The sequence below is a fragment of the Gemmatimonadota bacterium genome, assembly GCA_009838645.1.
Classification (GTDB): Bacteria; JAAXHH01; JAAXHH01; order JAAXHH01; family JAAXHH01; genus JAAXHH01.
Genome location: VXRC01000017.1, coordinates 57,672 through 115,342 on the forward strand (window position 1 = coordinate 57,672; position 57,671 = coordinate 115,342).

Annotated in this window: 51 protein-coding genes (2 of these 51 cut by a window edge); 1 reads left to right on the forward strand and 50 read right to left on the reverse strand. The window is 62.9% G+C overall.

Annotated elements, in window-relative coordinates; all coding sequences use genetic code 11:
* The 23 genes from rodA to rpmE all read right to left on the reverse strand — a co-directional run.
* On the reverse strand, nucleotides 1-1,071 hold the 5' portion of the coding sequence (gene rodA, locus F4Y38_05000; protein ID MXY48644.1) for a rod shape-determining protein RodA. 147 nt of this gene lie to the left of the window's left edge; only the first 1,071 of its 1,218 coding nucleotides appear in the window; the start codon lies at nucleotides 1,069-1,071; its stop codon lies off the left edge, out of view.
* Between the two features lie 26 nt (nucleotides 1,072-1,097).
* Nucleotides 1,098-2,918: a penicillin-binding protein 2 gene (gene mrdA / locus F4Y38_05005; GenBank protein ID MXY48645.1), complete on the reverse strand. Its 1,821-nt coding sequence runs from the start codon at nucleotides 2,916-2,918 to the stop codon at nucleotides 1,098-1,100.
* Nucleotides 2,893-3,393 carry a rod shape-determining protein MreD gene (gene mreD / locus F4Y38_05010; protein MXY48646.1) on the reverse strand — a complete coding sequence of 167 codons (501 nt, stop codon included), beginning with the start codon at nucleotides 3,391-3,393 and terminating at the stop codon, nucleotides 2,893-2,895. The genes mrdA and mreD overlap by 26 nt, the downstream gene beginning before the upstream one ends.
* Before the next feature lie 40 nt (nucleotides 3,394-3,433).
* Nucleotides 3,434-4,249 carry a rod shape-determining protein MreC gene (mreC, locus tag F4Y38_05015; GenBank protein ID MXY48647.1) on the reverse strand — a complete coding sequence of 272 codons (816 nt, stop codon included), beginning with the start codon at nucleotides 4,247-4,249 and terminating at the stop codon, nucleotides 3,434-3,436.
* A gap of 1 nt (nucleotide 4,250) precedes the next feature.
* Nucleotides 4,251-5,285 (reverse strand): rod shape-determining protein, encoded by a 1,035-nt coding sequence (locus tag F4Y38_05020; protein MXY48648.1) that lies wholly within the window; start codon nucleotides 5,283-5,285, stop codon nucleotides 4,251-4,253.
* A gap of 60 nt (nucleotides 5,286-5,345) precedes the next feature.
* A complete protein-coding gene (locus F4Y38_05025) occupies nucleotides 5,346-6,233 on the reverse strand; it encodes a PHP domain-containing protein (protein MXY48649.1) in 888 nt (295 codons plus the stop codon).
* A complete protein-coding gene (locus F4Y38_05030; GenBank protein ID MXY48650.1) occupies nucleotides 6,230-8,899 on the reverse strand; it encodes a valine--tRNA ligase in 2,670 nt (889 codons plus the stop codon). Before F4Y38_05030 ends, F4Y38_05025 begins: the two co-directional genes overlap by 4 nt.
* 238 nt (nucleotides 8,900-9,137) lie before the next feature.
* Entirely contained in the window at nucleotides 9,138-10,310 is a 1,173-nt protein-coding gene (gene ftsZ / locus F4Y38_05035; protein MXY48651.1) for a cell division protein FtsZ, read from the reverse strand.
* Between the two features lie 77 nt (nucleotides 10,311-10,387).
* Nucleotides 10,388-11,608, reverse strand: a complete 1,221-nt coding sequence (gene ftsA / locus F4Y38_05040; protein ID MXY48652.1) for a cell division protein FtsA — start codon at nucleotides 11,606-11,608, stop codon at nucleotides 10,388-10,390.
* An 18-nt stretch (nucleotides 11,609-11,626) separates the two neighbouring features.
* A complete protein-coding gene (locus tag F4Y38_05045) occupies nucleotides 11,627-12,469 on the reverse strand; it encodes an FtsQ-type POTRA domain-containing protein (protein ID MXY48653.1) in 843 nt (280 codons plus the stop codon).
* A complete protein-coding gene (murB, locus tag F4Y38_05050; protein MXY48654.1) occupies nucleotides 12,466-13,392 on the reverse strand; it encodes a UDP-N-acetylmuramate dehydrogenase in 927 nt (308 codons plus the stop codon). The genes F4Y38_05045 and murB overlap by 4 nt, the downstream gene beginning before the upstream one ends.
* A complete protein-coding gene (locus tag F4Y38_05055) occupies nucleotides 13,379-14,833 on the reverse strand; it encodes a UDP-N-acetylmuramate--L-alanine ligase (GenBank protein ID MXY48655.1) in 1,455 nt (484 codons plus the stop codon). Before F4Y38_05055 ends, murB begins: the two co-directional genes overlap by 14 nt.
* Nucleotides 14,826-15,968, reverse strand: coding sequence for a putative lipid II flippase FtsW (ftsW, locus tag F4Y38_05060; protein MXY48656.1), 1,143 nt, complete (start codon nucleotides 15,966-15,968; stop codon nucleotides 14,826-14,828). Before ftsW ends, F4Y38_05055 begins: the two co-directional genes overlap by 8 nt.
* Before the next feature lie 4 nt (nucleotides 15,969-15,972).
* Entirely contained in the window at nucleotides 15,973-17,421 is a 1,449-nt protein-coding gene (locus tag F4Y38_05065; protein ID MXY48657.1) for a UDP-N-acetylmuramoyl-tripeptide--D-alanyl-D-alanine ligase, read from the reverse strand.
* Complete coding sequence (locus tag F4Y38_05070; GenBank protein ID MXY48658.1) at nucleotides 17,414-19,006, reverse strand: UDP-N-acetylmuramoyl-L-alanyl-D-glutamate--2,6-diaminopimelate ligase; 1,593 nt, start codon at nucleotides 19,004-19,006, stop codon at nucleotides 17,414-17,416. Before F4Y38_05070 ends, F4Y38_05065 begins: the two co-directional genes overlap by 8 nt.
* A complete protein-coding gene (locus F4Y38_05075) occupies nucleotides 18,963-21,041 on the reverse strand; it encodes a transpeptidase family protein (protein MXY48659.1) in 2,079 nt (692 codons plus the stop codon). Before F4Y38_05075 ends, F4Y38_05070 begins: the two co-directional genes overlap by 44 nt.
* 12 nt (nucleotides 21,042-21,053) lie before the next feature.
* Nucleotides 21,054-21,476 (reverse strand): hypothetical protein, encoded by a 423-nt coding sequence (locus F4Y38_05080; GenBank protein ID MXY48660.1) that lies wholly within the window; start codon nucleotides 21,474-21,476, stop codon nucleotides 21,054-21,056.
* Nucleotides 21,477-21,511: 35 nt separating this feature from the next.
* A complete protein-coding gene (gene rsmH / locus F4Y38_05085; GenBank protein ID MXY48661.1) occupies nucleotides 21,512-22,474 on the reverse strand; it encodes a 16S rRNA (cytosine(1402)-N(4))-methyltransferase RsmH in 963 nt (320 codons plus the stop codon).
* A gap of 56 nt (nucleotides 22,475-22,530) precedes the next feature.
* Nucleotides 22,531-22,971 (reverse strand): division/cell wall cluster transcriptional repressor MraZ, encoded by a 441-nt coding sequence (mraZ, locus tag F4Y38_05090; protein MXY48662.1) that lies wholly within the window; start codon nucleotides 22,969-22,971, stop codon nucleotides 22,531-22,533.
* A gap of 432 nt (nucleotides 22,972-23,403) precedes the next feature.
* A complete protein-coding gene (gene proC / locus F4Y38_05095; protein ID MXY48663.1) occupies nucleotides 23,404-24,222 on the reverse strand; it encodes a pyrroline-5-carboxylate reductase in 819 nt (272 codons plus the stop codon).
* Nucleotides 24,223-24,251: 29 nt separating this feature from the next.
* Nucleotides 24,252-25,184, reverse strand: a complete 933-nt coding sequence (prmC, locus tag F4Y38_05100) for a peptide chain release factor N(5)-glutamine methyltransferase (protein ID MXY48664.1) — start codon at nucleotides 25,182-25,184, stop codon at nucleotides 24,252-24,254.
* A gap of 22 nt (nucleotides 25,185-25,206) precedes the next feature.
* Complete coding sequence (prfA, locus tag F4Y38_05105; GenBank protein ID MXY48665.1) at nucleotides 25,207-26,289, reverse strand: peptide chain release factor 1; 1,083 nt, start codon at nucleotides 26,287-26,289, stop codon at nucleotides 25,207-25,209.
* A 95-nt stretch (nucleotides 26,290-26,384) separates the two neighbouring features.
* Nucleotides 26,385-26,588, reverse strand: coding sequence for a 50S ribosomal protein L31 (rpmE, locus tag F4Y38_05110; protein MXY48666.1), 204 nt, complete (start codon nucleotides 26,586-26,588; stop codon nucleotides 26,385-26,387).
* A 257-nt stretch (nucleotides 26,589-26,845) separates the two neighbouring features.
* On the opposite strand from rpmE, the gene F4Y38_05115 reads away from it, so the two are divergent.
* Nucleotides 26,846-28,675, forward strand: a complete 1,830-nt coding sequence (locus F4Y38_05115; protein ID MXY48667.1) for a hypothetical protein — start codon at nucleotides 26,846-26,848, stop codon at nucleotides 28,673-28,675.
* Between the two features lie 4 nt (nucleotides 28,676-28,679).
* Here F4Y38_05115 and F4Y38_05120 read toward each other — a convergent pair whose 3' ends face one another.
* The 27 genes from F4Y38_05120 to nuoF form a co-directional block, all read right to left on the reverse strand.
* Nucleotides 28,680-30,899, reverse strand: coding sequence for a hypothetical protein (locus tag F4Y38_05120; GenBank protein MXY48668.1), 2,220 nt, complete (start codon nucleotides 30,897-30,899; stop codon nucleotides 28,680-28,682).
* Nucleotides 30,900-30,903: 4 nt separating this feature from the next.
* A complete protein-coding gene (locus tag F4Y38_05125) occupies nucleotides 30,904-31,158 on the reverse strand; it encodes a 50S ribosomal protein L27 (GenBank protein ID MXY48669.1) in 255 nt (84 codons plus the stop codon).
* 19 nt (nucleotides 31,159-31,177) lie between these two features.
* Nucleotides 31,178-31,504 carry a 50S ribosomal protein L21 gene (gene rplU / locus F4Y38_05130; protein ID MXY48670.1) on the reverse strand — a complete coding sequence of 109 codons (327 nt, stop codon included), beginning with the start codon at nucleotides 31,502-31,504 and terminating at the stop codon, nucleotides 31,178-31,180.
* A gap of 37 nt (nucleotides 31,505-31,541) precedes the next feature.
* Nucleotides 31,542-33,074, reverse strand: coding sequence for an Rne/Rng family ribonuclease (locus F4Y38_05135; GenBank protein ID MXY48671.1), 1,533 nt, complete (start codon nucleotides 33,072-33,074; stop codon nucleotides 31,542-31,544).
* Between the two features lie 85 nt (nucleotides 33,075-33,159).
* Nucleotides 33,160-34,209 carry a glycosyltransferase family 9 protein gene (locus tag F4Y38_05140; protein ID MXY48672.1) on the reverse strand — a complete coding sequence of 350 codons (1,050 nt, stop codon included), beginning with the start codon at nucleotides 34,207-34,209 and terminating at the stop codon, nucleotides 33,160-33,162.
* 4 nt (nucleotides 34,210-34,213) lie between these two features.
* Nucleotides 34,214-35,320, reverse strand: coding sequence for a glycosyltransferase family 9 protein (locus F4Y38_05145; protein ID MXY48673.1), 1,107 nt, complete (start codon nucleotides 35,318-35,320; stop codon nucleotides 34,214-34,216).
* 57 nt (nucleotides 35,321-35,377) lie between these two features.
* Entirely contained in the window at nucleotides 35,378-36,508 is a 1,131-nt protein-coding gene (locus F4Y38_05150) for a glycosyltransferase (protein ID MXY48674.1), read from the reverse strand.
* Entirely contained in the window at nucleotides 36,352-37,140 is a 789-nt protein-coding gene (locus tag F4Y38_05155) for a glycosyltransferase family 2 protein (protein ID MXY48675.1), read from the reverse strand. Before F4Y38_05155 ends, F4Y38_05150 begins: the two co-directional genes overlap by 157 nt.
* A 25-nt stretch (nucleotides 37,141-37,165) precedes the next feature.
* Complete coding sequence (locus tag F4Y38_05160; protein MXY48676.1) at nucleotides 37,166-37,951, reverse strand: glycosyltransferase family 2 protein; 786 nt, start codon at nucleotides 37,949-37,951, stop codon at nucleotides 37,166-37,168.
* An 18-nt stretch (nucleotides 37,952-37,969) separates the two neighbouring features.
* Complete coding sequence (locus tag F4Y38_05165; GenBank protein MXY48677.1) at nucleotides 37,970-39,823, reverse strand: cation acetate symporter; 1,854 nt, start codon at nucleotides 39,821-39,823, stop codon at nucleotides 37,970-37,972.
* Nucleotides 39,824-39,832: 9 nt separating this feature from the next.
* On the reverse strand, nucleotides 39,833-40,144 hold the full coding sequence (locus F4Y38_05170) for a DUF4212 domain-containing protein (GenBank protein ID MXY48678.1): 312 nt from the start codon (nucleotides 40,142-40,144) through the stop codon (nucleotides 39,833-39,835).
* 28 nt (nucleotides 40,145-40,172) lie between these two features.
* Nucleotides 40,173-40,748: a class I SAM-dependent methyltransferase gene (locus tag F4Y38_05175; GenBank protein MXY48679.1), complete on the reverse strand. Its 576-nt coding sequence runs from the start codon at nucleotides 40,746-40,748 to the stop codon at nucleotides 40,173-40,175.
* A gap of 26 nt (nucleotides 40,749-40,774) precedes the next feature.
* Nucleotides 40,775-41,920 (reverse strand): glycosyltransferase family 9 protein, encoded by a 1,146-nt coding sequence (locus tag F4Y38_05180; protein ID MXY48680.1) that lies wholly within the window; start codon nucleotides 41,918-41,920, stop codon nucleotides 40,775-40,777.
* Between the two features lie 10 nt (nucleotides 41,921-41,930).
* A complete protein-coding gene (locus F4Y38_05185; protein MXY48681.1) occupies nucleotides 41,931-43,838 on the reverse strand; it encodes an ATP-binding cassette domain-containing protein in 1,908 nt (635 codons plus the stop codon).
* Nucleotides 43,839-43,856: 18 nt separating this feature from the next.
* Nucleotides 43,857-45,008, reverse strand: a complete 1,152-nt coding sequence (locus tag F4Y38_05190; protein MXY48682.1) for a glycosyltransferase family 4 protein — start codon at nucleotides 45,006-45,008, stop codon at nucleotides 43,857-43,859.
* A gap of 103 nt (nucleotides 45,009-45,111) precedes the next feature.
* Complete coding sequence (locus F4Y38_05195) at nucleotides 45,112-46,098, reverse strand: radical SAM protein (GenBank protein ID MXY48683.1); 987 nt, start codon at nucleotides 46,096-46,098, stop codon at nucleotides 45,112-45,114.
* Between the two features lie 6 nt (nucleotides 46,099-46,104).
* Nucleotides 46,105-46,980, reverse strand: coding sequence for a glycosyltransferase family 2 protein (locus F4Y38_05200; GenBank protein ID MXY48684.1), 876 nt, complete (start codon nucleotides 46,978-46,980; stop codon nucleotides 46,105-46,107).
* A 7-nt stretch (nucleotides 46,981-46,987) separates the two neighbouring features.
* The gene (locus F4Y38_05205) at nucleotides 46,988-48,007 is read right to left on the reverse strand and encodes a polyprenyl synthetase family protein (GenBank protein MXY48685.1); all 1,020 of its coding nucleotides are present in this window, start codon (nucleotides 48,005-48,007) and stop codon (nucleotides 46,988-46,990) included.
* A gap of 77 nt (nucleotides 48,008-48,084) precedes the next feature.
* Nucleotides 48,085-49,560, reverse strand: a complete 1,476-nt coding sequence (locus F4Y38_05210; protein ID MXY48686.1) for an NADH-quinone oxidoreductase subunit N — start codon at nucleotides 49,558-49,560, stop codon at nucleotides 48,085-48,087.
* Complete coding sequence (locus F4Y38_05215; protein ID MXY48687.1) at nucleotides 49,557-51,227, reverse strand: NADH-quinone oxidoreductase subunit M; 1,671 nt, start codon at nucleotides 51,225-51,227, stop codon at nucleotides 49,557-49,559. Before F4Y38_05215 ends, F4Y38_05210 begins: the two co-directional genes overlap by 4 nt.
* Before the next feature lie 48 nt (nucleotides 51,228-51,275).
* Nucleotides 51,276-53,201 carry an NADH-quinone oxidoreductase subunit L gene (gene nuoL / locus F4Y38_05220; GenBank protein ID MXY48688.1) on the reverse strand — a complete coding sequence of 642 codons (1,926 nt, stop codon included), beginning with the start codon at nucleotides 53,199-53,201 and terminating at the stop codon, nucleotides 51,276-51,278.
* A 39-nt stretch (nucleotides 53,202-53,240) separates the two neighbouring features.
* A complete protein-coding gene (gene nuoK / locus F4Y38_05225) occupies nucleotides 53,241-53,543 on the reverse strand; it encodes an NADH-quinone oxidoreductase subunit NuoK (protein MXY48689.1) in 303 nt (100 codons plus the stop codon).
* Nucleotides 53,544-53,573: 30 nt separating this feature from the next.
* On the reverse strand, nucleotides 53,574-54,089 hold the full coding sequence (locus tag F4Y38_05230) for an NADH-quinone oxidoreductase subunit J (protein MXY48690.1): 516 nt from the start codon (nucleotides 54,087-54,089) through the stop codon (nucleotides 53,574-53,576).
* Between the two features lie 40 nt (nucleotides 54,090-54,129).
* Complete coding sequence (locus F4Y38_05235) at nucleotides 54,130-54,699, reverse strand: NADH-quinone oxidoreductase subunit I (protein MXY48691.1); 570 nt, start codon at nucleotides 54,697-54,699, stop codon at nucleotides 54,130-54,132.
* 16 nt (nucleotides 54,700-54,715) lie between these two features.
* Nucleotides 54,716-55,768, reverse strand: coding sequence for an NADH-quinone oxidoreductase subunit NuoH (nuoH, locus tag F4Y38_05240; GenBank protein MXY48692.1), 1,053 nt, complete (start codon nucleotides 55,766-55,768; stop codon nucleotides 54,716-54,718).
* Between the two features lie 10 nt (nucleotides 55,769-55,778).
* Complete coding sequence (locus tag F4Y38_05245) at nucleotides 55,779-57,410, reverse strand: molybdopterin-dependent oxidoreductase (protein ID MXY48693.1); 1,632 nt, start codon at nucleotides 57,408-57,410, stop codon at nucleotides 55,779-55,781.
* Nucleotides 57,397-57,671, reverse strand: partial view of an NADH-quinone oxidoreductase subunit NuoF gene (gene nuoF / locus F4Y38_05250; GenBank protein ID MXY48694.1) — the 3' end only. Its footprint extends 1,102 nt past the window's final position; only the last 275 of its 1,377 coding nucleotides appear in the window; the start codon falls outside the window, past its right edge — the gene reads right to left on this strand; the stop codon is at nucleotides 57,397-57,399. The genes F4Y38_05245 and nuoF overlap by 14 nt, the downstream gene beginning before the upstream one ends.

A 57,671-nucleotide genomic window follows, 5' to 3' on the forward strand; every position in this document is an offset into this window, starting at 1 on the left:
CACGTGAAAAGTAAAGACGGATACGCAGCCGGCCGCGAGCAGGCTCTGGTACCGGCTCTTGACGTTCATCGCGATGTAGATCCCGATAAGTATGAAGATGTAGTACAGGACGAGGACGGCCATCGAGCCGGCGAACCCGAATTCCTCGGCGATGACCGAGAAGATGAAGTCCGTGTGCTGCTCGGGCAGGAACGCAAGGCTGGTCTGGGATCCCTGCAGAAACCCGCGTCCGAACAATCCGCCCGATCCGATGGCGATCTTGGACTGGATGATCTGGTATCCCGCGCCCTTCGGATCGACCTGGGGATTCAGAAAGGTTTCGACGCGTTGTTGCTGGTAGTCGTGCAGCGAATCCCACAGGGGCTCCGCCCCCAGGCCCACGGCCAGGTGCGTGACGGTGAGGAATACGGTGACGAACCGGGGCGGCCACATCAGGTACATGATGCCCGCCACGATCAGAATGAATACGGACCAGATAACCCAGTCGAACCCGCTCACGACGCTGATCACGACGCCGATCAGCGGGGATACCATGAGCAGCAGCTGGAGGACGCTCAACCCCGCCCAGAGCAGCACGCCGCAGAAGATCGCCCCGAAGACGATGGAGGTGCCCAGGTCGGGCTGAGACAGGATAAGGAAAACGGGTAACGCCACGATCGCGCCGCAGGTGGCCATGATCGAGGGCCGGTGTATGTTGGTCCGCAACTGGGAAAGATACTGCGCGAGCGCCATGATGACGGCGATCTTCGCCAGTTCGGAAGGTTGAATCCCGATGAAACCGAGTCTGATCCACCGGCTGGACCCTTTGACGGTTTCGGAAGCCAGCACGACGACCAGCAGGATCATCACCACGACGAATACGGGAATGGTCATGGCCTGGAGGAAACGAATGGGCAAAACCGACGTGATGTACATCACCCCGATGCCGGCCACGAACCACATGGACTGCAGCATGTAACGGGACGTGCCCAGGCCGGTCTCGTCCCGCGTGGCGCTGTAGATCACGATGATGCCGATCACCGACAACAGGATGGATATGATGACGAGCGTGCGGCTTAAATGGGTTTCCATGGTATTTCAGTCGTGTTCCCCGGGCGCTAAGGCGCAGCATCTACCGTGAATCCGGCGTCGACCAGGCCGGCGACAGGTATCGGTTCGAGGGAGAGCCAGGCGTCGACAACCTGCCGTACGACCGGCACGGCCGCGCCCGAAGGCGCGTTTTCCATGATCGCCGCGACGGCGATACGCGGTGATTCGGCCGGAGCATACGCGACAAACCAGGAATGACTCTCGCCGTGCGGGTTTTCGGCCGTGCCCGTCTTTCCCGCCAGTTGCGCGTAGGGCAGCCGCGCCGACCGCGCGGTCCCTTCATTGACCACGTTAATCAGGGATTCCCGGATCAGGCGCAGCGTTTCCGGGGAAACGGGCAGCGCGTCCCTGATGCTCGGCTCGCCGGTTTCCACCGTTTCTCCACGTGCCGACTCCGCCCGGTCGAGTATGTAGGGCCGGTAAAGCACACCGCCGTTGGCCACCGCGGCGGTCAACATCGCCATCTGCAGCGGCGTGACGAGCAGTTCACCCTGGCCGATCGCCAGGTTCAGGATCTTGCCGGGCGTCCACACGCGGTTTTCCGCCGGATCGTAGTAGTCCGTGTCCGGAACCAGGCCGCCCTGCTCGTCGCCCGCGTCGAAACCGGTCGGGGTCCCCAGGCCAAAGCCCCGGGCGTACAGGCTCCAGCGTTCCAGGCCCATCAGGTGTCCCACCTGGTAGAAGTAGACGTCACAGGAATGGGTCATGGCGTCCATGAACGCCATGGAACCGTGTCCGCTGGTCCAGCACCCGGCCCAGCGGTTTCCGAACCGGTAACCACGATTGCAGGAACGGAAAAGCGTGGACGGCGTGACCAGGTTCTCCTCCAGCGCGGCGGAGGCCGTTACGATCTTCATCGTGGAAGCCGGTGGATACTGTCCGTCCCGGGTCCGGTCCAACAGGGGCTTCAGGGGATGGTTGGCCAGCGAATCCCACACCTCCTGGGGAATCCGCTCCGTAAACAGGTTCGGGTCGAATCCGGGCCTGCTGACGATCGCGATGACCGCGCCCGTCATGGGATCCACCACCACCAGCGCGCCAGCCAGGCTGTCGGGAATCGCCTCTTCGGCGACGGCCTGAATCCGGGTGTCCAGCGTCAGATATACGTTGTTACCCGATTCCGGCAGCAGGGCCGGCATGCCGGGTAACGGTCCGAGTTCCTGGCCGCGTGCGTTCACTTCCATGAACTCCAGGCCGTTCTGGCCGCGGAGGTGATGCTCGAAGGCCTTTTCCACCCCCATTTTCCCGATGATGTCGCCGGATCGGTATCCCGCTTCACTCAGATCCTCGAGTTCCTGTTGGTTGATTTCGGACACGTAACCGAGCACGTGGCTTGCCAGCTTGCCCGTGCCGTACGTCCGGCCGGGGGTTATCTGAACGAGTACGCCGGGCAGGTCCGGAAGATGCTCTTCGACCCGGCACGCGATTTCATAGGAAACGTTCCGCTGGACCGGCAGGGGATTGAACTTGTTCGCCGACGGATTGCGTAAACGCATTCGGATGGCCCGGGCTTCCCGCCCGGTGAGTTCTCCCAGGTAGTCCACGGTCTCGTCGGAAGTCTCGAAAGGGACGGCGGCGATGGTGTAGGATGGCCGGTTTTCCGCCAGGACGACTCCGTTGCGGTCCATGATCAGTCCACGCAACGCTTCGATCACGACCGGCCGTATCCGGTTCCGTTCCGAGTGCGCCCGGTACTCCTCGCCCGAAATGACCTGGAAATAAAACAGGCGAACGGCCAGCACGAGAAAGAGCGCGGTCACGATGCCGATGAACAGGTACAACTGGTCCCTGTGGGTGGGGCTGTCATTCTGGGAAAAGCCAACGGACATCGATCTGTCCCTGTCGAAAGGTCAATCCGATGATCAATAAAAGCGCCACGGAGATCGTGTAGAGCATCGTGGGCAGCGAAACCGTTCCCAGCAAAAAAACCGATTCGACCAGTTGGAACCGGGTAAACACCAGCCAGTACATGGCGGAATGGACGAAGCTGGCGGCCAGCAGCGTGAGCAGCAGGGTGGAGAGGCTGTCCCGGTAGAGCGTGTTTCCGGCTATGCCCACCCCGTACGCTACCAGCGTATTGCACAAGGCGTTGAGTCCCAGATGCTCGGGCGAACCGTTGAAATCCTCCAGCAGCCCGACGCTGAAGCCCAGGATGGTCCCCGCGAAGGCTCCCGATCCCATCGCGCCGTAGATCAACATCATCAATACGAAATCGGGCCGGATGCCCCGAATGGCGATCTCGTGTCCCCAGGTGCTGTCGACAACAAACGCCAGGAACAGTAGGATAGCGTGCTTTAGACGCATGGAAAAACCGGGTCATGTAACCGGCCTGGAATTGCCGAAGTCACTGGGTCAGTAGAGAATCTTCCGCGGCAGGCGTTTCTTCACCCGCGATCACGAACACCTCCTCCAGGCGATTCAGTTCCACCGCGGGCGTAATTGAAACCTGCTTGAACAGTTTCCGGCTGTCCAGCGCGATCTGGCCGATGCTGCCCACAGGCAGACCGGACGGGAAGGTCCCCCCCAGGCCGGACGTCACCACGCGGTCGCCGATTCGGACATCGGCCAGAAAGGGCAACTCCATGTATAACGCGTCATTTACATACCGAATGAGCCCCTGTTCCCGGCTTCGCTGGACCAGGCCGCTGATACGGCAGTTCCTGTCGGTCAGCAGTTGTACGTAGGACGAAGTCAGGCCGACTTCGATGATTCTACCGAGGACACCGTCTTCCATGACAACGGCCATGTACTTCCGTATCTGCTCGGAACGGCCCACATCGATGACGATGGTGTTCAGTCTCTGGTCCGTGTTCCAGCCGATGACTTCGGCGGGAACATAGGTGTATCTGTTCTTCTCCTTCAGGCTGAGCAGCCCGCGAAGCCGCTGGTTTTCGTAACTGAGTTCCTCGAGGTCGGCCGCCTGCAACCGCCACTGCACGAGTTTCTGTCGCAGAAGCTGGTTCTCGGATTTGAGATTGAAATAGGATGGGATAAAGGCGAACGCTTCCTGGAACGGAGTCAGTACCATCAGCCAGACGGTACGCGTGATACCCACCTGCCGCTGCGGAGCCGCCGTCAGCAGCAGGATCGATATGATCATGGCGAGGACGAAAGCGGTGTACTGGCGATGGTGGTAGAGAATGTAGAAGAACCGGAACATGCTAGTCTTTCAGGACGCTCAGCATCGTCTCGAAAGCGGCGAAGTTCTCAATGATCTTCCCCGCTCCCCGGACTACCGAGGTCATGGGCTCGTCGTCGAGCCTTACCGGCAGCTTCGTCTCCTTCGTGATTTGCCTGTCCAGGCCAGGCAGCCGGGACCCGCCGCCGCTGATGATGATCCCGCGATCGATGATATCGGCCGCGAGTTCCGCCGGCGTCAATTCCAGGGTTTGCCTCACCGCCATGATCACGCCGTCGAGCGGTTGCGACAGTACCCTGCGGATCGCCAGGGAATCGACCACGACCGAACGGGGAATCCGGTCGATCAGGTCGAGCCCCTTTACCGTCATTTCCAGTTCCCGGTCGAACACGGGATAAGCCGAACCGAGTTTCCACTTGATCTGTTCGGCCATGTTGAAGCCGATTTGAAGGTTGCAGTCGTTCTTCATGTGGTTGATGATGGCTTCATCCATCTCATCGCCGCCGATTCGTACCGACTTTGCCGTCACGATGCCGCCGAGTGAGATCACGGCGATCTCCGAGGTCCCGCCGCCGATGTCGATGATCATGCTCCCCACCGGTTCTTCCACGGGCAGTGAACAGCCGATGGCGGCCGCCATGGGTTCGGAGATCAGCATCACTTCCTTGGCGCCGGCCCGCTCCGCCGAATCCCGGACCGCCCTCATCTCGACGTCGGTCACCCCCGAGGGGATACACGCCACGACGCGCGGCCGTATGAAGAACGAATTCTTGAGCACCTTGCGGATGAAGTACCGTATCATGGCTTCCGTATACTCGAAGTCGGCGATCACGCCGTCGCGCAACGGCCGGTGCGCCTTGAGATCGGGAGGTTCCCTGCCGAGCATGACCTTGGCCTCGGCGCCGACGGCAACGACTTTACCGGTCTTGGTATTCACCGCCACGACGGAAGGTTCGTTGATGACGATGCCTCTGCCGCGCACGTAAACGAGCGTATTTGCCGTACCCAGATCGATGCCGATATCATTGGAAAAGAAGTCCGGCAGGGTAAAACGCATTTTTCGTCTCCTTGATTCCTGCAGAAACATCGAACGTACGCTAAGGCAACCGGCTTTATATCAAGCCAATATCCGTTTCAATTCAGTCAGATGATGCAGAGGTACCTTCATGCCGCCAAGGCCGCAACGGTCCGCCCGGGGTCCATGATAGTCCGAACCGCCGGTTGCCACCAGTCCGTGCTTCGCAGCCAGCTGCCCGTAGTAGCGCCGGGCCGTCCCGGAGTGGTCCGGATGGATGACCTCCAGGCCATCCAGGCCCGACTTTACGAAACCGGGGATCAATTCGTCCCTTCGAAGGGATCCCGGATGGGCAAGCACGGCCGCGCCGCCGGCTTCGTGGATCACCCGAATCGCATCCTCGACGGCGAAAAAGACCTTGGGCAGGTACGCGGGGGCGTGGTTGCCCAGGTACCGTGTAAAGGCGTCCTGTATCGAAATGGCCTGGTTGCTTTCCACCAGCGCGCGGGCGATATGCGGCCTGCCGACACTGGTCTTTCCGTCCTTCGCATGGGCGATGACCGATTCCAGATCAAGCGGCACGCCCAGGTCGTTCAGCTTCCGAACGATGCCCTTCGCCCGGTGCAGCCGCTGCGACCTGAAGGTTTCCAGGTACGAAAGCAACGACCGGTTGCCGGGGTCGAAGAAGTAACCCAGGATATGCACATCGGAATCGCCATCCCGCGCACTGAGCTCGACACCGGGTACGATCTCCAGGTCCCTGGCCGATTCGTGCCGGGCCGATTCGTGCCTGGCCGATTCGCACCGGGCCGATTCGCGCCGGGCCGATTCGTGCCTGGCCCGCTCCACGCCGTCTACCGCGTCGTGGTCCGTAATCGCCAGTGCGCACAGGCCCGCCGCGCGGGCTTTCGACACGAGTTCCTCCGGGGTATCGACGCCGTCGGAACAGTCGCTGTGGGCGTGCAAATCAATATAGCACTCGACGCTCATCCTGCACAAATCATTTCGAGATTCCGATTCAGCCGGCCGATCATGTCCTCGTAGTTGTTCTGCTTGTCCTTTTCCTTCTCGACGACATCCGCCGGCGCTTTTTGCACGAACTGGCCGTTCGACAGGCGCTTGCGGACCTTTTCCAATTCCTGCTCGACCCGCGTCCGCTCCCGGGAAAGGCGATCCGTTTCGATTTCCAGGTCGATCAGTCCGCTGAGCGGGATGTAGAATTCCATGTCCCGCAACACGCCGGACGCGCAACCGGCGGGCCGGGCCTCGTCACCGTCGACGAACGACAGCGCGCATCGGGCAAGCGACTGGACGGCCTGCGCCTGACCGGAGAGTACTTCGATCAGGCCGGGGTCCGCGACCCGGCAGTGCACCGCCATTTCCCGGGTAGGATGGACTCTGAAGTCGGCGCGGACGCCCCGGATGGCCCCGATCAGTTCCTGGACGTAATGTATGTCCTCTTCGGCATCCGCCCGAATCCGGTCCGGACACGATTCCGGCCAGGGCGCGACGACGATGCCGGCCGGTTCCGCGTCCCGGTCATCCAGGTAGGGTCTCAGGTGCTGCCAGATTTCCTCGGTGATAAACGGCATGAACGGGTGAAACAGGCGGAGCGTCTGTTCGAGCACGAGCAGGGCCGTTCGTCGCGCGTGATCCGCTGACGCCACGTCCGTCTCGTCGTAGAGCCGTTGCTTGATCGCTTCGAGATACCAATCGCATAAGTCGTGCCAGAAGAAGTCGTACAGCAGCAGCGCCGTCTCGTGGAAGGCATATTGCTCCAGGGACCGCGTCGCCTGTTCAACGGTACGGTCCAGGCGGGAAAAGATCCAGCGGTCCCAGAGGTTCTCGGAAGCCGAGTGGCCGGATTCCGGCGGCTTCTGGTGCATGAGTACCAGCCGTGCGGCATTCCACATTTTGTTCGCGAAATTGCGCCCCACTTCTACCTGTTCGTTGGAATAAAGCAAGTCCTGTCCGTGCGGCGCGATCAGCATCATGGCGTACCTCAGCGCGTCGGCGCCGTAGGTATCCATGACTTCCAGGGGATCGGGCGAATTGCCCAGCGATTTGCTCAGTTTCCGTCCCTTGATGTCTCGCACCAGGCTCGTGAGATAGACGTCGTCGAAGGGACGGTCGTCCATGAATTCGTAGCCCATCATCATCATGCGAACGACCCAGAAGAACAGGATATCGTGGCCGGTCACCAGCGTGGAGGTGGGATAGAAGGTCCGAAGCTCCGCCGTGTGTTCCGGCCAGCCCATGGTCGAAAAGGGCCACAGGGCCGAAGAAAACCAGGTGTCGAGCACGTCTTCGTCCTGGTGCAGCACGCCGTGGCCGCAACGGCCGCATTGCGCGGGCGCTTCGATGCCCGCGTGCGCGCTTCCGCACGACGCGCAGTACCATACCGGAATGCGGTGACCCCACCACAACTGGCGGGAAAGGCACCAGTCCTCGATGTTTTCCAGCCAGTGGCGGTAGGTCTTCTCCCAGTGTTCCGGAGTAATGCCCGGTATCCGGTCTTCTTCCAGGGCGCGCAGGAGACGGCGGGCGAGCGGCCGCGTCTTCAGGAACCACTGGCGGGAAAGCCGGGGTTCGAGGACCGAGTCGCAACGCTGGCAGTGGCGGACGGCATGGACGTGACCTTCGATCCCTTCGAGAAGGCCGAGGTCTTCGAGGTCCTTCACGATCCTGCGACGGCACTCGAACCGGTCCATTCCCCGGTAGGCGGGACCGGCGGCTTCGTTCATCGTGCCATCCTCGTCCATGATCACGATCTGGGGCAAATCGTGTTTGTTGCCGAGGATGAAATCGTTGAAATCGTGGGCCGGCGTCACCTTGACGGCGCCCGTGCCGAATGCCCGGTCGACCAGTTCCGCGTCCGCGATGATCGGGATGGACCGGTCCGTCAGCGGCAGGCTGACCCGTTTGCCCACCAGGTGCGCGTGCCGCTCGTCCTCCGGGTGGACGGCAACCGCCACGTCGCCGAGCATGGTCTCCGGTCTCGTCGTGGCGATGCTGATCCCGCCCGGGCCGTCTGCCAGGGGATACCGGATCCGCCACAAAGATCCCTGCTCGTCCCGGGGAACGGACTCCTCGTTGGACAGGGCGGTATTGCAACGGGGACACCAGTGGATGATGCGATTGCCCCGGTAGATCATCTTCTTCTCGAAAAGCGCGATGAATACCGTGAGAACCGCCCTTGAAAGCCCCTCATCCATGGTGAAACGCTCGCGCTTCCAGTCACAGGAGCAACCCAGTTCCTTCAACTGGCGGACGATCGTGCCGCCATACTGCTCTCGCCATTGCCACACTTCCTTCACGAATCGCTCGCGGCCGATTTCCTCCCGGTCGATGCCCCGTTCCGCCAGCATCCGTTCCACGACCACGTGCGTGGCAATACCGGCGTGGTCCGTTCCGGGCATCCAGAGGGTTTCGAAACCCTGCATGCGCTTGAACCGGATGAGCACGTCCTGGATCGTGTTGTTCAACACGTGGCCGAGGTGGAGTATGCCGGTGATGTTGGGTGGGGGTATGACGATGGAATAGGGAGGCTTGCCGGAAGCCGGATCGGCGTGGAAGAACTGGTGCTCTTCCCAGAAAGCGTACCACTTCCGTTCAACGGTTCCGGGGTCGTACTGAGGGGGTAATCCCTCGGCCATATCGGATGTATCTCCCTGTCGTATCGGAAGTTGCAGAATAGAACAGGATAAGGAATGGCCGTAATCAGACCGGATACCGGACAGGAAAGACTACGCCCTCCGACGGGATGGTATCTTGAAACCAGCACCGCAAAAACGCCAGCCTCAAAATACCGTCCAGCCGTGGACCTGTCAATCGAATTTGACCGGTTTGGCCTGTGCCTGAATCACCCGTTCGGACGTAGGATGATCCGGGATGCTACGAACCGAAAGCCCTGCGGCGGCGCATGTAGGTCGGCACGTCCAGTCCATTGTTGTCGATGGCGTCGTCGGACGGGTCGCCAACGGCCACTTCCTCCGTCTCGAACCCGTTGCGCTTGACCCGTTGAAAAGCCGGGGTCTCGATCTCTTCAGGACGGTCCGGCTGGAACTTCAGGATGTTCCGGGTCAGCATTTCGTCCGGCGAAGACATCGCCTGGTCCAGTCCCGTGGCGATCAACGTCACCCGGATTTTGCCCTCAAGGCTCTCGTCGAGGACCGTACCCATGATGATGTTGGTGTGACCCGCGGCCGCCTGAACCGTGGTCATCACTTCTTCCACTTCGAACAGGGTCATATCCTGGCCGCCCGAGATATTCAGCAGAATGTCCCTGGCCCCGTCGATGTCCATGTCCGCCAGCAGCGGGTGCTTCATGGCCCGTTCCGCCGCTTCCAGCGCGCGCATGTCTCCCTCGGACTCGCCGGTGCCCATGAGGGCCTCGCCCTTATTCTCCATGGTCGTCCTGATATCGGCGAAATCAACGTTGATCAGCCCGGGCAGGGTGACCAGGTCCGAAATGCCGCGCGTGGCCTGCAGCAGGACCTCGTCGGCCACCTTGAGCGCGTCTTTGAATGAAGTGTTGCGGCTCACGGCTTCCTTCAGCTTCTGGTTGGGGATGATGACGACCGTATCCACATGCTCTTTCAACGCAGCGAGCCCGGTTTCGGCGTTCGCCGCCCGCTTGGGTCCCTCGAAGGCAAAGGGCTTGGTCACGACGCCGACAGCCAGGACGTCCAGTTCCTTGGCGATCTGCGCGATCACCGGCGCGGCGCCGGTACCCGTGCCGCCCCCCATGCCCGCGGTGATGAAAACCATATCGATATCGGTCAGGTGTTCCGCGATTACGTCCCGGCTTTCCTCCGCGGCCTTGCGCCCTACGTCCGGATTCGCGCCGGCGCCGAGACCGCGGGTGATCTCGTGTCCCAGTTGTATCTTGTACTTGACATTGGAACCCGCCAGGTCCTGCGCGTCCGTGTTGGCGACCAGGAAATCGACGCCCGGGACACCGATTTCAACCATGTGGTTGACGGCGTTCTTTCCGGCGCCGCCCACGCCGATGATCTTCATGCGAGCGAACAGTCCCGGTTCCGCATCGAAGTCGAAAGTAGACATTTACAGCCTCCTTCTGTGGGTTTGAGGCAGCAATCTGCCGGTTTTGCATGAATCTGTACGAATGTGCATGCCGGTTGCTACATCAGGGCCGCGATCCGGCTTATCACACGGTCCAGCAATCCTCCTTCCGTACCATCGTGCCACTCCTTTTCCGAAAGGTTGTTCGTGGCGTAGCGCAACAAGCCGACACCTGTGGCGCACGTCGGTGCGTATTCGTCGTTTTCCAGTCCGGGAACCTCTTCCGGCGCGCCGATTTTCGCGGACATGCCGAAGACCTGTTCCGCCTGTTTCGCGATGCCCGGAATCAGCGCACCGCCGCCCGTGATGACGACTCCGGTGCCCACCAGGTGTTCGAAACCGCTGCTTCGGATCTCCTCCCGCGCGAGGAACAGAAGCTCCTTGATCCGCGGTCCGACCACGAAGGCCAGTTCCTCCCGCGTCACCTCCCGCGGCTCGCGGCCGCCGACCCCGGGCACTTCGATCATGTCGTCCCTGGCCGGCCGGACATAGACCGCACTGGCGTAGCCGCACTTGATCCGTTCGGCGTCCTCATGGGGCGTGCGGAGTCCGATGGCGATGTCGTTCGTGAGGTTGTTGCCGCCGGCCGGTATGACCGCCGAATGCCGAATGCTCCCCTCGTGGAACAGCGCGACCTTCGTCGTGCCTCCGCCCAGGTCGAGCAGCACGACGCCCAGTTCCTTCTCGTCGGACGTGAGTGCCGACTCGCCCGCGGCGATCGTATCCAGGACGAGTTCCCTGACCTGCATTCCGGATTGCACGATGCAGTTGCTTACATTCCGCAACGGGGTGACCGCGCCCGTTACGATGTGCACGAGCACTTCGAGCCGGACGCCCGACATGCCGCACGGGTCGGGGATCCTGCACTGGTCGTCCACGATGTGGTCCTGGGTGAGCACGTGGATGACCTGGCGGTCCGAGGGTATTTTCAGTGCCGTCGCCGCTTCGCGGGCGCGAAATACGTCCTCCCGCGTCACGCCCCGGCCGACGTCCGACGCGATGGCCACGGCGCCGCTGCTGTTGACGCTTTCGATGTGCTCGCCGGAAATCCCGACGATTACCGCGTTTACCCTGGCGCCCGCCTCTCGTTCCGCGGCCCGGAGCGCCTCCTCTATCGAACGGGCGGCCTCGTCCATGTTGACCACGACACCTCGTCTGAGGCCCCGGGACCTGCTCGTGCCCCTGCCCAGGATCCGCAGTCCGTCGTCTGCAATCTCGCCGATCAGCACGACCGTTCTGGTGGTACCCAGATCGAGCGCGGCGATTCGTTCACGAGCCATGTTCAACTCCTTTTGCCACTACGATCTCCCGCCTCCGGACCGGTTGGATACGATCGGCCGGACGATAACCTGGTCCTTGAACCGCAGGTCGATCTGGCGGGTACGGATGGCATCGGCTTCCAGCCGTTCCACCGTCCTTCTCAACATCTCGATCTTCCTCGGATAGTGGCCCGTCCCGAACAGTATGGCCAGACCGCCTTCGACCATGTAGGCGATCGGGTCATCGGAACTGGACACGTGTATCTCGGACAACTCGTCATACATCCCTGGAGACATCGTCCTGAGCACCCGCATCAGGTAGAGTGCGCGAGCCATCTCCGGATTGGCCAGCATGGCGTCTCTCAGCGTTTCGAAACTGCGGTCCTCCGACTCCGCGGCACCCTGCGCCTGCCGGTAGCTTGAAGCGTCGACGGTGATCACGGGAAGATCCGGCAGCCCGTTGCCGGGCGTCAGGAAGATCAACTCGCCGTGTTCCGAGACGCCGTAAAGCCGGTCCAGCTGCACGAAAGCGATCGGTTGCAGTTCCTCCACAAGGACCACGACGCTACCGGGCAGTCTCCTGGTGACCGAGACCTGTTTGAACCTCCGGTCCAGCATAAGGCGCCTTTCGGTCTCCGAGAGGTCGGCCGACCAGATGTTCCGCCCCCGCTCGAGACCGGAAATCGTGATGATATCTTCTTTGCCGACGATGCGGTTCCCCGAGACGTCGATGTTGTCCAGATTGAACGCCGTCGAGGTCTTCGTCCACTCGGACAGCGCCAGGCTGCCCATGGCCAGTCCGGCCGCCGCGACCGAGACGAGCAAGCCGGCCGCGAGCCCAGGCATCAGCCTGACCGCGGGATGCGTCCTGTGCAGCTTCATACGACCCCCGATTTCATCACGTGCACCTCGAGTTCAAGGGCTACGCCGGTCCGTTCGAAGACTCGTTCGCGAACCATGTCGATCAGCCGCAACGCGTCCGAAGCCGTCGCCCCGCCCTGGTTGATTACGAAATTTCCGTGGAGGTCGGACACCTTCGCTCCCCCGACCTGCAGGCCCTTGCAACCGGCCGCGTCGATCAGTCTCCCCGCCTTGCCGCCCTCGGGGTTCTTGAACATGCATCCGGCGCTCTGGTCCGCGGACGGCTGCGTGCGCTTCCGGTATTCGGTGAAATCCCGTATGCGTTCATACACGTTTTCCGGTTCGTCCGGCGTCAGCCTGAACACGGCCCCGGTCACGATGCCGCCCGGATCGATACCGCTCTCCCGGTAGGAAAACCCCGCTTTGCCAGCCGGGATCGTCTCGAAGTCACCGGAAGGCAGGATCAGTTCAATCGACTCCAGCACGCCGCCCAGATCGCTCCCGTGGGCGCCCGCGTTGCCACGGATGGACCCGCCTACCACGCCGGGGATCCCGGTGCAGAACTCCAGTCCGGCCAGGCCCGTGGCCGCCGCCGACCAGGCGAGCCGGGGCAGGCTGACACCGGCGCCGGCCCGGAGATATTCGCCTTCCTGCTTCAGATGCCACAGCGTACCCTCCGCCGGGGTCGATCCCCGTATCTTGATGACCAGCCCCCTGAAACCGTCATCCGAGAAGAGGATGTTGCTCCCGTTCCCCAGCACGAGCCAGGGGACCTCGCGCACTCTGGCCGCGGTGACGATTTCGAGCAGCTCCGACCGGGTTTCTGGCAAACACATCACGTCGGCCGGTCCCCCTACCCGGTAGGTGGTATGCCGGTCGAGGCCCTCGTTCAGCCGGAGCCGCCCTGAAGGCACCAACCCGCTGAAGATTTCAGATATTCCCATGAGACCGGACTCCGCTTTTCCGCAGCAGTTCGCAAACCTGGCTTCCCACCTCGCCGACGTCCCCCGCGCCGAGGGTCAGCACCAGGTCTCCATGCTCGAGTTCGTCCGCCAGCGCGGCCGCTACCCGGTCCTTGTCGGGGATATACGCGACGTTTCCGCCGAATGCGCTCGAGTCCTGGACGATCATCTCACCCGTCACCCCGTCCCGGGGCGTTTCCCTGGCCGGGAATACGTCCGTAACGATCTTCCGGTATGCGGGAAACCGCCCGAGGACGCGTCCGAATTCGCGGCGCAGATTCCGCGTCCGGCTGTAAAGGTGCGGCTGGAACACCACGAACATGCGCCGGGCGCCCGCGTTCGACACGGCGCGCAGCGCGGCCTCGATTTCGACGGGATGGTGGGCGTAGTCGTCCACCACCGTAACGCCGCGGATCCTGCCCAGCACTTCGAATCGCCTTTTCAACCCCCGGTATTCCGCAAGGGCCGCCATGGTCCGCTCGACGGGCAGTTCGAGATCGTCGGCCACGGCGATGGCGGCCAGGGCGTTGGACAGGTTGCACTCGCCTGGCTGCGGTAACACCAGCCGGCCGGCCGGAACGTCCCGCACGTACACCTCGGCGGAAACGCTCCAGCCCTTCGATTCCACCTGTTCCGCCCGGATGCAGGCTTTCGGCGAAAGCCCGTAGGTCACCAGGCGGCGGCGCAGGCCGGACTGGATCCTGCCGATGCCCGGGTCATCCGCGCACACGATCAGGGGCTGGTCCTCGGGCACGAGATGGGCGAAGACGGTGAATGCTTCATCGATGGCTTCCTGCGAACCGTAGTATTCCATGTGGTCGGCGTCCACCGAAGTGATCACGGCCGCCGCAGGCGTCAGCGCATGGAACGAACGATCGTATTCATCGGCTTCCACGACCATCCAGGAACCGTTCCCCCGTCGAACGTTGGATCCGTTTTCCGTCATGACCCCGCCGATGACGGCCGTCGGGTCCAGACCCGCGGCGGCCAGTACCTTGACGATCATGGCCGACGTGGAGGTCTTTCCGTGGGTACCCGCCACGGCGATGCCCTGCGTCCCGCGCGTCAGCATGCCGAGCAGTTCGGCGCGGGTGACGGTACGACGGCCCAGCCGGCGGGCCGCCGCGAGTTCGGGATTGTCCCCGGGGATGGCGGAGGAGTACACGATCAGGTCCGCGCCCTCCGCGTTGGCCGGGTCGTGGCCCTGGAAGACGGACGCTCCGAGACCGTGTAGCCGGTCGGTCAACGGCGTTCCCCGAAGGTCCGATCCGCTGACTGTGTATCCATATCCGAGCATCAGTTCAGCCAGTGCGCTCATGCCGATTCCGCCTATCCCGATGAAATGCGCGTGGCGGCAAGTCATCTCTGGTCCATGCCGGCCGGTCCCTTCGATCCGGCCGGTACCTTCGGTCCGATCAGTCATACTGCAGTCTCTGACGGCGATAGGTCATTCTGGATATGTTCAGCAGGATCCCGATACTCATCATGCAGAAGAGCAGCCAGGACCCTCCGTAGCTCAAAAAGGGCAGCGGCAGGCCCGTGGTGGGCAGCAAGCCCGTCACCACCCCGATGTTCACCAGCACGTGCAGCGTGATGAGCAGGGTCAGCCCCGATGCCAGGAAAAACCCGAAGGCGTCCGGCGCCATGCGAGCGATGCGGACCCCTCGCCAGGCGAAGACGACAAAGAGGCCCAGTACCGCCACCGACCCCAGGAACCCGAGCTCCTCACCGATCACCGCGAACACGAAATCCGTATGGGGATCGGGTAGAAAAAGGAACTTCTGCCGGCTCTGCCCCAGTCCGTTCCCGAACATGCCTCCCGTGCCCAGGCCGATCAGTGCCTGTTGCAACTGATAGTCCGCCCCCTGTAAATTGTGGGCCTGATCGGCGGAATTGCCGAAAAACCGTTCGAAGTAGGTCATGAGCCGGCCCCGGCTGTGCGCGGACGAGTACAGTTTGTAGACGAGGGCCGGGATCATGATCCCCACGGCGCCTGCCAGATGCAGCAACCGGGCCCGGCCGACGTAAAGCACCGCGAACGCGGTCGCGGCCAGTACGATCGCGGTGCCGTAGTCCGGCTGCAGGCCGATCATCAGGCAGGTGGTCGCGATCACCGCCAGCACGGGCAGAAAGCCGGTGAAAAACCGTTCCATGACGTGCTGGCGCCTGGCCAGCCAGTAGGCCAGGAAGATCACCAGGGCGATCTTGACCCCCTCCGCGGGCTGAATCGTCATGGAGAACAGGTTCACTGTGCGCGTCGCTCCACGGATGGTCATCCCGATGCCGGGAACGAACACGAGGGCCAGAAACCCCATGCCGATGACGATCAGGATCGGGGACCACTTCTGCAGTTTCTGGTAATTCAGGCTGGCGAAAAGGATCAGGATGACGATTCCGAGGATCAACCGCACCAGGTAACGTTTCAGGAAGAACCCGCTGTCCCCGGAGAACATCTCCGCGGCAACGGCTGAACTCGCGCTGTAAACCATGACCGACCCCACGCAGAGCAGGAGCAGCGACGAGACCAGCAGTGGAAGATCTATACGTTGATGCAACACGGATTTACTCCATTTCGCCCTGACCGAGCGACTTCTCCAGGTATTCCACGACGGATTCCATTCGCATGCCGCGCGATCCCTTGACGAGTACCACGTCGCCGTCTTCGACTTCCGCCAGTACCGCGGCGGCGGCCTCGTCGTTGCAGCCGCAGGACACGACGCGAGACGCCGGGAGGCCTTCGTCCACCGCGGCGGCGGCAATTTCGCGGGCCAGTTCTCCCACCGTGATGATCCGCTCCGCCACCTCCGCGGCGCGCTTACCGATATCCCGGTGCGCCGCCCTGCCCAGGTCGCCCAGTTCCAGCATGTCTCCGAGGACGACCAGTTTACGTCCTCCGGCCGTTGCCAGCGCGTCCAGGGCCGCCTTCATGGACGACGGATTGGCGTTGTACGCGTCGTTTATCAGGTGAACGGCACCCGCCTTCCTGTACTCCATGCGCATGGGTGTGGGCTCGACGCTACGCAGCGCACGGGCGATGCCCTGGTCGTCGATTCCCGAGAGCCTGCCCACCGCCACGGCGGCCGCGGCGTTCATGACCTGGTGCGCTCCCATCAGGTTTATTCGAAAGGAAGCCCCGTCCGACAACGTAAAGGCCGATCCGGACAGTTCGGTCCTGGCGCGCACCAGCCTGACGTCGGCCCCCGCGCTGCGGCCGAAGGTGACCACCCGCGCCAGGCTGCGCCCGGACTGCTTCATGACGAGGGGGTCGTCGGCGTTCAACACCGCGCTGCCGCCTTTCGGCAGGTGGTCGAGGATCTCGCCCTTGGCCCGGGCGATGCCTTCGATGGACTCGAAGAACTCGATATGCGCGGGCCCCACGTTGGTAATCACGCCGATGGACGGACGGGTCATCCGGGACAGCCGGTCCAGTTCGCCCGCATGGTTCATGCCCAGTTCGAGTACCGCGGCACCGTGGTCTCCCCGCAGGGAAAACAGGGCTTCGGAGACGCCCAACTGGCTGTTCAGGTTCCCGGGGGTCTTGAAGACCCGGTAGCGTTCGCCCAGCACGGAGGCGATCATGTTCTTCGTTGTGGTCTTTCCGCTGGAGCCCGTAACCGCGACCACGGGCAGGTCGAAACGCCTCCGGTGCCAGCCCGCGAACGCCTGCAGCGCCGGAAGTACTTCGGGCACGACGATCCGCGCGGCGTCCGGGGCTTCCTGGTCCGCCTGGTCCGCCTGGTCCGCCCGGTCCGGCCGGCGTGCGTGCCAGTCGTCCGTGACGAGGGAGGCGCACGCACCCGCGCGCATGGCCTCGGGTACGAAGTCGTGACCGTCGAATCTCTCGCCGGCAATCGCGACGAAAAGGTTGCCCTCCTCGATTCGCCGGGTATCCGAACAGACGCCCGTGATCCGGCTGCTACGATGCGCCTGGGACGGAACGTGCAGACTGCCACCCATGATTCCGGCGATTTCCGCCAGGGTGGGCTCATCCGTTCCGTTGTGATTATCCATAGTGCGCCTCGAGACATTCCCGGGCCTTGATCCGGTCGTCGAACTCGATCTGCGTATCGCCCACGACCTGGTAGACCGTGTCTCCCCTTCCGGCGATCAAAACGGTGTCGCCTTCGCCGGCTTCGCGCAGGGCCTTGTGAATCGCTTCGCCACGGTCCTGTACGATATGGGAGCGGACGTTGGGCAGGAGACCCGGCTCGATATCCCGTATGATCCGGTCGGGCGGTTCCGTTCTGGGATTGTCGGTCGTCACGATGACGACGTCGGCGTGCGTGGACGCCGCCCGGCCCATGAGGGGCCGCTTGCCCGGGTCCCGGTCCCCGCCGCAGCCGAACACGACGGTCAGGTTTCCCCGCGTCCATTCCCGGCAGGCCGAGAGCACGGCGCCGAGCGCATCGGGCGTATGGGCGAAATCCACGAGCACGTTGAACGGCTGTCCGGCGTCGACGCGCTCCAGCCGGCCGGGTACCCTGATCCCGGATACGGCCCGGTTCATCAGCGCGCCGTCGATGCCGAACTCCAGCCCCACGGAAATCGCCGCCAGGGCATTGTACGCGTTGAACCGGCCCATGAGCGGCAGCGTCACATTGAACGGCGGATCGGAACGAACCTGCACCGCAAGGGTGGTCCGGTCCGCGTGGTAGCCGATCGGACCCGCCCTGTGGACGTCCGCTCTCTTGTCCAATCCATAGGAAATGACGCGCGCGCGCGAGGCGTTCCTGAAATGCACGAAGGCCGGATCATCCAAGTTGAGGACGGCGGTGCCCTCCTCGTCGAGCAGTTCGGAGAAAAGCAGCGTCTTGGCTTCCCTGTATGCGTCGAAGGTCTTGTGGTCGTCCAGGTGTTCCCGGGACAGATTGGTATAGACACCCGTGGTGAACCGCAGACCGAACAGTCGCTGCCAGGCCAGGCTGTGGGAAGAAACTTCCATGACGACGCATTCGCCACCCCGGTCCCGGATTTTCCTCAAGGTGCGGTGGAGTTCCATCGGGTAGGGCGTGGTGTGACTCAGCTTCCAGTCGAGCACCTCGCCCAAGTACCGGCTGCCCAGCGTGCCGATTCCGCCCACCGACCGGCCGCACTCCCGGAGGATGGCCTCGACCAGCAGCGACACCGTCGTCTTGCCGTTGGTCCCCGTGACGCCGACCAGGCAAAGGTCGTCCGCCGGCCGGCCGTAATACGCGGCCGCCATCAGACCGTATGCCCTGGAGGTGTCCGGAACGATTACCGTGGTCGCGTCATCGAGGCGTTCGTCGTTTTCCTGAACCACCACCGAGGCACCCCGTGCCACCGCGTCGCGGACGTACCGGTGGCCGTCGCGGCCCGACGGCTCGCGTAGCGCGACGAAGACGTCGCCGGGCTTAACGGACCTCGAATCATGGACGATCCCGCCGAACTCCCGGTCGGCCTGGCCGGTACCGTCGGCTCGGTCCGGCTGGCCGATCACCTCTTTACGAGGCAGTGCGTCCAGTAATCTGGAAAGCTGTATCAACGCCTTGACCCTCAGTGCCGTCGTACGCTCGGGGCGAGTGATGGGACGGCTAGTTGTATGGGCCGCATTCGATGATGCATCGTTCACCGGAATAGACCCCGCGGCCCGGTGCCGGAATCTGGCGACGGACGTAGCCCGTGCCGATTATGGTTGCTTCGATGCCGATTTCAGCCAGGGTTTTGACGGCTTCTCGTACGCTCATGCCGATCACGGACGGCAACGCGACCCGGGCCCGCTCCGGCCCTGTGAGGGCACCGGGACGCTCGATTTCCCAGCGGTCGTCGAGCGGCAGCAGGTCCCGGGGCATCCGTCCTCTGACGCCCGGGTGGGACCAGTCGGATACTTCGGATTCACGGTCCGAAGCGGTATTCGGTTCGATGGAGGCCAGGTGCAGCGGAAGGCCGTCGTCGGATTCGGGTATCGACTCCACCGGGCCGTCCGGCATATGGACGAGACGGCGAACGATCTTATTGAAGACGGGCGCGGCTACCGATCCACCGTAGAAACCGCGCTTCTTCGGTTCGTCGATCATGACCAGTACGACGATTTCCGGATCCGATGCGGGAAACATGCCGACGAAAGACGACCGGTAGTTCCGGGTGTATCCCCTGCCGTCCTCACGCGCCTTCCAGGCCGTGCCGGTCTTCCCGGCGACCTTGAATCCGGGAACCGCGGCCATCGTCCCCGTGCCACGGTCCACCACCCCGGTAAATACGTCCAACAGGATTTCGGCGGTCTGCGGCTTCATCACTCTGCGAACGACGGATTTCGGAACGGGCACGACCGTACCGTCGTTTCGCGTGATGGATCTGATGATCCGTGGTTGCAGGAGTTGCCCCCCGTTGGCCACCGCGCAATAGGCGGCCGCCAGTTGCACCCCGGTTACGGAAACCCCATAGCCGATGGACATGGTGGGCAGCGTCGACCTGGACCACCTGGCCGGTTTGTGCAGGATCCCATTGACCTCGCCCGGCAGTGCGACGCCCGTCTTCATGCCGAAACCGAATGACCGGGTGTATTCATAAAAAGTCTTCTCGCCGAGCTCCAGGGCGATTTTCACGGTACCGACGTTACTGGAATGCTCGAAGACCTCCCGCACGGACAACTCATTGAAAACGTCGTGGTCCGAAATCGTCTGGGTTCCTAATTGGATCCGCCCTCCGCTCGTATCGATTCGGTCTTCGAGCGAGAATGCGCCGGTCTCCAGGGCCGCGGTCGCGGCGACGATCTTGAACGTCGAACCGGGTTCGTAGGAGTCTACGACGGGCCTGATCTTCTGGGCTTCGAATGGGAATCGGCCTGGCGTGTTGGGGTCGAAATCCGGTGAACTGGCCATGGCCAGTATGTCGCCGTTCCCCGGATCCATCATGATGACCATGCCGCCAAGCGCCTCGTGCCATGCAATCGCCTCTTCAAGCACCTTTTCCGCGGCGACCTGGGCTGCTATATCGATCGTCAGGACGACATCCGCGCCATTCTCCGCCGACTTCCGGTAGTCATCCAGCCACGTGTAGGCCCGCCGCTGGGCATCGATCTGGACTACGCTGTAACCTTCTTTACCGGACAGCAGCCGGTTGTGTTCCATTTCGAATCCGGCCTGTCCGGCACCATCGACGCTGAATCCCAGCACCTGGCCTGCGGCGGTCCGGTAAGGATAGACCCGCCTCGCTTCCTTTTCCGTGCGGATATAGGGTTCGAAACGGGGGTATGTGGACAGCCCCCTGATCCGTTCGCTGGTCTCCGGATTCACCCACCGTACCAGGTACCGGAAGTCGGTGGATCCGGAAATCCGGTCCACGATATGCCGGGGATCTTCGCCGGTGATCTGGGAGAGTTGTACGGCCAGGTTGCCGACGTCGGCGCTACTGAACCGGTCCCAGTCGAGATCCTGGATGCCGAAGGAGTCGAACTCGACGCTCAGCGCCAGCGTGTTCCCGTTTCGATCGTAGATACGGCCCCGGCGGGGATCGATGGTGACGACTCTGTGCTGCTGGTCACGCGCTCGCTGCCTGTAGGTCTCGCCGTCGCGAATCTGTATCAGGGCGATTCGATATCCAAGACCTGCACACAGCAACATACCGACCGCGAAGAGGAGGGTCAGTCTGCGCAGACAGGATTTCGCGACCATATCGGGTGTTCCTCATCGGGAATCCACTCGAGCCGTTCGGAACGAGGCGAGGATCAATGCGTCTTCCGCCGGTTTTCCAGCAATCGCCCTTACATCGGGCTCGGTGCCGGCCAATGCCACGGCCGTGTCCACCGCGTCCATGACCACGACCTGTCCGACCGCCGCGTGTTCCAGTTCGAAACGATGCATGGCCACGGTTTCGTTCCGGAGCTGTTCCGCGAGCCGAACGATCCGCACGTGCAGGTAGGCGCTTTTCTTTTCCATCGCCTCCTTCCGGTGCTCCAGTTGAAGGATCTCCTGCTTCAGTGTCCTGGTTTCCACCTGGTGCCAGATGTAGAACATGCTCAACGACGTGACGAGCGCGATCATACCGATCCAGCTGAACAACTGTCCCATGTACGGATGGTCGCTGCAGAATCTGAAAGCGGATTTCATGTCGGCCTCTCCGGTCGTAATAGGTGGTGCGGATTTCAGCGTGCGGCGTGATCGTCGGGCAAGCGCTCAATCATACGAAACCTGGCGCTTCGGGCCCGCGGGTTCGTCGCGACCTCTTCCCGTAAGGCCACGACGGCCCGCCTGGTGTGCAGCACGGCGACGCGCTCGTGCCGGCACACGCATTGCGGAAGGCCCGGCGGGCAAATGCAATCCGAAGCCCAGGTTTCGAACGTACGCTTGACTATGCGGTCTTCTAACGAATGATAGGATATGACTCCGAAACGACCCTGGCCGCTCAACAGCGGCAGCAGGTTGTCCAATGCCGTTCTCAATCTGTCCAGCTCCTGGTTCACGGCGATTCGCAGTGCCTGGAACACCCGGGCGCAGGACTTGACCGCCCATCTGCGGCGGACCGCCGACCTGATCGTATCGGCCAGCCCGGTGGTGGAGGTCAGCGGTGACTTCGCGCGGTTCCTGACAATCGCGTTCGCGACGCTGCGGGCCTGCCGTTCCTCGCCGTACTCCCCGAGGATCCGTTCGATATCGTCCCGGGAACCCCCGTTGACGATATCGGCTGCCGTCAGCGCCCCGCCCCGGTCCATGCGCATATCGAGCGGACCGTCAGACTGGAAGGAGAAACCGCGGCCGGGCGTATCGATCTGGTACGATGACACGCCCAGGTCCAGAAACAGTCCGTCCACCCGCGGGATGCGTTCCGCTTCCAGCACGGACGCCAGTTCTGTAAAGTCACGATGCATGATATCCACGCGAGGGGTTCCGCCGCCCGCAAGCCTGGCACTGGACACGCGGACCGCTTCAAGGTCCTTGTCCAGCCCGATCAGCCGACCGGAGTCATCAAGCCTGTCCATGATTGCGCGGGCGTGTCCGCCTCCTCCTATGGTTCCGTCCACGTAGGTGCCCGAACTGTTCCAGACGATCATATCGGCTATTTCCCCGGCAAGAACGGGAACATGGATGTATGAATCTGCCAGACCCATGTTTATTCCGCTGCTGCGTTTATTCCGCTGCTGTATTTGCCCATGGGTGGAATTGATCAGACGAACAGGGATTCCGCGATTTCTTCGTAAGTGTGTCCCGATTCGTCCATCACTTTCTTGTATTCCTTGGGACTCCAGACTTCAAAGTGGTCGAGCGTACCGACGATCAGCACTTCGGATTCGATGCCGGCGCGTTCGATCAGTTGCCGGGGAAGCGCGATGCGCCCCTGCTTGTCCATGGAAACCGCCACGGCCTCCGACGAAAGCATCCTGATGAAGATCCGCGTGTTCTGCCTCGTGACGGGCAGTTCGCGCAATCGGGTGTCGATCTGTTCCCACTCGTCGATCGGATATACGAAAAGGCATCCGTCGAGTCCCCGCGTGATGATCAGCGTGTCGTCCTCGTCGGTCCGGATGTGCTTACGGAACTTCACCGGGACATTCACTCGTCCTTTGTGATCCACGGTGTGCGTGTATGATCCCAGGAAGTTGACCATCCGTCATCTCCTTGAAATACAAAGGAGTAAACACCCTAACGTGAGGTGATCGTTGAAGAATACTATACAAGTGTTTGGCAGTTAGGATGTTCGGTGACCCACTTTGTCCCACTTTTACCCACTATACTACATTGTGCCCCCCATATTGTCAAAATAAAAATTGGACTTACATCGATTTTCTTTACCTTTGGATAAGGAAAACTTCGTAACTCCAAGTGCTCAAAAGACTATATATACGTTGATACACATCAAACGTTGACACCATATGTCACGGGATGCCTGCGAGATGACACTATATGGCGCCGTAAACGCGGAAAGACCGTAGCGACGCGGATTTCCCGGCCGTTGCGCGGGTTACGCAAACTTTTACGTCGAAAAAAAAATGAAAAACCGGAGGGGCTTACTGAATCGGTGCGTCGTACGGCAGGTGGGCTACTTGCCGTCCCGGAGTTCCCTCGACCGCTGGGTGGCGGTTTCGACCGCGCTGATCAACATGCTGCGCAAGCCGCGGATTTCCAGGTCGTGGACCGCCGCGATGGTGGTGCCGCCCGGCGTCAGGACCTGGTCGCGCAGCACCGCGGGATGCTTGCCGGTCTCCTGGATCAGCCGCGCGGCGCCGAGTACGGTCTGGGCGGCGAGGTCCAGGGCGACGTCCCTGGGCAGGCCCATTTTCACGCCGCCGTCGGACAGCGCTTCGATGACCATATATATGTAGGCGGGACCGCTGCCGCTGAGTCCGGTTACGGCGTCCAGCAGATGTTCGTTCACGAACACGACCCGTCCCACGGCCTGGAAGATCCGGGCGGCCATCTGCTTGTGTTCTTCGCCGGCGTACCTGCCCGGTGAAATGGCGGCGGCCCCTTCGTCCACCAGCGAGGCGATGTTCGGCATCACGCGCACGACGGGATTCTCCGTGCGTATCATTTCGGTGATCCCGGCAGTCGTCACCCCCGCGGCGATCGTGATCAGCAGCTGGTCGAGACGCAGAAGGTCGCGCACCTGGTCCGCCACGCGCTCGATGGCCTGCGGCTTGAGGCAGATCATGACGATATCCGCTTCGCGCACCGCTTCCCGGTTGTCGGTGGTCCACCGTACTTCCCACTGATCCGCCAGGTCCTTCAGATAGTCGGACCGCAGACCGGTAATCACGATCTGGTCCGGGGGAACGAGATTCGCTCTGCGTATGCCGCCGAGCAGGCAGGACCCCATGTTTCCTGTTCCGAGTATCATGAGGCGGTGGTTATTGAGCATTTTGCACCTTCCGGTCGGTGATGCCAGGGTTATCCGACGTATATGGCGGACACGATGCGGTCCAGGCCGTTGTAATCCTTCACGATCTCCACGTTTCCATAGGCGCGGCGTTCCGCCATCATGCGGGCCACCGCGGCGGACTGCCCCGCGCCGATCTCAAGGGCGATCATCCCGCCCGCGTTCAGGTACCCCGGGGCCTGCTCGATGAGTTCGCGATGGTAATCCAGTCCGCCTTCGCCGCCGTGAAGCGCCAGCCGGGGTTCGTACGCGCGAACCTCCTCCGGCAGGCCGTCCATTTCCCGGGAAGCGACGTAGGGCGGGTTGGCCACGATCAGGTCCAGGGCGTGCGGCCCGTGCGCATCGAAAGGCGCGAGCAGCGAACCCTGCATAAAGGTGATCCGGCCGTGACGGTCCCCCAGGAGATTGCCGGCATTCCTGCGCGCGACCTCAAGGGCCCCCGCAGAAACATCCGTAGCGTATCCCTGTGCGAACGGGCATTCCAGGGCGAGCGTGACCGCCAGGACGCCCGAGCCCGTGCCGATGTCCGCGAATCGCACGGCCGGACTCCCGGTCCGCGCGCGGTGCACCCCATCCAGGCAGGGACGCACGTGGTCGACGAGCCGTTCGGTCTCGGGCCGGGGGATCAGCACGGCGGGCGAAACCTCGAACCCGCGACCGTAGAATTCCGTACGACCCGTAAGATACTGGACCGGCTCGCCGCGCATTCTCCGGCCGACCAGCGCCGATAACCGCGAAGTTTCCAGTGGGTCGAGCCGCCGGTCGTGATCCAGGTACAGCTCGAGTCGGCTCGACGCGCATACCTCGCCGAGCAGCAGTTCCGATTCGACACGGCTGACGTGACCCGCCGGGCTGACGTGACCCGGCCGGCCGTCCAGCTTCCGGGCCGCCCAGTCAACCGCCTGGAGCACGGTCGTCGCGGTGGGACATTCGAATTCGTTCATGGTTCACATCCGGTGGCCTGCGTCATGCAGACGTCAACTGGGCCATTTTCTCCGCCCGGTCCGCCTCCGCCAGGGACTCCACGATCTCGTCGATGTCCCCTTCGAGGATCTGGTCGATCTTGTACAGCGTCAGACCGATGCGATGGTCCGTGACCCTTCCCTGCGGGAAGTTGTAGGTCCGGATCTTCTCGCTTCGGTCTCCCGATCTCACCTGGGACCGTCGGCTGCTCGCCATCTCCGCTTCCTGTTCCTGCCGGGCCATGTCCAGCAGGCGGGCGCGCAACACCTTCATCGCCTTGGCCTTGTTCTTGTGCTGCGACTTCTCGTCCTGGCACGAGACGACCAGGCCGGTCGGCACATGGGTAATGCGTACCGCGGAATCGGTCGTGTTCACGCTCTGGCCGCCCGGGCCGGAGGAACGGAAAACATCGAAGACAAGGTCTTTCTTCTCGTCGATTTCCACATCGACTTCCTCCGCTTCGGGCAGAATGACCACCGAGGCGGCGGAGGTGTGCACCCGCCCCTGTGTTTCCGTTACGGGAACCCGCTGCACGCGGTGGACACCGCTTTCGTTCTTCAGCCTTCCGTAGACCCCCTTGCCCTCGATCTGGAAGAAGACCTCCTTGACGCCGCCCCTCTCCGCCCCGTTGGAATTCAGCGTTTCCGTCTTCCATCCGCGGCTGTCCGCGTACCGGCTGTACATGCGGAACAACTCTCCGGCGAAGATCGCCGCCTCGTCACCTCCCGTACCCGCACGGATCTCGCAGATGATATTGCGCTCGTCTTCGGGATCCCTGGGAACGATCATTCGCGTGAGCTCCTCCTCCATGGCCGTCCGTTCCCGGTCGAGGCTTTCCACCTCGTCCCGGGCGAGTTCGGCCATGTCGGGATCGGCCGCGGACTCCTGCAGCACCGACCGGGCCGATTCGAGGTCGTCCAGGACTTTCCGGTACACGCGGTACCGGTCGACGACCGGGGTCAGTTCCCGGTACGCCCGCCCGATTTCGCGCATTTTCTGCGGATTGGTGGTTACGGAAGGGTCCGCCAGTTGACGGTCGAGCGACTCGAAGCGTCGCACGATGTTTTCGAGTTGATGGAGTAACATGGAGGCATGGAATAGGAAAGGGGAGCGGCGCAACCGAAGGTCGAGGCAAGCGTGGCCATCGCGCCTGGAAGGGACCGGCGACTTCGGCCTGAGGATTACTCGTTTATTCCGTACTTCCTGTTGAAGCGTTCCACGCGGCCCGCACTGTCGACCATCTTCTGCTTCCCGGTATAGAAGGGATGGCACGCCGAACAGATCTCCACGTGGATCGTGTCGATCGTCGATCGTGTCTGGAATGTATTGCCACAGGCGCAGGATACCGTGATTTCTTTGTATTCCGGGTGAATACCGCTCTTCATCGGGCTTACTCCTTGAGGTCATCGCTATGAAAACAGCACGGCCGGTCCGCTTGTCGGTCGAAGCGCGCAGGCAATAATAGGCGAAGCGGCAAGGACTGTCAAGCATCTTTTGCCCCCCTGCCGGCCGGCCTCAGGACAAAGGAGTTGCCGACGATTGGCCGGTCCTTTATATTGACGTGTCTTTTCAACATCGTCCGGAAACATGCGGTCGGCCTGGCTGGCTCAGACGCCGCAAGTCCGTAAGGAGCACTGGCAAGATGGCCTTGATGAAACTACTGAGAGAACGAACCCACGTCGTCATGATCATCCTGGTGATAGCGTTCGTAGGACTGATCGGCCTGGAATGGGGCGCTGACATGACCGGCAGGGGCCCGGGCGGGCAGAATGCCGTAGGTTCGATCAACGGCGAATCCGTGTCCTACGAGGAAATGCGGTTTGAAGTGGAACGCCAGCAGGAAATCGACCGCCAGCAGCAGGGCGGCAGCTTGGACGAATTCCGGCGCCGCGAAATCATCAACGAAGTATGGGACCAGCGTGTAAACCTCACGTTGCTCGAACAGCACATCGGTCAGCAGGGCATCAGCGTAACCGACGCCGAGATACTGGAGGCGATCCGCACGAATCCACCGGAGTACATCAGGCAGCAGGAAATGTTCCAGACGGACGGCGAATTCGACCAGACCAAATATCTCCAGGCGCTGAACGATCCGGCGGTCGAAGGCTGGACGTTTCTCGAAGACCAGTACCGCATGCTGCTCCCCAGGCAGAAGCTCGTCAGCCGCGTGGTGTCGGGCGCCCGCGTAACGGACCTGGAAGTCCGGCAGGCCTTCATGAATCAGAACGAGCGGCTTACGGCCAGATATCTCCTGTTCGATCCGGAAGACCAGGTCGTGGAACCGGAATCGATCACCGATGAAGATATCGCCGTGTACTATTCGGAGCATCCCGAAGCGTTCCTGGAGGACGACCAGGTTTCGATTTCCTACGTCATGATTCCGAAGCAACCGAGCGTGGCCGATTCCCAGCGTGTCGAACGACAGATCAACGAGCTTTACGACCAGCTTGCCAACGGCGCTGATTTCGAAACCCTGGCCAGGGACTTCTCCGAGGACACATCCAACGCCGCCGAGGGAGGAGACCTGGGCTTCTTCGGCCAAAACGCCATGGTCCCGGAATTCGAAGCGGCCGCCTTTGGAACGGCGCCCGGCTCCATTTCGAATCCCGTGAAGACGGAGTATGGCTGGCACATCATCAAGGTGGAAGAGACAGCGGTCAGGGACGGCGAGGAACAGGTTCGCGCGCGCCACATACTCCTGAGGACCATGACCGGACAGCAGACCCTGGGCGAGCTGAACGACCTGGCGAGACAGCTTCAGGCCCGGGCCGTCGAAAGCGGCCTGGAGGATGCGGTCCGCTTCGCCGGCGCCATGCCGGATTCCCTCCGGGTCGAATCCACCGGGTTTTTCGCCGACCGCCCCGACGGGTTCATCCCCGGCATCGGGTACCTGGTCGGCGCGTCGTCTTTCGCCTTCGCATCCGAACCCGGTGAAATCGGAGAGGTGCTGGAGAACACCAGCGGTTTCTACGTCCTTGCGAACGCCGGTGAAAAACCGGCGGGCGTACTGCCCCTCGAGGAAGTGGAACTGCGCATCCGATCGATCCTCGTGCGGAACGGGAAAATGGAACAGGCCAGGCTCCGCGGCGAAGAGGTCCGATCAAGCCTCGCAGGCGGCAACCTGGACGCGTTAGGCGGTGAGATGGCGGACCGGGTCGCCACCACGGATCCCATTACGCGGCAGCAGGCATTCATCCCTCGAATCGGGCAGGATCTGGATTTCATCAGGGGGGCCTTCCAGCTGTCGGAGACCGGCGAGCTCAGCGAAGTCGTAGAAGGGGAACGGGGTTACTACCTCATCCAGCTGGTGGACAGGGAACCGGTCGATGAGACGACCTACGAGATGGTGAAGGAGAACCTGAAACGGCAGTTGCTGATCCAGAAGCAAAATCAACTCTACCAGGAATGGCTTACCAGGCTGCGCGAAGACGCCGTAATCGAAAACAACCTGAGGGATTTCTTCGCCATATAGCACGCTACATAATCAGGTCGCGCATTGCGTAGATGATCCTCCGGGCGCGCATCCTGGTCTCGTACTTCTGCCGCGCCAGACCGCTTCGCGACAGGTTCTCCGCTTTCAACTGGATGTGGAACCTGAAGCACTGGGACGTACCCGACGGCCGCACGGTCAGGTAGTTGAGTCTCTCCTCGTCGAAATAGAACCGAATGCCCTCGTCGGGAAATCCCGGCCACTGGTGCGCGTCCGCGTACTTGCCCGCCACGAAGGTCTCCGATGACCGCACCGGGAGACCGTCCAGCGTAAGGGACGCACCGTCCCGCACGCGTTGTCCCAGCTCCGCGCAACGTCTCAGGATGGCGATCTTCCGCGTCAACCCTTCCAATCCCTTGAATTCTCCCCAACGCGGGACCGGAACGACGTCGGTGGCGAAATACCCGATATCGGGATCCAGGTAAATCTGTTCGTCGATCAGTTCGTATACCGTCGTCCCATGGGACGCGGCATAGGCCGCCACTTCGGCGAGCAGGATCGCGGCGAAGACACCGTCCTTGTCGCGCACGTGGCCGTTGCTTCCCATGGCCGCGGCCTGGGCGGGCGGTCCTCCCAGGATACTGAACCCGTTGCTCTGCTCCAGGCAGCCCACGTTGCAGCGTCGGGGCATGCCCTCCATATCCACGGTCTGATAGACGGTATCTTTGAACCGGGGATCCGACAGGTCGTCGCCCGACCACACCCGTTCCACCGCGTTGGCGATCAGGCCGAACCCGACCCAGGTCTTTACGACGCCGACGCCGTGTTTCCGTGCGATCCGCACCAGTGCGTCGGTCGTGATGTGGGAAAGCACGATGAACGACTCTTCCGGCCGCGGGTGAAACGCCCGCGTGCTCCCGGCGCCGTGCGACAGGCGATACCAGAGCAGCAGAGACCATGCGTCGTCGGCCGACAGCAGCACATGGGACCGGTTGTCGTGGTATTGCCGGAAGGCCCGGGGGACCTTGACCACGAGCCCCGCCCGGTCGGCGTCCGGGTCGGTCCCGATCATCAGGTCGAGCGCCTCCATGGCATCCGCGCCGTACTGTTCGACGTACGCGTCGACGGCGATCTCGGACGCCGTGGGATCACCCGGGTCCGGTTGTTGTTCGGGATGGTCCTGAAAGGCGGGGAAGAGCCCGTTGAGCTCGTTCAACCGGTGGCGGGTTACCGTGTCCACCCGGGTGAAACCGAAATCGCTCAACAGCCGGGGCACCGCCTTTCGTCCGGCCCCGTGAAACGCGCAGTACCCGATTCCGATGGTGGGCGCCCACGACTTCATCATCGCGGCGTCGGAAATGAATCCCCGGATCTGGTCCTGGTACATCCTATGGATATCTACGAGGGGACGGCCGCGATAGTCGAATCCGGCCAGTGGTGCGGCGCCGCCCAGGAACACGAGCTTGTTGCCGTCACGGCGAGGGTCTTCGGGGTGCTCAGGATCGGCCCCGGCGTCATCGAAGTCGAGGAGAGCGACCTGGGACGGCGTCGTTTTACGGATGTAGTCGTTGTAGATGACCGATCGTTCCTGTGGAGAAAACTGCGATCCCGTCCTGGCGGAAAGCTTGTAGCCATTGTATCTGCGGTCGTTATGGCTCGCCGAAATCAGAATGCCCATGTCGGCGCCCAGCGTCGGTATGGCGAAGGTCATTTCAGGGTACGGACAGGCTTCGTCGAAGAGGTAGACTTTCAGCCCCTCCGCGAGGAATACCCCGGATACCAGCCGGGCGAAATCCTGGCCCGCCACCCGGCTGTCATAGCCGATGACGATGGACCGGAGTCCATGGGCGGTCGCGTACTTCGCGACGCCCGTTGACTTCAGCAGGAGAACGATGTTGTTGAGGGTATTCGGCCCCTTGAGGATGGGGGCGTCCATGCCGTCCCGGGCGAGGATCAGCAGTTCTTCGTCCGACATGGCGGCTTTACCGCGTATGCCCGCCGTGCCGAACTTGATCTCGTCCACGTAGGCTTCGACCAGTTCGTCCCACCTGGCCGCTTCGACGGCGCTTCTCAGTCCTTCGCCGAGCCGTGGGGACAACCGGCTGATGTGAGGGTCGGTCAACCAGCGGCGCAGATTCGGAAGCACGTTCAGACGGGCCTGGTCGTAGAGCCCTTCGTCGATCAGCCCGTGGCGGAACTGCTCTTCGAGGAAACCGGAGATCCCGGCTTTCGCCTTCCGAACGACGGCGTCGGCGTCGATCGCCATGGGGTCACCCGTCGGCGATATGGACCTGCGTGCGCTTCTTCCCGTACCGGCGGAACTGGACGATGCCGTCCGTCAATGCGAAGAGGGTGTCGTCGTTGCCGCGCCCTACGTTTTCTCCGGGCAGAATCCGCGTTCCCCGCTGCCGGACGATGATGTTGCCGGCCCGGACGCGCATGCCGTCTCCGGTCTTGACGCCGAGAAACTTGGGGTTGCTGTCTCTCCCGTTGCGGGAACTACCTACACCTTTCTTGTGGGCCATCTGAGAAAATCCTTTCCGGTCAGTTGGATGCGCTTGGGTCGTAGTTGATACCGGTGATTTCGAGCGCGGTATACGGCTGCCTGTGCCCTCTCTTCCGGCGGTAGTTCTTCCGGCGTTTCATCTTGAACACCACGATCTTGGGATGGCGGCCCTGCTCGGTGACTTTGGCCGTCACGGTGGCCCCGGCCACCGTCGGCGTGCCGACCAGCGTCTCTCCGCCGCCCAGGAGGAGCACCTGGTCGATGGTGATCTCGTCTCCCACTTCGGCGGCGATCTTCTCGACCTGGATCGTGTCTCCCTCGTTGACACTGAACTGCTGATCGCCGGATCTGATTACAGCGTACATCTATCTCGCTCCTTGTCCGTTTGGTCCGGTGGTCCGCTTACTTGAACTCGTCGGTCACGTCCAGGTCCCGTTTGCCCGAAAACACGCGGAACTCTTCCACGTGCAGGAACGGGTCTTCCTCGACTTGAAGTTGCATCTTGTACTCGTCCTGCAGGTTCACCAGTTTCTCCCGTCCGTTCTCATGCAGACTCAACGCCACGGTGGGATGCACTTTGAGCTTGAGCTTTCGTTCTCTCAGGCCGGGCTTGGCCCGCTTCAGCCACCGGCCGATCTGGGTGACCATGGTGATGCGCGACATGATGCGGCCGGTCCCGTCGCACACCGGGCACGCCTCGCTGAAGGTGAACAGCAGGCTGGGGCGAATCCGCTGGCGGGTCATCTCGATCAGCCCGAATTCGCTGATCTCCTTGGACATGCGTGTCCGCGCGCGGTCGTGGGACATGGCCTTCTCCATTTCCTGGTGCACCTGGCGCCGGTTCCCGCGGTCTTCCATGTCAATGAAATCGATGACGATGATACCCCCGATATCCCTGAGCCTGAGCTGCCGCGCCACCTCCGCGCAGGCTTCCAGGTTGGTCTGGAATACGGTTTCCTCGTGACCCCTGGAACCCGCGTACCGTCCTGAATTCACGTCGATCGTCACCAACGCCTCGGTGGGTTCGATGAGGATGTAGCCGCCGTTCTTCAGCCATACCTTCCGGTGGAGCGCCTTGCCGATCTCGTTCTCGATCCCGTAGGCGTCGAACACCGGCGCCGTCCCGTCGTACATGTGGACGCGCTCGCGAAGCTGGGGGGCCACGCCCTTGAGATAGGCCAGGATCTCCTTGTATACCGCCTTCGAGTCGATGATCACGCTGTCGATGTCGGGCGTGAACAGGTCCCGTATCATCCCGGACGTCATTTCGACGTCCTTGTGGATCATGGCGGGCGCCGGCGTCTTCCCGACCTCCTTCTCTATAGTCCGCCATGTCCTGGTCAGTTGCTTGAGGTCGTTCTTCAACTCGGAATCCGATTTGCCCAGTGCGGCGGTCCGCACGATGACCCCGAAGTCGTCGTCCTTGAGTTTCCTGGCCAGGTCCCTAAGCCTGCGCTTTTCGTTCCAGTCGTCTATACGCCGGGAAACGCCGACGTAATTGGCATGGGGTACCAGCACGAGGAACCTGCCCGGCAGGGAAATCTGGGAGGTGACCCGCGGTCCCTTGGTGCCGATGGACTCCTTCGTGATCTGGACGACGATTTCCTGGCCTTCCTTGACCATCTCCTGGATCTGGTACTCCCGGTCCTTGCTCCTTCCGGATCCGGAATCCTGGTTCTCGTCGTCATCGAAATCAATCCAGTCGGCCCCACTGGTTACATCCGATGCCTGCAGGAAGGCCGCCTTGTCCAGGCCGATATCCACAAAGGCCGCCTGAATGCTCGGTATGACCGCCGTTACAACGCCCTTGCAGATGTTCCCGACCACGCGTTCGTGTTCCGGGCGTTCGACCAGCAGCTCGACGAGATGGTTATCCTCGAGCATCGCGATGCGCGTTTCGTGCGTGGCCGTCTCAACTATGATGTCTTTCCGCAAATATCAACCTTCTGTATGGTCCCTTAAGCGCCGGTTAACGTAAATGTTCCAAAGTAGTTAAATATAACATTCGGATGGCGTGGTGTCAAGTTCCGACTATTCCGACCGGAATATACGCGCGTATCTTCTCCAGCAGCTCCCCGGGTTCAAGTGTCGTCATGCATATATTGCCGATCGGACACTTGATCCGGTTGCAGCCTAGACAGTCGACGCTTTCCTTCCGCACCACGCCGTGACCGTCGCCCCAGGGCCCCTGTGCGCGGGGGTCGGTGGGACCGAAGATGCCGACGGTGGGAACGTTCAGCGCCGCGGCTATGTGCATCGGCGCGCTGTCGTTGCTGACCAGCAGGCCGCAGCGTTTAAGGAATGCGCCGAGTTCGGCGAGCGTCGTCTCCGGAAGCACGAGGGGGCGGTTGCGCATGGCGCCGGTTACCCGCGCGACGAGCCCTTCCTCGCCCGGACCCCACAGGACCAGGACATCCACGCCGTGTCCATCGATCAGGGCGTCGGCCAGGCGGCCGAAAAACTCGGGCGGCCAGCGCTTGATGGCCCAACCTCCGCCCGGATTCAGACCGATCAGCACGCGCGCGTCCGGGGCGTGCTCACGCAGCCACCGTTCTGCTTTCCCGCCGGCCGTCCCGGGTACGTTGACACGCGGCCGGTCGGTGGTCACCGGGATGTCCAGCGCCTCCAGGGCTTCCAGGTGGAACAGGACCTCGTGCCCTGGCCGGCCGGAGGGCGTAACCACGGTGGTGTAGGCGTGTCGGCGTCCCCGGAAGGCGAAACCGACCCGTTCCGGCGCACCGGTCAGCCAGGTCAACAAGGCGCTGCGGGGATTTCCGAAGAGGTCGAATACGAGATCGAAGCGTCTCTGGCGCAGGTTGCGATAGAACCGCGCCTGTTCGCGCCAGGAACCACGGATGCCCAGGCTTCCCCACCGGCGCAGGGGCAGCACGATGAGTTCGTCCAGCAAGGGATTCCACCGCAGGACGTCGGCGGAAGCCTCTTCCGACAGGAAGGAGAGGCGGGCCCGTGGGAAGCGCCGCTTCAGGTTCTCGATGACGGGCGTCGCCAGGACGACGTCTCCGGTGGCCCGCAGTTTGATGACCAGTATGCGCCTGGGATCTTCGGGCATAGGCCTACTCCGCCGGACGGTTGGAGGTCCCGCGCAGGACGGACTCCGCGGCCTCCAGCACCTGGCACGGCGATATCGATTCGATGCAGGCGACAGGCCGGACACAGTAATCGCGGCCGCAACAGTCGTCCGCACCGGCCTCCAGGGCGACGTGCCCTGCAGCCTGGGAATAGGGAAACCAGATCCGCGGGTTGCTCGGACCGAAAAGGCCGATCGTGGGCGTGCCCACGGCCGTGGCGATATGCATCGGCCCGCAGTCATTGGAAACGAACAGGTCGCACCGCCGGATCAACGCGGCCAACCGGGTCAGCGAAGCGGTTTCCACGACGGGACAGGCGTGGCCCGCCATGTCGGCCAACCCGGTCACGGCCTCCCGCTGCCCCGGTCCCGCGACCAGCAGTACCCGGAGGTTCAACGCTTCGATCATCCGGCGGGCCAGTTCGGCGAATCGGCCCGCGCTCCACGTCTTGGCCGGCCAGCTGGCGCCGGGGTTCAGCGCGGCGATCCGGCGGTCGCCGTCCACGCCCCGCTTCGCGAGCCAGAAATTGGCCCATGCCGCGTCTTCGGCGGAGAAGTGGACCTCGGTGCGGTCGTCATCCACGGGAACGCCGATCGAACGGACCGCATCCAGATAGGCATCCACTACACGAAGCGAAGCCGACCGCCTGATCTTGATATTGTACGCCGCGCCCCTTCCCCTCACGTCATAACCGACCCGGTACCGCGCGCCCGCGGCCAGGGTCAGCAGCGCGCTGCGCGGATTGCCGAAGAGATCGATCACCAGGTCGAAACGGCGCTTTCGCAGATCACGGAGGAAGCCCAGCTGTTCACCGCAGCGCGTCAGCACGGACCGGCCCGGCAGGAGTTCGTCCGGCAGCGCGATCACCTCTTTCAGGTAAGGGTTCCGAGCGAGGACCGCCGCGGGTCCCGCCTCTGCGAGGTAGTAGAGTTCCGCTTCCGCGTAGTGCCGCTTCAACGCCCTGATCACCGGCGTGGTAAGCACCACGTCGCCGATGTAGCGCAAACGGGAAATGAGGATCCGTCTTGCCTTCGGGGCGTCCATAAGACCTCGAGCGTTACTTCTGCGCGGGGTATCCGCTGATCCGGCCATCGGGCGCGACTCTCACCTGGCTTCCCGGAGATCCGCCGATCAGGCCGCATCGCGTGCTCAACTTTCGCGGCCCGCCCACCCGGACGTCGACCCCAGGATCTCGCGGTCGGTTGCTACGGGATCCGGGTCGGATCGCCGCCGCGTCCTCACCCCATCCACGAGGCGCGCCGCGTCCATCAGCGCACGCGGGAAGGTCAGGTCGCCCTTCAGCACCGCGCCGAGGAAACGAGCCATCATCCAGAGGACATGCGACACCAGGTACCTGAGGTCCCGCACGTTGCGCCACACGAAGAGAATCCGGTTTCTCGCGCTGACGCGGTCGATGAAGGCCCGGCCGTGCCGCGTGGCGATCGTCGCGCCGTGTTCGTGGGTGAGCCGGCTTTCCGGTTCATACAGCACGGTCCACCCCCGCAGGTACGCGCGATAGGACAGGTCCAGGTCTTCCGAGTAGAACGGGGCGTACAACGTATCGAATCCGCCCAGTGCCAGGTACTTCGACCGGGATACCGCCATGGCGGCCCCGTTGGCGTAGAGGGTGAGTGCGCGGCCTTCCCGCAGGGACTCACGTTCCGCCCACCTCAGCCGCAGCAGTCCGCAGTGCATGGCGCCCCGCACGAGACCGCCGCCGGGACGCCCGTCCCCGGCCTGGTAGACCCGTGGATTGACGGCGAACACCCGATCGTCACGGAAATGGGAAAGGAGGGGATCCAGGAAGGGGCCGGTGGCGACGACGTCGTTGTTGAGCAGGACCACGACCTCGTGCGAAGCCCGCGACACCCCCGTGTTGCAGGCTGCGGCGAACCCCCTGTTCCCGTCGTGCCTGACCAGGACCGCGTCCGGACAGGTCGCCCACGTCCTTTCGGCCGTGTCGGCCGTGCTCCCGTCGTCCACTACCACGATCTCCGCCCGGTCCGCTGCCCCGTGGTCTTTCAATGAACGCAGGCACCGTTCGACCAGATAGCCCGCATTCCACGTCGGGATCACGATACTGCATCGTTCGCGCTGTGCCATGACTCCATCCGAATCGGCCGTCACTCGGAGGGCTTTGCCGGACCTTCCGCGCGCCCCTCCGCCCCGTTTTCTCCCTGCCAGACCTTGACCAGCCTCAGGAACGAGTAAATCCCCATGCACAGGCTGAAGAGGAGACCGGGAAATCCGTCCCTGTACCCCCTTTTCACGATGTAGCATTTCCAGGCCATGCCGAGGGGGGAAAACACCAGGCGCAGCCGTCCCACGCGCTGTCCCGCCTGGATCCGCTCTTCCGCGTCCACGGAAGTGTATTGGTCGATCCGGGCGATGAAATCGGAGAGCGTGTTGTGCGAATCGTGGTAAAGGTCTTCGTGGATCAGTCCCGGTTCGCCGTGGCCGTTTATCTCGATGTGGGCGTGCGCACCGCCGGTCCAGTACCCCTTGCCGTTTTTGAGGAGTCGGGGCTGGTAGCTTGGGTTGAGCGTTCCGTGCCGGATGGGAAACCGGAGAAAGTGTTCCTGGCGGTGGATCTTGTACCCGTCGAAATCCCCGCCGGACCGCAGCAGGTCTCGGATCCGCGCTTCGAGACCTTCCGTGACGTATTCATCCGCGTCGAGAAAGAGGATCCAGTCTCCCCGGGCCTGCTCCATGCCGAAGTTCCGCTGGTCGGCGAAACCGGACCACGGCCGCTGAAACACCCGTCCTCCGCAGGATTCCGCGATTTCCACCGTGCCGTCGGTGCTGCCGCTGTCCACCACGATGATCTCATCGGCCCAGGAAACCGGGTCCAGGCAGCGCCGGAGCTTGCGCTCCTCATTGTACGTGATCACGACGACGGTCAGCGATTGCATGGGAGACGTCGGTGGATGCGCGGTTTCAGGAGGATCGGCCCCCCGCGCCCGACTCGGCGTCGGCGGAGCCCCGGAGGTGAAGGTGCCAGAGCTTGGCGTACTTGGTGAAAACGTAACAGGCGGAAAGGCCGCACAGGATGAATCCCGGCAGGCCGTCCAGGAAACCTCTACGCAACACGTACATTTTGAACAGGGTAAAAATCGGACGGAAAACCAGATCTGTCAAACGGAAACGCCTGCCCGAGCGGTAGAGCTGGCGGGCGCCGAGACTGGTGAAGCTGTTGAACTTGTCCAGGTAGTGGTGGAGGGTGGGATCGGTATCGTGGATCATGGGGTGCTTCAGGTCGCCGACCGGTCCCCGGATGCGCAGCGCCTCGTGGACCTCGTCGCCGGTGAACCGGGGATCGGCCCCGCGCCGGAAGAGGCGCAGCACGTAGTCGGGGTACCATCCGCAATGCCGGATCCAGTGCCCCAGGAAAAGCGTCTTCCTCGCGATCCGGTAACCGACGCGGTCCCCCTTGTCCATGACGGCGGTGATTTCATCCCGCAGGTCCTGTGGAACGCGCTCGTCGGCATCCAGCCAGAGCACCCAGTCGCCCGTGGCGTGCTCCAGGGCCAGTTGCTTGGTCGGCCCGTAGCCCAGCCACTCCGATTCGACGACACGGTCGGCGTATTGGCGCGCGATGGCGACGGTATCGTCGGTGCTCCCCGAGTCCACGAGCACGATCTCGTCGGCGAACCGCGCGCTCTGCAGGCAGGCTTCGATCCGAGGGGCTTCGTTCCGGGCGATGATGATGACGGAGAGGGACATGGCGCCGGCTCCCGCGGATCAATGTTCCGGTGCCGACTCGATCATCACCGCGGGTCCCGCGTCTTCCGGTTCCCTGACCGAGTCGACCATGGCCTCGATTTCCCTGCCGGGCCTGGGGAAAAGCGGCGTGAGCCCCAGGGTCACGGCGAAGTTGATCAGCATGCCGATCGTCCCGATCCCCTGGGGACTGATGCCGTTGGCGAACAGTCCGAAGGTCCAGGTTTCCATGCCGAAGAATACGCATGCGATGATGTAGAAAGCCGTAAAGCCGATACCGGCCAGGATTCCGCAAACGGCGGGTATCGTACCCACGCGCTTGCTGAAAATGCCCAGTACGATGGCGGGGAAGAAGCTCGCGGCGGCAAGGCCGAAGGCAAAAGCCACCACCTGGCTGACGAAACCCGGTGGGTAGATACCGAATACACCGGCCACGATCACGGCTACGCCAATCACGCTACGGCCCACGGAGAGGCGCTGGCTCTCGCTCGCGTTCGGGCGCAGTACGCGGTAGTACAGGTCGTGGGAAACACTGGACGAAATAACGAGCAGCAGCCCGCTGGCCGTGGACAGGGCCGCCGCCAGACCGCCGGCCGCGACGAGCGCGATGATCCAGCTGGCCAGTTCGGCCATTTCCGGCGTCGCCAGCACGATGATGTCACGGTCCGGACCGGAAAGCCCCCGGGCCCTGAGGGCCGTGCGCCCATCCGCACCCTCCGCGCCGTCCGAATCGAGCCAGGACTGGTGGTCGACCTGTATGGAGGACAGTTCCGTGTGCGACAGGGACCCGCCGCGGAAAATCTCGTTGTCGTAACCGGCCGAATACCGCATGACGCCGTCTCCGTCGTCCATCCACAGGATCAGGCCGGTCTTCTCCCAGTTCTCGAACCAGGACGGAAGTTCCTGAGCAGTCTTCCCGTTCAGGCTGTCGATCATGTAATACCGCGCGAAGGCCGCGGTCGCGGGCGCGGTAAGGTACAGCAGGGATATGAAGAGCAGCGCCCAGAAGGCGCTCCACCGGGCCGCCTTGACCGATTTGACGGTATAGAACCGGACGAGCACGTGGGGCAGGCCCGCCGTGCCCACCATGAGCGCGAGGGCCACGCAGAATACGTTGACCTTGTCCCACCCTCCCACGAAGGTGGCCGTGTAACTGCTGAACCCCAGGTCGGCCTGTATCTGGTTGAGCTTCTCCAGCAGGTATACGCCCGTCTCGCCCGCGATCGAAGGCTCCAGCGTGCTGCCGAGCCCCGCCTGCGGCAGGGGGCTTCCCGTGAGCTTGATGCTGATGGCGATGGCGGGGATCAGAAAGGCGGTGATAAGCACCCAGTACTGGGCGACCTGGGTCCACGTGATGCCCTTCATTCCCCCGAGCGTGGCGTAGATGAAGACAATGGCCATCCCGATGATGACGCCGATATGGATGTCCACCTCGAGAAACCGGCTGAAGACGACGCCCACGCCGCGCATCTGCCCCGCCACGTATGTAAAGCTGATGAAAATGGCGCACGAGACAGCCACCACGCGCGCGAGGTCCGATGCGAAGCGGTCGCCTACGAAATCCGGCACGGTATAGTGGCCGAATTTCCGGAGGTACGGCGCCAGCAGCAGCGCCAGCAGCACGTAACCGCCTGTCCAGCCCATGAGATAGACGCCGCCGGCGTATCCCATGGTGGAAATCAGCCCGGCCATGGAAATGAAGGATGCCGCGCTCATCCAGTCGGCGGCCGTGGCCATGCCGTTGGCCGCCGCGGGGACGCCCCGACCGGCGACGTAGAAGCCCCGGGTGTCCCGGACCCGGGTACGCCACGCGATAAAGAGATAGAGGCCGAAAGAGAGGGCTACAAAGAAATAGGTCCAAGCCTGTACCGACATCGCCCGCGCCTACCCTTCCTGTCTGGTGGTTTCGAGTTCCCGGCGGTGCCGGTTGTCCAGGCGGTTCATGTACAGGCAGTAAGCCAGTATGAGCAACACGAAGACGATGATGCTGCCCTGGTGGGCAAACCAGAACCCCAGGGGGAAGCCGGTGCCGGATATGCGATACGCGTTGAGCGTGTCCGCGAACAGGATGCCGGCCCCCAGTCCGGCCAGGGCCCACAGCCCGAGCAGCACGGCCATGATCCGTATGTTGGCCCGCCAGTAGCGGCGCAGCGCCGCGGCGGCCCTGCTGCCGGCGGTGTCCGTCGAATCAGACATGCAGGTCCTCCGGTTCATCCCATTCCGTTCAAGGCTTGACCACGGTCAGCCTCGCCTCCACGTACATGCCGGGGAAGATGAACGCGAGGTATTTCTCCCATCTGCGGGGAGACCAGTTGGCGAGCAGGCTGATGCCCAGTACCCGGTAGACGTCGCTGAAGATCAGCCTGCATTCGTCCATTCGAAACCGTCCGTCCCGGCACATCTGGGTAATCGTCACGTAGCCGAAGTGATGATAGTGCGTCAGGTCGCCATAGGACAGCTGCGAAGAGTAGTGGGGCGTGACGATGCGGATCGAAGCCCCGGACCGCGCGATACGGTACACCTCGTCCATGGCCCGGGCCGGCTGGAGGATGTGCTCCAGGATATGGGACATCTCGACGTGATCGAATTGTGCGTCGTCGAAGGGATAGGGGTAGTCGTCCAGGCTGTGCACGACGTCCACGTGCGCCGCATCGTTGATGTCCAGGCCGACGGCCCCTTCCAGCTTCCCGAATGGTCCGCAGCCCAGATCGAGTTTGGTCGCCATGTTCACCCGTTCCCGTGCCATGGAGGCGTTCGCCTGAGCGGGCAACATGGTATGGGCGGGCAGGGGTCGTGTCAAGTGAATAAGGCCGTCACGGGCCGGGTTCAGATCCGGATGATATCGCCCGTTTCGCCGCTGCCGGAACCGTCGAGCATGGCGGAGATTTCGCGGTACACGCGATCCGGCGGGATCTCCTCGATCCGTTGACTGGCCGCGTAGAAGGCGCGGTGCCGTCGGCCGGGCGGTTTCCAGTAGGCCGGATCGCTGGTGGCGTGAAAGGACAGGGTCGGCGTCTCCACGGCGGCGGCCAGGTGGAGGACCCCGGTATCGTTGCATACGAGCAGGTCCGCGGCGCGTATCACACCGGCGACCTTCCTCAGCGACAGGGGCGGTGCGCCGTGCAACGGAGCGGATGCCGCTTCGCGCAGCGCACGCAGCAGTCCTTCTTCTCCCGGCGCGGGGATGACCAGGATCCGGACGGAGCGCCGGGCGGCCAACGCATCGCAGACGCGGGCCAGCTGCTCCACGGGGTATCGCTTCCTCGCGTCCCCGGTGCCGAAGTGGACGGCGACCACGGGGCCTCCGAGCTTCCCGGGATCCCCGTCCAGGCCATCGATCACCGCCCGGCCGGCCGCCCGTTCTTCCGCGGTCATGGTGTAACGGAAAGACAGGTCGTCCGTATCGGCACCCACGTGCCGCACCACGTCGAGGTTCCGCTGGATCTGGTGCCTGGGTTCGGGACGCACGGGCACGTTGATCGTGTAGAACGGATTGTGGTCGAGGTGGTCGAAGGTGGGTGTTTCGGGTCCCATGACCACGGAAGCGCCCGAAAGCCAGGCGATGAGGTCGCTGGACAGGGAATGGGAAACCGTGTTGAACACGACGGCGAGGTCGACGGGATCGCGCATGAGATCGACGAAGGACCGGATGTCCCGGGGCCGCCAGCGGAAACCGGATTCGTGGAACAGCAGGACCTCGTCCACGTCCGGATTGTTCCGGGCCACGGGGTACAGGTAGGCACGGACCACCAGGGTGAGGCGCGCGGCGGGAAACCGCGCCCGCAGCGCATGGATCGCCGGGGTGGTCAGCAGAAAATCGCCGAACTGATCGTGTTGCCGGATAATCAGGATCCGGCCGATGCGATCGGGATCGACCTCCCCGGGCGGTGCGCGGCGATTGCCCAGGGGATGGCTGGCCAGCCATCTGAGCACCCGGGTCTTGAGCCGCTTTTCGATAGGATACCACATCATCGGCCGTCCGTTATTCCGCCACCGGTTCCTGGTCCCGGAACTGCAGGTTGTAGAGCTTCCTGTACAGGCCGTCTTCCTGGATCAGCGACCCGTGGACGCCGGACTGGACGATCCGGCCGCGGTCGACCACGACCACACGGTCCGCCTTCTGAACCGTCGAAAGGCGATGGGCGATGACCAGGGCCGTCCTGCCCTTCATCAGCCGGTCGATGGCCTCCTGGACCAGCAGCTCGGACTCGGTGTCCAGGCTGGAGGTGGCCTCGTCGAATATGAGGATCTGGGGATCCTTCAGGATGGCCCGGGCGATGGCGATGCGCTGGCGCTGCCCACCGGAAAGCCGCACGCCCCGCTCCCCGAGAAACGTATCGTACCCATCGGGCAACTGCTCGATGAAGGCGTCTGCGTTCGCGGCGGCCGCGGCGGACTGTATCCGGTCCAGGGGCATGTCCGCGACGCCGTAGGCGATGTTGTTGCGGACCGTATCGTTGAAGAGGATCACGTCCTGGGTTACGATACCCATTTTCTCCCGGAGGGAGGCCACGGTGACCGTACGCAGGTCTTTCCCGTCTATTTCGATGCGCCCCCCGGTCGGATCGTAGAACCGCGCGACGAGATCCACCAGGGTGGACTTGCCGCCGCCGCTGGGTCCCACGAGCGCCACGGTCTCGCCCGACCGGACCACCAGGTCGATATCTTCCAGGGCTGGGTCGGAGACCGTATCGTACCGGAAATGAACGCGATCGAGCCGGATCTCCCGCCGCAGGTCGGGCAGTGGGACCGCGCCGGGAGCGTCCGTGATCTCCGGGGCCGTGTCCATCACGGAAAACACGCGGTCCGCGGCGGCAATCCCTTCCTGGATCCGGTTGTGCACCTGGCCGAGTTCCTTGACCGGTTTCATCATGGAAAAGAGGGCCAGGAAGAAGGTCAGGAAGTCCTCGGGCGCCAGCAGGCCGCCTTCCAGCACCTGCCGCCCGCCGTACCAGAGGATCGCCAGGCCCACGGCGCTGCCCAGGATCTCCGTAATGGGGCTGGCCAGGTTGTGCATGTGGGTCAGGCGGAGCAGCGTGTGGAAGTAGTGTTGCGTCTGCCGCTTGAACTTGCCGATTTCGAAGGACTCCATGTTGAAGGCCTTGACCACCCGCACGCCGGCCACGGTCTCCTGGAGCGTAGAGGTCAGGTCGGCCATGGCCTCCTGGGAAGCCGTGCTGCTCCGGCGAAGGCGCCTGCCCACCGTGGTGATGACGAGGACGCTCAGGGGAAGCAGGACCAGGGAGACCAGCGTCAACTGCCAGCTTAGGATCAGGAGGATCGCGAGGAAGACCACGACCAGCATGGGCTCCTTGATCAGCGTGCCGAAGGCGGCCGAAATGGTGCCGTTGATCTTCATGACGTCGTAGGACACGCGGGAGATGAGCTCCCCCGTGCGTTCCCGGTGGAAATAGGACAGGGAAAGGCGGTGCAGATGGATATACAGGTGGTTCCTGATGTCTTTGATGACCCCGTTCTCGGCGTAGGCCATCAGGTAGGCCTGCAGGTAACTGCTGATGTTCTTGAGCAGGAGGATGAACAGGATGATCAGGCAGAGGCGCTCCAGGGTTGCCTGCTTGGTCGGCCGCCTGATCAGGTCGTTGGTGCGTTCCTTCAAGGTCTCGCGCAGGCCCGTCATCCCGGTGCGCTGTTCCAGCCGGTTCGCCGAATCCTGCGCCACACCGAGCTGCCCGCCCTGCCCAGGCTGTCCGGACTGCCCGTCCTGAACCGTCTGTACGGTTTCCTGACCGAAGAGGGTCTGCAGAAAGGGCAGGGCCACCCAGACCGTGGCGCTGCTGGTCAGCGCGAAACAGGCCATGCATACCATGGCGCCGGCCATGAAATACCAGTAGGGTTTTACGTATGAAAGTACTCGGAGATACAGATTCATGGGGGGTAGGGATGGGGTTCAGGCGGGAGAGGCCATTGAGGCGGCGTAGAGCGCTTCCACCCGGTTGGTCATGGCGTCGAGATTGAAGCGTGCCCTGGCCCGTGCGCGACCGGTCTCCGCGATACGCGCGCGAAGACGCTCGTCCATCAGCAGCGATTCGACCGACCGCGCAAGCCCCACCGCGTCGCCTCCCTGGAAGACCAGACCCGTTTCGCCGTCCTCCACGGTGTCCAGCGTGCCGTCCGACCGGGTCGATACACAGGCCACGCCCATGGCCATCGCCTCGATGACCGTCGCGCCGAAACCCTCTGCTCTCGAGGGAAATATAAAAACGTCCATGGCGTTCAGCAAGGCGGGAATATCACGCCTGAATCCCGTGAACAGCACGGTTTCATCGAGACCGAGTTCGCGGGCCTGTCGAACGATTCCGTCGTGGTACGCTTCCTCGCCGTAGCTCGCCTCGCCCACCACGACGAACCTCAGGGACATCTCCGGATGGCGATCCCGGAGCATCCGCGCGGCTTGAAGGAACTCCTCGAAGCCCTTCCCCGGAGACACGCGGCCCACGGTCCCCACCAACAGGGCTTCGGAGGCAATCCCGAGCGATATTCTCGTGTCTTCCCGGTCGTAGCGGGCAGGATCGAACCGTTCCAGGTCCAGGGCCGGATGGACCGTCACCACGCGGTCTGGCGGGACGGGACAGGTCTCCCGCACGTTCCTGTTCAGCGTCTCCGATACCGTGATGACCCGGGAAACGCGCCGGTACAGCCAGCGGTGCAGCGGGTCCTTCTTCGTTACGTAGGAACCGACGTGCTTGGTGAGCAGAAGCGGTCCGTCGAATCCCGCCAGCCGTGCGGCGGGCACGGCCTGCCAGAGGTCGCGGGACAGGTGGAGATGGAGGACGACGGGCCGAAAGCGGCGGATGCAGCGCCGCAGCGCGCAGGTCGACAGGGGGTTCACGTAACCGCCGATGGGGACGGTTTCCACCGTGAAGCCTCGTTCACGGGCCTCGCCGGCAATCGATCCCTTGGGATGAAGCACCAGGCGCACGTCGTGACCGCGATCCCGTAGTTTTCCCGACAGGATCGGAACGTGCATCTCCGTGCCGCCCCAGGCCAGGGAGGAGCATACCTGCAGGATGCGCGCGGGTGCCATGCTGGCCATGGCCATCCTCTAATCGATGGAGTCGGGGATCGGGATCGGATCGGGGACGATTACGGATATCCAGGCGGGTCCGCCGGCATCACTACCGCCGGCATCGCTTCCGCCGGCATCACTTCCACACCTGGTGCCAGGCGCATTCAGTCTGGAAGATGTAGTTGTTGCACTGGCTGCAGATCTCGAGTTCGTCATACCGGTTCTCGATCATCTTCTGGCGGATCTCCTGGATCGGCGCACCGTTCCAGACTTCCCTGATCGACTGCTTCGAGACGTCGCCCACTTCCACCTTGAAGTCGAAGTCGAGACAGCAGATGGACACCCGGCCGTCGTTCGCGATAACGAACTCCTCCCACGGATGCTTGCAGGGGAAGGTGAAACCGCCGGTGGCCGATGCCTCGGCCTGGTCGCCCACATTCTTGTCTTCCACGCTGCCCGTCCAGGTCGTGTAGCTCTGCACGACCACGTGGTCGGCGATGGGCTTCCAGAGCTCCCGGAACGCATCGATCTCGTGTTGGGTCTCGGCCATGTTGATGATGGTCACCGTGATTTCCGGCGTCTTGCTGCGGACGGACCGTTTCAGTTCCATCAGGTACCGCGCGTTCTCCACCACCTGTTCGTAGTCGAGCCCGACGCGCACCGCCTCGAAGGTCTCCGCCGTCGCCCCGTCGATGTCGATATTGATCTTGTCCAGCCCGCAATCGATGAGCTCCCGCGCCTTCTGCGGTGTGATGAGGGAACCGTTGGTGCTCACGCTGACCGGCACGCGGGGCAGCTTTTGCTTCGTATACGCGATCATGTCGACGAGCTTCTTGTTGATGAAGGACTCCCCGAACATGAAGGGTTGTATGAGCCGGATGTACCGGGCGTTATCGGCACATTCGTCGATGATCTTGCGGTACAGGTCCATGGACATGTTGCCCTTCTTGCGGCTCAACAGCTCCCGCGGGCACATGATGCAGTCGGCGTTGCAGTAACTCGACCCTTCGATGCTGATCACTTCCGGAAACCGCAGTTTCCGCGCAACGATGGCATTGCGCAGGACACGCTGAACCGGCTCGTACCGGGACGCCGTCCTGTAAAGGGAGTCTTTAAGGCCCATCGGTGGTCAGCCGTCCTTCCAGTTGAATTCGTCGTCGCCACCCCGGATCAGCCGGTTGTAGCCCGGTTGCCGGGTCCGTACCTCTTCGGTTCGTATGGGCGGGAACATCCGGCCGCCCCGCTTCCTGTACATCCCGTATTCCCAGGTCTTCGCGTACCCGGACATGACCGATACCGATGAGAGCAGGCAAAGCAGAAGTCCTTGCATCCCATCCAGATATCCTCTTTTCATCACGTACAGCTTCCAGAACGCGCCCAGGGGTGCGAGGGCGATGTGCACCCAGGTTATCTTCCGGTCCGGCCGCGCTTTCAATCGGTTCCTCACCTCGATCGACGTGTACTCGTTCAGCTTCTCGATATACTGGTACAGGCTGGTATAGGCATCGTGTACCAGCGGTGCATCGAGGCGGCCCGTGGTCCCGTCGACGACGAAGGTCTCGTGGACCTGGGTCCGTGTGACCCTAGTCTTGCTCCGGCGGAACAGCCGGAGCGGCCGGTCGTCTCCCCAGCCGGCCGCATGGCGAATGTGCCGGGAGAGGAAGTAGTTTTCCCTGGGCATATGATATCCGTCGCAGGGCGCGGAAGCATCGAGCAGGCTTCTGATCTCCGACTCAAGCGGCTCGCTGAGCCGCTCGTCCGCGTCCAGGTTCAACACCCATTCGGAAACCGCCCGGTCCAGTGCCTGCTGCTTCTGCCGTCCGCTGCCGTGCCGGTCTTCGTGATACAACCGGACCTTGTCGTGGCCGTTGCAGATCTCAACCGTCAGATCGGTGCTTCCGCAGTCCACCACCACTATTTCGTCCACCCAGGATACGCTTCGCAGACAGGTATCGATATGCGGTTCTTCGTTATAGGTAATGACGATTACGGATATCGTATCCATACCTGCGTCATCGATCCCGTTCTATAGCGTAGTCGACCATGTTCAGGAGCGCTTCCTTCGCCCGGTTCTCCGGCTCGTCGCCGAGGATCCGCTTGGCCTCCTCCGCGTAGGACAGCGCTTTGCCCTTCGCGTAGCGGATGCCGTCGTGGGCGTGGACGAACTCGACGATCTCGTCGCAGAGCCGGTCGCTCCATTCCTCCTTCAGTAATTGCTCCACGCGCCTGTTACCGTCGGAGGAAGCGTTCCTGAGGGCATGGATCAGCGGCAGCGTGACCGTCCCTTCCCGGAAGTCGTTTCCTCTCGGTTTACCGATGACGTCTTCGTCCCCTGTGAAATTCAGGATATCATCGGTAATCTGGAAAGCCATGCCGAGTTTCTCGCCGAAATCGCCGAACCGGCAGGCCGTCTCGACCGAACGGCTTGAAAGGTATGCACCGGAATCGCACCCGCACGCGATGAGTGAGGACGTTTTGTTGCTGATGATGCGGTAGTACTCCGCTTCGGTCGTCCGGATGTTGAACCGGCGGATGGCCTGGTGCAACTCGCCCTCGGTCAACCGTTCCACGCATGCCGCGATCTTCGCCGTTATCCGCGAACAGTCGAGTTTCGCAATCAGCGTCAATACCCTGGCGATCACATTGTCGCCCATCAGCACCGAGACGTGGTTGTCCCATTTGGAATTCAGCGTGGGCAGACCGCGGCGCGTGGTCGCGCGGTCCACCACGTCGTCGTGAATCAGCGTCGCGGTGTGGCAGAGCTCGATGATGAACGCCGCCAGCATGGTCTCCCGGCACGGCGTACCGTATGCCGAGGCGGAAAGGAATACCAGCGCGGGTCTCAGCCGTTTGCCCTTGGTGCGAACCAGGTGGGCCCAGATCTGATTGATGACCTCCACGTCGGACCGGGAGATCTCGCTGATCTTCTGCTCAAACTGGTCGAGATGGCCCTGGACCGGCGCGCTGATGGTTCGGAAGTCTATGAATGCCCTCCGGTTGGCTGGCGTTGGCGCCCGCTGAAATACCTGAATATATGGCGTAAAACTGTCCGGAAGTCAACCCAATTCGCAGTTGCCGGCCATGGGTGAAAGCGGCGGAACGGCCCGGCTTACGGCAGCGTCATGACCGCCCGCTCGGCCAGTTGAAGCAATTCGGAGGGGAAAACGCCCACGGCCAGAATGGCCAGGGCGGAGAGGCAAAGCGCGGTCATGCCGGTGTAGGACAGGCGGCCGGCCGCTTCGGCCGGCGCTTCGGCCGCGGGCCGCATGTACATCCATACCACGACGCGGAGGTAGTAGTACAACGACACGCCGCTGAAAAGCAGGCCGATCACGGCCAGTTCGACGTATCCTCCGTACACCAGTGCGCTGAATAGGTAGAACTTGGCCATGAACCCGGCCGTGGGCGGAATACCGGCCAGGGAAAACATGACCACGGCCATGACCGCGGCGACGAGCGGACGGCGGCTGCCCAGGCCGGCCAGGTCGTCCAGGGTCGCGCAGGGAATCCCGCGGGCGGCAAGCACGGCCAGCACCCCGAAGGCGCCCAGGTTCATCGCCGTGTACACGATCAGGTAGAAGACGATGCTCGCGCTGCCGTCCTGGCTGTCGGGGCTGACCGCCATAAGCGGCAAAAGCATATAGCCGGCATGGGCGATGCTCGAGTAGGCCAGCAGCCTTTTCAGGTTCGTCTGGACCAGCGCCACAACGTTGCCGACGGCGATCGTGAGGACCGCCAGCACCGAGATCAGCGGGATCCATTCCATCTGAAGGCCGGGAAAGACCGAACCGAGCAGCCGGATCAACACCACGAAGGCGGCCGCCTTGGAACCGGTGGACAGAAAGGCCGCGACGGGCGTGGGCGCGCCCTGGTACACGTCCGGCGTCCAGGCATGGAACGGGACCATGGAGATCTTGAAACCGATCCCGACCAGGAGCAGGCCCAATCCCCCGAGCAGCAGGAGATTCACGGCGTCGCTGCGTTCCTCGCCCAGCGTGCGCGCGATGGCGTCGTATTCCGTGCTGCCGCTCGCGCCGTAGAGCAGGGCCATGCCGTAGAGAATGAATCCGCTGGCGAAAGCACCCAGCAGGAAGTACTTCAGTGCCCCCTCGTTCGAGCCGGCGTCCCGCTGTTCGAAGCCGATCAGCACGTAAAGCGAAATGGAGAGTACTTCCAGGCCCAGGAAAAAGGTGAAGAGGTCGGTGCTCGCCGCCATCATGCTCATGCCGGACACGGCGTAGATGAGCAGCGCGTAGTACTCCCCGCGGTCGATCGAACGGGCTTCGGCATAGGAGATGGAGATCAGTACGGTCAACACGGCGCCGGCGATGAATACCAGGGTGGCCACCAGGCTGAAGTCGTCCATCACCATCATGGACGATGTATCCGAGAAGGCGACGGGTCCCCGGTCCAGCTGGTTCACGGCAACGACGCCGGATACCGCGAGGAGCAGCAGGGAAAGGTACGGGATCCCCTTGCGAAACCGTTCGAACAGGCCGATGATCAGGACCACGGTCGCGGCGGACACGAGAACGATCTGCGGCATCACGGCGTAGAGGTTTATGGCGGGCAGGGCCGTATTCATCGCGTATCCTGGCTGATTTCAAGGGTTGCGTCCGGACCGGCCGTACCACCCTGGTCGGACAGTCCACTCGGACCGGCCGTACCACCCTGGTCGGACAGTCCACTCGGACCGGCCGGATCCGCCGGAATCGGTGGTGTCTCGATGGACGCAGGGGTCATACCGGCCGGCGGCGTCTCGATGGACGCAGAGGTCATCCCTGCCGGCGGTGTTTCGGCGAGACGGTGGGTCTGGACCAGCAGCTTCTGCACCGAAGCCTCCATGGTCCTCAAGAAAGGATTCGGATACACGCCGATCCAGATGATGAAGAGGGTCATGCAGGCAAGCACGGCCGTCTCTCTGAAGGAAAGGTCCCTGATCCCCCGGTTCTCCTCCTTCGTCACTGGGCCGAAGACCACCTTGCGGTACATCCTGAGCATGTAGACGGCCGCGAGGATGATCCCCGTGGCCGCGACGGCCGCGATCAGGATGTTCTGCTGGAACACGCCGACCAGTATGAGAAACTCCCCGACGAAACTGCTCAGGCCCGGCAGGCCCACGGAAGCCAGGGTAAACACGAGCAGGAAAGCGGAGAACACCGGAATCGTGTGCCAAAGCCCGCCGTACGCTTCCATGTCCCAGGTGTTCCGGCGCTGCACGAGCATCATGGCGGCCAGGAACAGTCCGCCCGTGGACAACGCCAGGCTGACGATGTGGACGACCGCGCCCTGGATACCGTGCTGGTTCAGTGCGAATACGCCCAGCACGACGAACCCCGCGTGACTGATCGTCGAATAGGCGATCATCCGCCGGATATCCGATTGCGCCAGGGCGATCAGCGCGCCGTAGACGATCCCGGCCGCCGCCACGGCGCACATCAGGGGCGCCAACTCGGTAAGGGCATCGGGAAACAGCGGAAGGGTCAGGCGAATGAACCCGTAGGCCGCCATCTTGACGAGTACGACGGCGAGGACGATGGCATCGGGCAGCCATGTGTGAAAGGGCACCATGGGCACCTTCACCGCGAAGGCGGCGATGAAGGCGAGGGCGAGCCAGAACTGGACTTCCGGAGGTATGGACAACTGGTAAAGCGCCGCCATCTCGAAAGTGAGGACGTCATGGGCCTGGTGGTGGAGAAAGGCCAGCGTGATGACCGCGGCCAGCATGAGCAGGCTACCGAACACGGCGAACAGGAAGAACTTCAGGGCCGCCCGGACGCTGTTTTCATAACCCCAGATGCCGATCAGGAAGTACATGGGGATCAGCATGCCTTCCCAGAAGAGGAAGAACAGGAACAGGTCGAGGGAGAAGAACACGCCCATCAGGGTGGTTTCCATCAGGAGCATGAAAACCTGGTAGGCCCGGACCCGCTTACTCACGATCGTCCAGGTGCCGAGCAGGGCCAGGGGCCACATGAGCGCGGTGATCCCAGCGAGGAGGATGCTGATCCCGTCCGCCCCGACGTGATAGGACACGCCCAGGGATTCGATCCAGGGCATGCGCTCCTCGAACTGCGGTTCGCCCAGGTGCGTCTCGAAGGCGCCGAAGCACACTGCGAAGAGGACGAGCACCAGGGCCGAAACGCCGAATCCCACCCACCGGGCGGCCGTGTCCCCTTTGACGAAGAGGAGCAGGACGGCGCCCAGGACCGGCAGCCAGATGATGAGAGACAGGTAAGGCAGTTCCGTCATGTACAGTTCCTTCGGTTCCTTCAGTTCCTTCGGGTTTGCGGTCCCAGGTTACGGTCCCAGGTAACCGGTGATGTAGGCGAACACCACGAGCGCGCCGACGACCATGATCAGCGCGTAGTTCTGAACGACCCCCGTTTGCGTATACCGAATTGCGTTCCCCACGCTGCGTACCGTGAGCGCGGCCAGGGTCAGCCCCCCGTCGATGACCGCGGAATCCAGGATGCGCCAGCATGCCCAGGCGATCTTCCTCACTGGCCCCACGATGAAGGTGTCGTAGATCTCATCCACGTAGAACTTTTCCAGTGAAAGCGTATACAGCGCCCGCGGCACCAGGCGGTCGAAAACCCTGTTGCCGCGAACATACCCGGTGTAAGCGCCCCAGATACCGGCCGCGGCCACCAGCAGGGCCAGGACCATCAGGGCCAGTTCGACGCTCGCGGAGGGAACCTGCGCCTCCGGCAGCCCGGAGAACACCGGCGCGAGGAATCCGCCGAAACGGTCCATGCCCGACGCGAACACGTGGGGGATGCCGATGAACCCGCCCACGGTGGAAAGAACGGCCAGCAGCACCAGCGGTATGGTCATGACGCGAGACGATTCGCGGACTTTCTCGGTTTCGTCCCGGCTCAGCCGGGTCTCGCCGCCAAAGGTCATGAACAGCAACCGGAACATGTAGAAGGCGGTCATGGCTCCGGTGGCCAGGCCGACCACCCACAGCACGGGGGCGTTGACGAAAGCGCCCAGCAGGATCAGGTCCTTGCTGAAGAAACCCGCGAAGGGCGCGATCCCCGCGATGGCCAGGGTCGCCAGCAGCATGGATTTGTAGGTCACCGGCATGAGATCGCGGAGCCCGCCCATGTTGCGGAGGTCCTGGGGGTCCCTACCCTTCTCCAGGGCGTGTTCCAGCGCGTGTATGACGCTGCCCGCGCCCATGAACAGCAGGGCCTTGAAGAACGCGTGGGTGACCAGGTGGAAGATCCCGGCGGTGAAGTAGCCGACGCCGCAGGCCAGGAACATGTACCCCAGCTGGCTCACGGTGGAATAGGCCAGGACGCGCTTGATGTCGTACTGGGTCAGGGCGATGTACGCGGCGAAGATGGCCGTGACCGCGCCGACGACGGCCACGACGGTCATGGCCGTGGCGGACTGGGCGAAGAGCGCGTGGCACCGGGCGACCATGTAAACGCCCGCGGTCACCATGGTGGCCGCGTGGATCAGCGCGCTGACCGGCGTGGGGCCTTCCATGGCGTCCGGCAGCCAGACGTGGAGGGGCACCTGGGCGGACTTGCCCATGGCCCCGATGAAGAGCAGCAGGGTGACGGCCGTGATGACCGGGGCGAGCACGGCCGGGTCCGCCGCGAACACGTCGGCATAGGTGAGCGAGCCTGCGTACAGGAAGATCAGGAGCAGGCCCAGGATGAAGGCGAAATCGCCGATGCGGTTCACCACGAAGGCCTTCATGCCCGCGTTCGCGGCGGACCGCCTTTCGCACCAGAACCCGATCAGCAGGTAGGAACAGAGCCCGACCCCTTCCCAGCCGACGAACATCAGCAGGAAGTTGTTGCCCATCACGAGGATGAGCATGGCGAACATGAACAGGTTCAGATAGGAGAAATACCGGACGCAGCAGGCGTCCTTGCCCATGTAGCCGATGGAATAGACGTGGATCAGCAAACCGACGCCCGTCACCACCAGCATCATGACCGTCGAAAGCGGATCGACCAGGAAGGCCACGTCCACCGCGAAGGTGCCCGACGTGATCCACGAGTAGACGACCACGTCGACGCTGCGTTCCCCGTCCGGCAGTCCGATGAGCTGGAGGAAGACGCCCAGCGCGAACAGGAAGGACAAGGCCACCGTGGCGCACGCGATCATCCCGGATACGCGGGGGTTCCGGTTGAAGAATACGTTGATGAAGGCCCCAAGGAGGGGCAGGAAAGGGATCAGCCAGACGTAACTGAAGGATTCGGTCATGGGGTTCACGCAGGGTCCAGGGCTGACCGGCCGGGCCGGCTACCAGCGCAGAGACCGGACCTCGTCGATGTTGACCGTTCCGCGGTTGCGGAACAGCAGGATCACCAGGGCCAGGCCGATCGCCACCTCGGCGGCCGCCACGGTAATCACCAGGAACACGTAGATATGGCCGTCGGCCATGCCGAACTGCCGGGCGAAGGCCACGAAAGAGAGATTGGCCCCGTTGAGCATCAACTCGATGCCCATCAGCACGATGATGGCGTTCCGCCGTACCAGCACGCCGGTCGCGCCGACCAGGAAGAGCACGGCACTCAGGACCAGGTAATAGGTGACAGGGATCATGGGTTCGTCGACTCCGGCAAGATCAGCTCCTCACTCGCCCACGGAAACGGTGCCCTTGCGCGTCAGCACCACGGCGCCCACGATGGCGATCAACAGGAGCACGGCCGCGATCTCCACGGGCAGCAGGTATTTCGTGAACAACAACGTTCCGATCTGTTCCACCTCGCCGAATCCGGCTCCGCCGCCATCCGCCGGAGGGGTCGTTCCGCCGCCCGCATAGGACATGATCATGGCCGCCACCGGCAGGAACAGCAGCGCGGCCAGGATGACGGCCAGCGGTTTCTGAATCCGGAATACCCCGCCCTCCTCGCGGCTCAGGTTCAGCAGCATGATGACGAAGAGGAAGAGGACCATGATGGCGCCGGCATACACGACGATCTGTATGATCGCGACGAACTGGGCGTCCAGCATCAGGTACAGGCCGGCGATGGATATCATGACCATGATGAGCAGCAGAACGCAGTAGATCGGGTTGCGCTGCAGGATCATGGCCACGCTGCTCGCGACGGCTACGATGGCGAAAAAGAGGAAGAAGTAGATTTCCATGGAATCTCGTCGGGTCCGTCCGTCCGGTTCTCCCGGCCGCTCAATGACCGCCCGGGCCGCCCGGGTCGGGAAGCTGATCTCCCCTGGGGCGCGTGAAGGCCTCCCGGCTCTTTCGAAGGACCTGGCCCAGCGTGCCCTCCTGGTCTTTGGTTTCATCGTAATTCTTCAGCAGGCGTTCCCGGTCCCAGATCATCTCTTCCCGCGACGTGGCCACGAGTTCGATGTCGTCCGTCATGTCGATGGCGTCTTCGGGACAGGCCTCCACGCACATGCCGCAGAAAATGCACCGGAGCATGTCGATCTGGAACGTACGGGGGATCTTTTCCCGGTCGTTCCATTCCGTCTCCATGCCTTCGATAGTGATACAGTCGGCGGGACAGGCCACGGCGCACATCTCGCAGGCCACGCACTTGATCCGGTCCTGCTCGTCCTTGTTGAGCCGGTGGGCGCCGCGGTATCCGGGCGGCAGGATCTTCTGCACCTCCGGGTACTGCATGGTGACCTTCTTCTTGAAGAGGTGCGCGAGGGTCAGGAGCATGCCCTTGATCACCGCGGGAAGGTACAGCCGCTCCGCCAGGGTCATCTTGCGCGCTTCAACGATGATTGCCATGGATCACACTCCCGTGTCAGACCAGCATCCAGATTCCGGTGACGACGACGTTCAACAGGGCCAGCGGCAGCAGCACCTTCCATCCGATCGCCATCAGTTGGTCGTACCGGAACCGGGGCAGCGACCATCTCACCCAGATATAGACGAAGAGGAAGAAACCCGTCTTGAGCAGGAACCCGGCCACCTGGTACAGGGTTACCAGTCCCGGGCCGACCTGTTCCTCGAAGGGCATGTGCCATCCGCCGAAGAAGAGGGTCGCCATCAGGGCGGAGGCCGCGACCATGCTGGCGTATTCCGAAATCATGAACATGGAAAAACGCATGCTGCTGTATTCCGTGTGGTAGCCGCCGACGAGTTCCTGCTCGCATTCGACCAAGTCGAAGGGCAGGCGGTTGTTTTCGGCGAATGCCGCGATGACGAAGATGACGAAGGCCAGCGGCTGGCGGAAGATGAACCAGTCGAGGAACCCGTCCTGCGCCGCGACAATCTTGCTCATCTGCAGCGATCCCGTGAGCATGAGGATGCCGACGATGGAAAGGCCCAGCGACAGTTCGTAGCTGATCATCTGCGCCGACGACCGGATCCCGCCCAGCAGGGTGAACTTGTTGTTGGCGCTCCATCCGCCCAGGGCGATTCCGTACACCGCGATGGAGGTCATGCCCAGGATGTACAGGATGCCGACGTTCAGATCGATGATCTGCAACGTGGTCGTCGTCTCCTGGATCTGCAGTCCGAAGAGGGTGAAGGCGGGGATGGTCACTTCGCCGCCCACGGGGATCACGGCGAAGATCAGCAGGGCCGGCACGAGGATCAGGGCCGGCGCGATGGCGAAGAGCTTCCGGTCGGCGCTTGCCGGGATGAACTCTTCCTTCCACATGAACTTGATGCCGTCGGCCAGCGGCTGCAGCAGGCCCATGGGACCGACGCGGTTGGGACCGAGCCGGTCCTGGATCAGGGCGCTTATCCGGCGTTCCATGAAGGTGAGATAGGCAACGGTGGTGAACACCACCCCCAGCAGGATGCCGATTTTGACCAGGGCGATGGCGCCTTCCAGGATCATGGGATCCACGACCAATCCACTAACCTCCCGCGGCCTCGGACGGCCCTTCGCCGCCCGTCATGGCGCCCTGATCGCCGATCAGGTCATAGGTGAGTCCCACGTATCCATCCACGTTACCGGCGATTTCCTCCAGGACACCGGCGGGGTCCGTCCCGCCCAGGTCGACGCCCATGCGCTGTCCCACGTACCGGAGAATCGCGCCGTCCTCCCGCGCTCCGCCGGGTGGAGGGAAGGCGGGGCTCAGCCGCTGCACGCGGCCCTGCCCATTGGTCATGGTTCCGTTCTTCTCGAAGGGAATCGCTCCGGGGAATACCACGTCGGCCAGTTCGGCGAGGTCGGAACGATGCACGTCGTGCACCACCAGGAATTCGAGCTTGCGGAAGGCGTCGGTCTCTTCAGGAGAAAGGGTACGGCCGATGTCGCCGCCCAGTATGTAGAGCCCCCGGATCGAGCCGTCACCGATTCCCCGCAGGATATCATCCAGCGAGCCGGCGCCGAGCATGTCGCGGGCGCCCCGGGTATTGGGGGCCTTGTCCGCGTCAATGTGGAATCCGCTTTTCGACGTCCACGCTTCTCCGTCGGGCTTGCGGTCGAGGCCGGTTCGCGGCGATCCGAAGGCCTCCGCGCCCAGTTTGTGCAGCAGGTAGTTCTCCTCGTTGGTCGCCATGGACGATCCGACCATCCCCATGGCGGAATCCCCCTCACCGTCCAGGACGGCCCGGATGCCGCGGACGGCCGCGTCCATGGCATCGGGCCAGGTGGCCTGCACGAGTTCGCCGTCCACCCGCTTCAGCGGCGCCGTCAGCCGGTCCGCGTCCTGCCAGCCATGGTAGCAGAACCGGCCTTCGTCGCACATCCAGTACCCGTTTACCGCCTCGTTGTGCCGAGGTTTCGTCCGGTAGATCTTCTGGTGCATGACTTCCAGCGTGGTGTTGCACCCCGTGGCGCATCCCGGGCAGACGGTGTCCACCTTGTCGTAATGCCAGATGCGGGGCTTGTAGAGAAAGTCTTTGGTGACCAGGGCGCCCACGGGACAGATGTCCGCCACATTCGCCGACATCTTGTTGTCTAGGGGAACGTCTTCGAAGGTCGCGATCTCGGACTTGCTGCCCATCTGGACGACGCCGAGTTCCGACGTACCCGTGATCTCGTCGCAGAAGCGGGTGCAGCGCTGGCACAGTATGCAGCGCGTCGTGTACAGCGTGATGTGCGTCCCGAGGTCCTTTTTCGGCGGCACGCGCTTGGTCTCGACGAACCGGCTGTGGCCCCGGCCGTGGTCGAAGGAATGGTCCTGCAGCTTGCACTCCCCGGCCTGGTCGCACCAGGGACAGTCCAGGGGGTGGTTGATGAGCAGGAACTCCATGATCCCCTTGCGGTTGTCCAGCACCGCCGGGGAATTGAACCGGAAGTTCATCCCGTCCTTGATCCGTATCGTGCAAGAGGTGACGATGCCGAACTGCCCGGGCCGGATCTCCATCTCGGTCAGGCACATCCGGCAGTTGCCGTCCGGCGCCAGGCCGGGGTGATAGCAGAAATGGGGGATGTCGATGCCCAGGTCCGCCGCCGCGTCGATCAGGTTGCGGCCTTCTTCCACGGTGTATTGCTTTTCGTCTATGGTAATGGTTGCCATGATTCGCTCATCCGGCGGCATCGGCTTCGTCGGTCTTCAGCCGAAAATTGCCGGGCACGGGGGGAATGTGTTCATACTGGTCGGGCCGCAGGTAGGATTCCTCCAGGGGCAGGACGACCAGTTCCTTCCGTTCGATGCAGGCCCTGAATTCGGGCCAGTACTTGACGAGAATGGTGCGCACGGGCCAGACGCCCGGTGCCTGGCCGAAGACGCAGACGGTGTGGCCGTGGATCTGCTTGCAGATGTCGAGCAGCAGGTCCAGGTCCTCGTCCCTGCCCTGGC

What these genes read in the sequence shown, in the direction of transcription:
- mrdA (MXY48645.1), bottom strand. Translation starts at nt 2,918, where the DNA reads ATGTCCGTTGGCTTTTCCCAGAATGACAGCCCCACCCACAGGGACCAG.
- mreD (MXY48646.1), bottom strand. Translation starts at nt 3,393, where the DNA reads ATGCGTCTAAAGCACGCTATCCTACTGTTCCTGGCGTTTGTTGTCGAC.
- mreC (MXY48647.1), bottom strand. Translation starts at nt 4,249, where the DNA reads ATGTTCCGGTTCTTCTACATTCTCTACCACCATCGCCAGTACACCGCT.
- F4Y38_05020 (MXY48648.1), bottom strand. Translation starts at nt 5,285, where the DNA reads ATGCGTTTTACCCTGCCGGACTTCTTTTCCAATGATATCGGCATCGAT.
- F4Y38_05025 (MXY48649.1), bottom strand. Translation starts at nt 6,233, where the DNA reads ATGAGCGTCGAGTGCTATATTGATTTGCACGCCCACAGCGACTGTTCC.
- F4Y38_05030 (MXY48650.1), bottom strand. Translation starts at nt 8,899, where the DNA reads ATGGCCGAGGGATTACCCCCTCAGTACGACCCCGGAACCGTTGAACGG.
- ftsZ (MXY48651.1), bottom strand. Translation starts at nt 10,310, where the DNA reads ATGTCTACTTTCGACTTCGATGCGGAACCGGGACTGTTCGCTCGCATG.
- ftsA (MXY48652.1), bottom strand. Translation starts at nt 11,608, where the DNA reads ATGGCTCGTGAACGAATCGCCGCGCTCGATCTGGGTACCACCAGAACG.
- F4Y38_05045 (MXY48653.1), bottom strand. Translation starts at nt 12,469, where the DNA reads ATGAAGCTGCACAGGACGCATCCCGCGGTCAGGCTGATGCCTGGGCTC.
- murB (MXY48654.1), bottom strand. Translation starts at nt 13,392, where the DNA reads ATGGGAATATCTGAAATCTTCAGCGGGTTGGTGCCTTCAGGGCGGCTC.
- F4Y38_05055 (MXY48655.1), bottom strand. Translation starts at nt 14,833, where the DNA reads ATGACTGATCGGACCGAAGGTACCGGCCGGATCGAAGGGACCGGCCGG.
- F4Y38_05065 (MXY48657.1), bottom strand. Translation starts at nt 17,421, where the DNA reads ATGGATAATCACAACGGAACGGATGAGCCCACCCTGGCGGAAATCGCC.
- F4Y38_05075 (MXY48659.1), bottom strand. Translation starts at nt 21,041, where the DNA reads ATGGTCGCGAAATCCTGTCTGCGCAGACTGACCCTCCTCTTCGCGGTC.
- F4Y38_05080 (MXY48660.1), bottom strand. Translation starts at nt 21,476, where the DNA reads ATGAAATCCGCTTTCAGATTCTGCAGCGACCATCCGTACATGGGACAG.
- rsmH (MXY48661.1), bottom strand. Translation starts at nt 22,474, where the DNA reads ATGGGTCTGGCAGATTCATACATCCATGTTCCCGTTCTTGCCGGGGAA.
- mraZ (MXY48662.1), bottom strand. Translation starts at nt 22,971, where the DNA reads ATGGTCAACTTCCTGGGATCATACACGCACACCGTGGATCACAAAGGA.
- proC (MXY48663.1), bottom strand. Translation starts at nt 24,222, where the DNA reads ATGCTCAATAACCACCGCCTCATGATACTCGGAACAGGAAACATGGGG.
- prmC (MXY48664.1), bottom strand. Translation starts at nt 25,184, where the DNA reads ATGAACGAATTCGAATGTCCCACCGCGACGACCGTGCTCCAGGCGGTT.
- prfA (MXY48665.1), bottom strand. Translation starts at nt 26,289, where the DNA reads ATGTTACTCCATCAACTCGAAAACATCGTGCGACGCTTCGAGTCGCTC.
- rpmE (MXY48666.1), bottom strand. Translation starts at nt 26,588, where the DNA reads ATGAAGAGCGGTATTCACCCGGAATACAAAGAAATCACGGTATCCTGC.
- F4Y38_05115 (MXY48667.1), top strand. Translation starts at nt 26,846, where the DNA reads ATGGCCTTGATGAAACTACTGAGAGAACGAACCCACGTCGTCATGATC.
- F4Y38_05120 (MXY48668.1), bottom strand. Translation starts at nt 30,899, where the DNA reads ATGGCGATCGACGCCGACGCCGTCGTTCGGAAGGCGAAAGCCGGGATC.
- F4Y38_05125 (MXY48669.1), bottom strand. Translation starts at nt 31,158, where the DNA reads ATGGCCCACAAGAAAGGTGTAGGTAGTTCCCGCAACGGGAGAGACAGC.
- rplU (MXY48670.1), bottom strand. Translation starts at nt 31,504, where the DNA reads ATGTACGCTGTAATCAGATCCGGCGATCAGCAGTTCAGTGTCAACGAG.
- F4Y38_05140 (MXY48672.1), bottom strand. Translation starts at nt 34,209, where the DNA reads ATGCCCGAAGATCCCAGGCGCATACTGGTCATCAAACTGCGGGCCACC.
- F4Y38_05145 (MXY48673.1), bottom strand. Translation starts at nt 35,320, where the DNA reads ATGGCCGGATCAGCGGATACCCCGCGCAGAAGTAACGCTCGAGGTCTT.
- F4Y38_05150 (MXY48674.1), bottom strand. Translation starts at nt 36,508, where the DNA reads ATGCTACATCGTGAAAAGGGGGTACAGGGACGGATTTCCCGGTCTCCT.
- F4Y38_05155 (MXY48675.1), bottom strand. Translation starts at nt 37,140, where the DNA reads ATGCAATCGCTGACCGTCGTCGTGATCACGTACAATGAGGAGCGCAAG.
- F4Y38_05160 (MXY48676.1), bottom strand. Translation starts at nt 37,951, where the DNA reads ATGTCCCTCTCCGTCATCATCATCGCCCGGAACGAAGCCCCTCGGATC.
- F4Y38_05165 (MXY48677.1), bottom strand. Translation starts at nt 39,823, where the DNA reads ATGTCGGTACAGGCTTGGACCTATTTCTTTGTAGCCCTCTCTTTCGGC.
- F4Y38_05170 (MXY48678.1), bottom strand. Translation starts at nt 40,144, where the DNA reads ATGTCTGATTCGACGGACACCGCCGGCAGCAGGGCCGCCGCGGCGCTG.
- F4Y38_05180 (MXY48680.1), bottom strand. Translation starts at nt 41,920, where the DNA reads ATGATGTGGTATCCTATCGAAAAGCGGCTCAAGACCCGGGTGCTCAGA.
- F4Y38_05185 (MXY48681.1), bottom strand. Translation starts at nt 43,838, where the DNA reads ATGAATCTGTATCTCCGAGTACTTTCATACGTAAAACCCTACTGGTAT.
- F4Y38_05190 (MXY48682.1), bottom strand. Translation starts at nt 45,008, where the DNA reads ATGGCCATGGCCAGCATGGCACCCGCGCGCATCCTGCAGGTATGCTCC.
- F4Y38_05195 (MXY48683.1), bottom strand. Translation starts at nt 46,098, where the DNA reads ATGGGCCTTAAAGACTCCCTTTACAGGACGGCGTCCCGGTACGAGCCG.
- F4Y38_05200 (MXY48684.1), bottom strand. Translation starts at nt 46,980, where the DNA reads ATGGATACGATATCCGTAATCGTCATTACCTATAACGAAGAACCGCAT.
- F4Y38_05210 (MXY48686.1), bottom strand. Translation starts at nt 49,560, where the DNA reads ATGAATACGGCCCTGCCCGCCATAAACCTCTACGCCGTGATGCCGCAG.
- F4Y38_05215 (MXY48687.1), bottom strand. Translation starts at nt 51,227, where the DNA reads ATGACGGAACTGCCTTACCTGTCTCTCATCATCTGGCTGCCGGTCCTG.
- nuoL (MXY48688.1), bottom strand. Translation starts at nt 53,201, where the DNA reads ATGACCGAATCCTTCAGTTACGTCTGGCTGATCCCTTTCCTGCCCCTC.
- nuoK (MXY48689.1), bottom strand. Translation starts at nt 53,543, where the DNA reads ATGATCCCTGTCACCTATTACCTGGTCCTGAGTGCCGTGCTCTTCCTG.
- F4Y38_05230 (MXY48690.1), bottom strand. Translation starts at nt 54,089, where the DNA reads ATGGAAATCTACTTCTTCCTCTTTTTCGCCATCGTAGCCGTCGCGAGC.
- F4Y38_05235 (MXY48691.1), bottom strand. Translation starts at nt 54,699, where the DNA reads ATGGCAATCATCGTTGAAGCGCGCAAGATGACCCTGGCGGAGCGGCTG.
- F4Y38_05245 (MXY48693.1), bottom strand. Translation starts at nt 57,410, where the DNA reads ATGCCGCCGGATGAGCGAATCATGGCAACCATTACCATAGACGAAAAG.